Genomic DNA, 57,671 nt, shown 5'->3' with positions numbered 1-57,671 from the left:
GGCGCGCGAGCGCGGCGATGTCGTCGGGCAGCGCTCGCGCCAGCTGCTCGCCCGGCAGCCGCAGGAGCGCGCCGGTCAGCGCGTCGATCAAGGTGTCGAGCGTCTTGAACGGCACCGCCTCGCGTTCGTAGCAGCGGCCGGCGAGCACGAGCGCCGCGTCGCCGACGGTCTCGAGGAAGCGGTTGACCAGCGCGCTCTTGCCCATGCCCGAGACGCCGTGGACGAACACCGCGACCCCCTCGGCGCGCGCGTCGACGAGCGCCTGGCCGAGCGCCGCGAGCTGGTCGGTGCGCCCGACGAACGGCGCCGAGCCGCTGCTGGTGCGCTCGATCGTCCGGGTCGCCTCCGACGGCGCGCGCCCGAGCGCGGCCAGCACCGCGGCGCCGTCGGGCCGATCGCGCGGATCGGCGGCGAGCAGCTGCACGCACAGCTGGTCGAGGTACGCGGGCGTGTCGGGCGCGAGCTGCCGCGGCGGCGGGATCTCCTCGAGCTGCTTGCGCCGCATGATCTCGTCGGGGCGCCCCTCGAACGGGCGCCGCCCCGTCAGCCCCTCGTAGAGCATCACGCCGACCGCGTACCAGTCGCTGGCCGGGGTCAGCGGCGTGTCGGCGGCCTGCTCGGGCGACATGTACGCGGGCGTGCCGACCGCCGCGCGCTCGTGGGTGTGGTCGACGCCGCCGAGCTCGACGTCGGCGATCAGCCCGAAGTCGAGCAGCACGACCCGCCCGTCGGTCTCGATCAGCACGTTCGACGGCTTGAGGTCGCGGTGCAGCTTGCCGGCGACGTGGAGCGCGTGGACGCCGTCGCACAGCTGGTACAGCGCGTCCTCGAGGCGCTCGAGCTCGACCGGCGTCGCCAGGATCTCCGCGCGCGACCGCGGCGGCAGCGGCCGCGCGGTGGTCGCGTCGCTGGGCTCGGCGTCGACGGCCGGGTGGGCGCGGCCGGTGTCGGCCAGCGCGGCGGCGCGCTCGGCGTCGGGGCGCACCCAGTCGATGAACCCGACCCCGCGCACCAGCTCCATCGTGAAGAACCACTCGTCGCCGGTGGTGTGCAGCTCGTGCAGGCAGCACAGGTTCGGGTGGGACAGGTCGCACAGCGAGCGGAACTCGCGCTTGAAGCGATACAGATCGCGCGCGCCCTGGGCCTTGAGCGTCTTGAGCGCGACCTCGCGCTGGTGGAGGTGATCGAGCACGCGATAGACCACGCCCATGCCGCCGGCGCCGAGCTGTCCCCGCACGACGAAGCGCTCCTCGCGGTTCGACGATCGCTCGACCGGGTCCCCCACGTCCCGAGTGTAGCGCGGCCGGCGCCGGCGACGCACCCGATCGCGATCACCCTCCGGGAGGAGGTCCGGCGTCACGCCGCGGCTATAGTCCGCGGGTGCACCCCACCGAGCTGCTCGATCTGCTGTGGCGCGACTACACCACCCTGACGCCGCAGGCCGCGCGGATCCACGCGCTGTTCGCCGCCCGCGGCGAGACGATCGCCAACGATCACGTCGCGCTCCGGACCTACGACCGCCCCGGCCTCGGGCTCGCGGCGCTGGCGCGGCCGTTCGAGGCCGCCGGCTGGGTCCGGCGCGAGCGCTACCGCTTCGACGACAAGCACCTCTGGGCGCACTACTGGCAGCACCCGGATCCGGCGCTGCCGAAGGTGTTCATCAGCGAGCTGGTCGTCGACGAGCTCGCCCCGGCGGCGGCCGCGCTGATCGACGCGCTGGTCGCGTCGGCGCCGGCGGGCTTCGGCGATCGCGCGGTGCTCGCCACCGCCGGCCGGCCGTGGTCGGTCAGCCACGCGACCTACCGCGCGCTGCTCGAGCACAGCGAGTACGCCGCCTGGGTGGCGGCGTTCGGGTTCCGCGTCAACCACTTCACCGTCGACGTCGGCCGGCTGCGCACGTTCGCGGGGGTGGCCGAGGTCGACGAGTTCCTGCTCGCGAACGGGTTCGAGCTCAACCGCGCCGGCGGCCTGATCAAGGGCACCCCGGCCGATCTCCTCGAGCAGAGCTCGACCTGCGCCGAGCCGATCGAGGTCGAGTTCAGCGACGGCCGGTTCGCGGTGCCGTCCTGCTACTACGAGTTCGCGCGCCGCTACCCGCTGCCCTCGGGCGAGCTGTTCCAGGGCTTCGTGCCCGGCTCGGCCGACAAGCTGTTCGAGTCGACCGACGTCCGGCGCTGACCGGCGTGCGCGGCGGGGCGTCGGGCCCAGCGGACGAGCGCGCACGAAGCATCACCGCGCGCGACCTCGCGCGACCTCGCGCGGCGACGCGGGCGGACGCCGAAACGACGGACGCGCAGCCGCGGGGCTGCGCGTCGCGGGGCGCGGGGCGTGGCGAGGTCAGCGCTGCCGACGGCGCAGCGCCAGCGCCAGGCCGAGCCCGACCAGCGCGAGGCCGCCGCTGCCGTCGGCGCCGCCGGTGGCGCAGCCGCCGGTGATCTCGTCACCGTAGCCGTCGCCGTCGGTGTCGTCGGGACCGGGGCCAGGGCCGGGGCCGGGGTCGGGCGCGCCGAGCGCCACCGTCACGTTGATCGACTGCGAGGTCTGCTGGCCGCGCTGATCGATCGCGCGGATCTCGATCGCGACCGGGCCGACCACGTGATCGGTGATCGTGAACGTGAACGGCGGCGCGATCTTGGTCTCGGCGAGCCCGCCGTCGAGCCACAGCTCGACCCGGTCGAGGTCGGTGTCGACGATCTGGGTCTGGACGTCGAAGGTCGGCGGCACGGTCGCGCCGTTGGCCGGCGCGTTGAACTGCGCCATCGGCGCCGGGTTGGGCGCGGGCGCGCCGTAGAGCGCCGCGATGCCCTGGCGATCGAGCGCGGTGAACGACAGGTCGGCCGACGTGCCGTTGCACTGCGGGTAGTGCATGACCGACGCGGCGTCGTACGGGGTCAGGCCGCGGTACTGGTTGTCCTCGAAGCACTGGGTCGCGCCCGACTCGGGGCGGGTGTGCTCGTGGCGCAGGCCGAGGGTGTGGCCCATCTCGTGCGCGAGGATGTTGCGCAGCGGCCAGGTCAGCTGCGGGTCGAACGCCGACGCGTCGATCAGGATGTTGCGATCGGCGCGCGGGCTGTCGGGGAAGAACGCGCGCGCCAGGTACTCGCCGTTGGCGTTGACCGGGTTGACGTCGAACAGCACCGCGGTGTTGCTGGCGGTGCAGTTGGCGTCCTGGGCCGGGACGTAGATGAAGTCGACGTCCGCCATCATCTCCCAGCCGCCCTCGGCGGCGCCGGTGAGTGCGGTGATGACCTTCTGCTTGTTGGTGGCGCCGAAGTTGTTCGAGACGCAGTACGTGAGCTGGAGCCGCTGAGTCGCGCTCCACTTCACGTCCTGGCCGTTCGACGTGTAGACCGCGAGCTGCCCCGGCTGGGCCCCGCTCCAGATGTCGAACAGGCGCGCCTCGCTGCGGATCGGCGTGTCGCCATCGAGCACGTACAGGCCGGTGGCGTCGCGGTACTGCGTGGCCTTCCACTCCTCGAACGTCAGCCGGTTCTGGTTGGTGCCCAGGTCGGGCTGCTCGACGCACCCCGTCACGAAGGCACCCGCGAACCCGAGGCTGATGGCGAGGGAGGTCGTGCGCATGCTCACCCTTGATACAAGCCTGGTGCCAGATCTGGGTCGAGTGATCTCAAATGGTTGCGCGGCGGCGCTGATGTCTCGGTGATGCACTCCGCCCCGATCTGGAGCCCAGGACCCCGGCCGCCGGCTCTCCGGCGCCGGTTCCGGCTCCGGTTCCGGCTCCGGCTCCGGCTCCGGCGCCGGTTCCGGTTCCGGTTCCGGTTCCGACTCCGGATCCGGTTCCGGTTCCGGCTCCGGCTCCGGCGCCGGTTCGGGCTCCGGTTCCGGCTCCGGCTCCGGTTCCGGTTCCGGCTCCGGCTCCGGTTCCGGCGCCGGTTCCGGCTCCGGTTCCGGTTCCGGTTCCGGTTCCGGTTCCGGCTCCGGTTCCGGCTCCGGTTCCGGTTCCGGCGCCGGCTCCGGCTCCGACTCCGGTTCCGGCTCCGGCTCCGGTTCCGGCTCCGGCTTCGGGGTTGGGCTACTGTCGGGCGGTGCAGCACTGGCTGATGAAGACCGAGCCCGACACCTTCGGGATCGACGACCTCGAGCGCGTCAAGACCGAGCCGTGGACCGGCGTGCGCAACTACCAGGCCCGCAACTTCATGCGCGATCAGATGAAGGTCGGCGACGCGGTCCTGTTCTATCACTCGAGCTGCGCGCCGCCCGGCGTCGCGGGGCTGGCCCGCGTGGCGCGGACCGGCGTCGTCGACGTCACCCAGTTCGATCCGGCGAGCCCGTACTACGACCCCGGCTCGAAGGCCGCCGAGCCGCGGTGGATCTGCGTCGACGTCGCGTTCGAGCGCAAGCTGGCGCGGCTGCTCCCGCTCGACGAGCTGCGCGCCAACCCCGTGCTCGAGGGCATGCCGCTGTTCCAGCGCGGGATGCGGCTGTCGGTGCAGCCGGTGTCGCCGGCGCACTATCGTGCGGTCGTCGCGATGATCGACGCGCCGGCGCGTGGGGCGGGCGCGCCGCCTGCGAAGGCGAAGGCGCCGCCTGCGAAGGCGAAGGCGCCGCCTGCAAAGGCGAAGGCGCCGCCTGCAAAGGCGAAGGCGCGCTGATCGCCTGCCGGTGCTCGATCGCGGGCGTCGCGGTCGCAGCCCGGCGGCCGCGCAACGGAGGCGCCAGCCGCGCGGGTCACGTCCACGGCTGCGTCAGCTCGTCGTGGAGGAACTGCCACAGCACCGCGACCCGCGGCACCCGGCGCAGCGCGACGTGCCCGACCAGCCACAGCTCGCCGATCGGCAGCGCGGCCCAGGCCGCGGTCAGGGCGCGGCCGGGGCGCACCGGCGCCAGGCCCGAGCGCGCGAGGTACGGCTCGGGCGCGAGCGTCACGCCGAGCCCGGCCGCGGCGGCGTTGAGCTGGGCCGCGAACGAGCTGGTGCGCAGCACCGGCGGCGTCGCGACGTGGGCGGTCAGCCAGCGGGCCTCGGGGAGCTGCGCGAGGTCGTGCCCCCACGCGATCCAGCGCGCGGCGTCGAGCGTGCGCAGCCGGCCCAGCTCGGCGGCGTAGGCCGGCGCCGTCGCCGGGACGCTGCGGGTCGCGACCAGGCGCTGCGCGATCAGATCGCCGCGCTCGGGTCGCCGCACCCGCAGCGCCAGATCGGCCTCGCCGCGGGTGAGGTCGGCGTAGCCGACGCTGGCGTCGAGGTCGATGCGCACGCGCGGGTGGCGCGCGTGGAACCGCACCAGCGCGGGCGCGACGAACACGTCGGCGACGCCGGGCGGCACGGTCACTCGCACCACGCCCTCGGCCGCGGCCTCGACCGCGTCGAGCGCGACCCCGAGCTCGCCCATGGCCCGGGCCATGTCCTCGGCCGCGGGCACGAGCTTCTCGCCGGCGGCGGTCAGCACGACGCCGCTGCTGCCGCGCTCGAACAGCGTCACGCCGAGCTCGGCCTCGAGCCGGTCGAGGCGCCGGCTCACCGTCGACACGTCGAGGCCGGCCCGGGGCGCGGCGCCGGCGAGGCGCCCGGCGCGCGCGACGTCGAGGAACACCCGCACCAGGTCCCAGTCGAGGCGCTCGACCCGGGCCCGGGCGCCCTTGCCGGGTCGGGCAGCATTGCGTTCTTGCAATGACATGTTGCCATCTTGAGGATTCCGCCGTGATCTCGCAATGGGCACGCTGACGCCATGCCCCACCCCACCGCGCGTCCCCTCCACGTCGTCCTCGGCGCGGGCCAGATCGGCCCGTTGGTCGCCCGTCGCTTGCGCGCCCGCGGCCTGGCCGTGCGGATGGTCCGCCGCGGGCGCTTCGGCGCCGAGCTGCCGGCCGGCGCCGAGGGTGTGTCGGCCGACGTCACCGACCCGGCGGCGCTGGCGGCGGCGGTCGCGGGCGCGGCCGTCGTCTACCACTGCGTCAACCCGATCTACACGGCGTGGTCCGCGCAGCTGCTGCCGATGACCCGCGCGATCGTCGCCGCGGTCGCCGGCGCCGGCGCCGATCTGGTCGTGCTCGACAACCTGTACATGTACGGGCGCGCGCCCGACGGCGTGATGCGCGAGGACACGCCGGTCGCGCCGTGCTCCCGCAAGGGCGCGCTGCGGGCCGAGGCCGCCGAGCTGCTCGTGGCCGCGCGCGCCCGCGGCGTCGCGGTGACGATCGGCCGCGCCAGCGACTTCATCGGCCCGGGCGCGACCCTGGCGGCGATCTTCGGCGAGCGGTTCTGGCCGCGGGCGCTGGCCGGCAAGGCCGGCGAGGTGCTGGGCGATCCCGACCAGCCGCACTCGTACTCGTACGTCGACGACGTCGCCGACGGCCTGGTCACGCTCGGCACCGATCCGCGCGCGCGCGATCAGCTGTGGCACCTGCCGGTCAACCCGGCCACGTCGACCCGCGCGCTGATCGCGCAGGTCGGGGACGCGCTCGGCGCCGAGCTGGGCGCGACCCGGGTGCCGCTGTGGCTCGTGCGCGGGCTCGGCGTGTTCGCGCCGATGCTGCGCGAGGTCCACGAGATGACGTACCAGTGGCAGGCGCCGTTCGTCCTCGACGACGCCCGCTACCGCGCCACCTTCGGCGTCGGGGCGACGCCGTGGCCCGAGGCGCTGGCCGCGACCATCGCCTGGGCCCGCGCGCGCTACGGCGCGCCGACCTTGGCCGCGGCGTGACCGCTGGCGGGGCTCACCCGCCGCACCAGCCGACCGGCAGATCGGGCACGACGTAGGCGCCGCGGCCGTCGAGCGTCACCCGCGCGGTCGTGGCCCGGGCCCGGCCCTCCCACGCCATCGCGTCGTCGAGCGACGGCGCCACCTGCACCTCGATCACCCCGCGGCCGGTGACGGTGGTCGCGAACGTGCCGTCGGCCGCCAGGGCGACCGGGCGACCGTCGACGGTGACCTGGGCGCTCGCGACCGGACCGCAGCCGCCGGCGATCACGCGGCCGCGGATGTGCGCCGACTCGGCGGGGGTGGTCGGCGGCAGCGCCATGCCGGCCACGCCAGGGCCGACCAGCACCACCGCCGACGGCGAGGTCCACAGCCGGTAGGCCTCGAGGCCGACGCCCACGGTCCAGCCGACCGTGCCACGGGCCCGGTCGATCGCCATCACCTTGCCGGCCTCGGTCGTGACCAGCACGTCGCCGCCGTGGCGCGCGAGCTGTGGCCGACCGTCGAACGTGGCCGGGACGCGCCAGCGCTCGTGGCCGGTCGACAGCTCGAGCGCCACCACCGCGTCGCGATCGATCGCGATCACCTGGGCGTCGTCGATGAGCAGGCTGGCGTTGGTCGGCGCCAGCGCCGGCCGCGCGCGGACCTTGCCGGTCGCGCCGTCGATCAGCTCCAGGCGATCGTTGTACGCGGCGACGATCGTGTCGCGCGCGACCGCCAGGCGATCGGGCGGGGCGGTGAAGTCGTAGGTCCAGCGCGCCCCGCCGGTGGCGAGGTCGTACGCGCGCACGCGCCGCGGGATCGTCATGGTCGGGGTCGGCGCCTGCGGGTCGTACTCCTGCCAGGTGCCGTAGGCGCTGGTGCGGTCGACCTCGACGGTGACGTCCTGGGACCACGCGACCAGCGGCGCGCGCCACCGCTCGCGGCCGGTCGTCAGGTCGAGCCGCACGACCGCGGCGCCGGCGCGCCCGCGGCCGATCACCAGGCCGCCGTCGACGATCGCGTGGCTGTCGAACCAGTCGTCGCCGGCGCCGACCCACGCGACCGCGAGCGCGTCGCCGGTCTCGCGGATGAACGTCGGGCCGTCCCAGGACGCGAGGTAGCCGCCGGGCACGCGCTCCCAGAAGTCGGGCGCGCCGTTGACGCGCAGGCCCGCGATCGCGCGCGTGCGGACCAGCGCGCCGTCGCGGGTGGCGTACTCGGCGACGCCGCCGCCGCCGTCGGCCCAGGCCCGGTCCCAGGCGAACACCCGGTCGTCGATCAGCCCGGCCGCGCCGTCGGCCACGGCCAGCGCCCACGGCGCGGTGATCGCCGCGGCGTCGGCCGGGTGGTTCGACGGCGGCGGTGGCGGTGCGGCGCGGGTGCCGCAGGCCGCCACCGCGAACAGGACCGCGAGCCAGCGCGGGCAGCAGGACATGCTCGGCGTTAGCGCGCCCGCGCGCGCCGCGCAAGCGCCGGGCTCAGCGCAGCGGGAACGGCGTCATGACGTAGTCGCGTCCGGCGCCGTGGCAGCTCGTGCACAGCGTCAGGCCGACGCCGCCGTAGTCAGGCGCGGCGGTCGGCGAGGTCGAGAAGACCTCGTGCCAGTACCAGCCGGCGCCGCCGCGGCTCGCGTCCTCGAGCTTGATCGCTACCGCCCAGCCGCGCAGCGTGTCGCCGGTGTACAGCTCTTTGATCGCCGCCGCGCCGCGCGGGTGCTCGCCGGTGCCAGCCAAGGACGCCATCAGCGACGGCGTCAGGAACGTACGGACGGTGCCCGGGTGCGGCCCGGCGGAGGCGTGCCGACCCGACTCGGCCGGCAGCGTCAGGTAGCTGCCGGCGGCGAGCCAGGCCTGGAGCGCGGCGGGGTCCGACGGGACGTCGACGTCGACGACCGGCGCGTCGAGGCCGGGCGCCGCGTCGGTCGGGTCGGCGCCCGCGCCCGCGCCCGTGTCGGCGCAGGCGATGAGCGCGTGCGCGCCCAGGGTGATCGAGAGGAGGGCAGGTGCGGATCGCATACGCGCACTACGCGGCGCCGCGGCCGCGGTAACGCCGCGCCGACGACGATCGTTCGTCGGCGCAGGACCGGTGCGCTGGCTCACCAGCTTCACGCGGTCGGGCGCCGCGGATCTGGCGGGCCGCCGCGTCGCCGCCGTCGGCGCGAACCTCAGAGCTTGTAAGTTCTTCGGTCGAGCACCGGTCGACGCGCCGGGAGCTTCGCGTCCTGGGTAGGGGCCCTCATCGGGGCTTGCCCCCGATGATGACGGCGCGGTCGGGGCGAGGCCGCTGACCTCGGAGTACCCCTTCACCTGCCTGGGTTCGGCGACGAACCCTCAGGAACTCAGAAGCGGAGGTAGGGGCCGACCGCCAGGTCGAGGCCGCCGAGCGGCGGGCTGGGGCCGTCGACGCGCTCGGTCGCGACCAGCGTGTACGCGACGGCGAGGTTGACGCCGGCGGTGCGCGTGCCGAGCCGCCAGTCGGCGCCGACGCGGATGAACGTGCGGGCCCGGTGGTCGGCGGTGCCGTGCACCGACCAGCGCTCGTCGGCGACGCCGAGGTCGACGCGCGGCTCGGGCACGAACGGGCGCCCGCCGGCCCAGTGCAGGCGCGCGCTGACGGCGAGCGCGCGCCAGCCGACGCGCATGCGGTCGCTGTCGTCGATGCCGACCGCGTAGCTCATCGCCATCCAGCTGGCGCTGACGCCGACGTCGACGATCGGCGCCAGCAGGTAGTGCGCGTCGAGGCGGCCGCCGAGCAGCGGGCGGGCGCGCGCGTCGCGCCAGCCGTAGGCCCGGGCGTCGTCGACGAACCGGTCGGCGCCGCCGTCGAGCTGGGTCACGCGCAGGTCGCCGGTCAGCGTCAGCTGCAGCCGCGGGCGCGCCACCGGGGCGCGCGCCGCCGGCGGATCCGCGGCGATCGCCAGCGGCGGGGTCGCCGACGGCTGGGCCTGGGCCGGCCCGAGCGTCAGCGCCGTCGCGGCGAGCGCGAGCGCGCGCGCCGTCATCCTGGTGCTAGTAGGCATACGTGCCGCCGGAGATCCGGATCTGCAGGTTGTCGACGCGGCACGGCACGGCGCCCGCGGTGATCGTCAGCTCGGCGAAGGTCACCGGCACGTCGGGGTCGACCGGCGGCAGGTTCAGCCAGTGGCGCGCGAACGGGCCCAGGGCGACGTCGTCGAGCTCGAGGTCGAGCGCGAGGCGCTTGTCGGGTCCCGGCAAGGCCCGGAGCGTCAGCGCGCCTGGCCCGACGCAGTCGGTCGACAGCTCGACCCAGTTGCCGTCGCTGTACTCGTCCGCGCCGCGCGCGATCCCGAAGGACTGGCCGGCCCGCGCGCCGGGCGCCAGCGCCAGCGCGTGCTCGCCCGGGTGGTACGTCGTCACCCGGCGGACGTCGCCGACCGTGACCCAGTTGCACAGGTCGCAGCGCTCGAAGTCGTCGCTCCACTGGATGAGGTCGTTGTCGGGCGGCCCCAGGCACGCGGACGCACCCAGCGCCGCGATCGCGATCCACTTCATGGCCGACGACATTTGCACGGGCCGGGCCAGCGCAAGCGAGCGGAACCGCACGCGCGCGGGCCACGCAAGCACGACATCGATGTCCCGCTGCGTCGCTTGTGTCGCGGTCGCGGCGTCGGTGACCATCGCGGCGATGGCCCGGTCACTCGCCCCCGCGCTGGCCGAGCTCGAGCGCCTGCGCGCCGCCGGCGACGACGCCGAGGTCCACCGGCGCGCGACCGCGCTGGCACAGGCCCACCCCGACGACGTGCAGGTCCTCGCGCGCGCGGCCTACGCCTGCGATCGACTCGGGCGCGAGGCCGCGGCGGTCACCTACTATCAGCGCGCGTTCGAGCTGGGCGGCCCGCCCGACGACCGCGCCGGCTTCCTGCTCGGCTTCGGCTCGACCTTGCGCAACGTCGGCCGCGTCGACGACGCGATCGCCGTGCTCGGGCAGGCGGTGCTGGAGTTCCCGGGCGACCCGGCCCTGCGCGCGTTCCTGGCGCTGGCGCTCCACGGCGGCGGTCACGCCGCGCTGGCCCTGGCGACCATGCTCGAGGCCGGGCTGATGTCCGGGCCGACCGCGTTCGCGCCGTACCGGCGCGCGCTCGGCGAGTACCAGCGCGCCCTGCAGGAGGCCGCGGTGCCGCCGCCTACGCCCGACCCAGCCACGCCAGCAGTCGCTGGCCGCGCGGCTCCGGCACCTCGACCCCGAGCTCGGTCGACGCCTCGCCGTGCCAGTCGGAGCCGCCGGTCGCGGTGAGCCCGAGCTCGTCGGCCAGGCGCAGCCAGCGATCGCGCTCGCCGGCGTCGTAGCGGCCGTAGAAGGCCTCGACCCCGTCGAGCCCGTCGGCGCGGTAGCGGCGCAGGAACTTCGGGCCGCGATCGTGGTGCTGGTGCGGGTGGGCCAAGGACGCCCGGGCGCCGACCGCGCGCACCGCGGCCAGGCCGTCGGCGATCGACAGCCGCGCCAGCGGCACGTCGGCCGGGCCGCCGTCGTGGAGCCAGCGATCGAACGCCTCGTCGCGCGTGCGCACGGCGCCCTGGGCGACCAGCGCGTTGGCCACGTCGGGGCGGCCGACCACCCGGCCGTGGGCGCGCGCCAGGATCGGCTCGACGTCGAGCACGATCCCCTGGTGGAACAGCCGCGCGGCGATCGCGCGCAGGCGCTCGCGTCGGGCCGCGGCCTGCTCGGCCAGCAGCGCCTCGAACGCGGGCCAGCGGGGATCGTGGCCGGCGTCGTAGACCAGCACGTGGACCGCGCGGCGATCCTCGACGCAGGTCAGCTCGCACGCGCGGATCGCGCCCGGCACCGCCGCCGCCAGCTCGGCGAACCCCGCGCTCGAGTCGTGATCGGTCAGCGCCATCAGCGTCGGCGCGCGCGCGCGCGCCCGGGCCGCCACCTCGGCGACCGACGCGGTGCCGTCGGACCACGTCGAGTGACAGTGCAGCTCGATGCGCACGCGTCACCGTAGCACGCGGCGGCGCTGGTCCTGGCTACCCTGCCAGCGGCGGCGGCGTCCGGCGCGCCCGCACCGCGGCCACCGCGATCGCCGCCAGCACCGCGAGCGCGAACAGCTGGCCGCTCGACAGCCCGCCGACGAAGCCGCGCACGCCATCGCCGCGCAGGTTCTCGACGCCGAGGCGCCCGACGCAGTACGCGGCGGCCGCGGCCACGAACGTGCGCCCCGATCCGATCCGGGCCGCGCGCCGGTTGTACCGCCACGCGACCAGCGCGATCACCACGCCCAGCGCCGCCTCGTACAGCTGGGTCGGGTGCACCGGGAGCGACGCGTCGCGCGCGGCCGGCACCAGGCCCTGCGCGACGTGATCGCGCCAGGCCGAGCTGCCCCGCGGGAAGCGCACCGCCCACGGCACCGAGCTGATCTGGCCGTAGTCGCAGCCGGCCAGGAAGCAGCCGACCCGGATCAGCGCCAGCGACACGCCCAGCGCCGGGGTGATGCGATCGGCCATCCAGCCGAGCGGGACCTTCACCCGCCGACAGGTCTCGACCATCGCGATGGTCCCGACCAGGTAGCCCCAGTACGAGGTCATCCCGACGAACCACAGCCGGCCGGTCGAGCCAAGCTCGATCAGCACCGGGATCGCGACGCCGCCGGCGATCGCCGTGAGGTACGTCGTGATCACCGCGGTCGCGACCGCGCCGCGGTCGACGTGGTCGCGACGGGCGTGGCGCAAGAGCAGCAGCACCGTCACCAGGCCCGCGACGCCGACCATCGTGAACCAGGTCGGCGCCAGCAGCTGCGCGACCGACATCGGCAGGTACTGCGCCAGCCAGGCGACGACGTGGGATCTCACGCCGGATCCGCGTCGAGCCGCGCGCGCCCGCGCCGCGCCCGCCGCCGCGCCCGCAGCGCCACCGGCAGCGGCACCAGGACCCACGCCAGGCCGACCGCCAGCCCCGGGCTGTGGCGCGAGCGCTGCGCGATCGAGCAGCTGCCGCCGCTGCCGCCGTTGCCGCAGCCGCCGCCGTTGCCGTTGCAGCCGTTGCCGTTGCAGCCGTTGCCGTTGCAGTTGCTGTTGTCGTTGCTGTTGTTGCAGCTGCCGTTGTCGGTGCTGCTGTTGCAGCCGTCGCACCCGCTGCACGAGCCGCAGCCGTCGCTGCCGCCGGTGCCCATGCCGGCGCCGTAGAGCTGGTCGAGGCAGATCTGGAGGTCGTCCTGGCACGAGGGGGTGTCGAGGAAGCTGGCGTTGGCGTCGAGCCCGGCCGGGGTGTCGATCGCGGTCGCGGCGACCCCACAGCTCGAGCCGCGGTCGAGCAGGCACGCGCGGACGTCGGCCAGCGACACCGCCAGGTTGATGCACACCAGCGCGTAGTTGCGGCTGGGGTCGGCGTCGAGCAGCACGCACGCGTCCATGCCCGAGATCGTCGGCCACACCGACTCGCACAGGCCCCCGCCCAGGCAGGTCCCGCACTCGTTCTGGACGCTGCCGGCGCAGTCGGCGAGCGTCGGACCGTAGTTCCAGGATCCGGTCACCAAGGGTGGCGGCGGCAGCGGCGTCGCCGGGGCCGCGAGGCTCGGCCCGGCCGGCGGGCTCGGCGCGGCCTCCGCGTCGGGGCCGAGGCCGAGCGCCGTCACGATCGGGTTCACCAGCAGCACCGGGACGCCGTCGGCGCCCGCCACGAGCGCGGCGACGCTGGCCAGCTGCACGACCGGGCGGACCCGCACCAGGGCCGCGTCCGGGGCGGCGTCGGTCGCCAGCGCCGCGAGGCCGCGCAGGTCGGCCAGGTCGCACGGGCCGCGCGGGCATGGCCACGCCTGGGCGTCGACGTCGATCGCCACCGGCGCCGCCGCCGGCTCGCCGCGCAGCGCCGCCGTGGTCGCGGGGGCGGCCAGCGCCACGGCCGCGCGGGTCGGCGCGGGCTCCGACAGCGCGACCAGGCCCAGCGCGTCGTGGCCGTCGTCGTCGAGCCGCAGGTCGGTCATCGCCAGGGTCCGCACGACGTCGGCGTCGTCGGCGCGCGCGACGACCTCGGCCAGCTCGACCGCCTCGTCGTCGCGCAGCGCCGACGCCAGGACCGCGCGCGCGGCCGCGCGCTGATCGTCGTCCCAGGCGGCCGCGACCTTGGGCGCCACGCCGAGCAGATCGCGCAGCGCGAAGTCGCCCGGGTCGACCGTGGTGTCGGCGGCGCCGCACGCGCCGATCGATAGCCAGATCCCTAGCGATGCCAGTCCCCCCAGACGAGCGCTCATGCCTCACGATCTCATTGACGCCGAGTCCGCGCAACTGGGACCGTCCGCGCGCCGGCTCCCGAACCGCGCTATCGTGGCGCGTGGTCGACTGGTTCGAGGCCGAGGAGCCGCTGCACCTGGCGCTCTACGACGTGGTCGATCGACTGCGGCGGCGGGCCCTGCAGCGCTGGTGGCTGGTGGCGATCCTGACGGTGGTGCTGACCGGGGCCGTCGTGCGCAAGGTCGCGCTCAAGCCGACGATCTACCGAGCCCGCGTCATCCTGGCGATCACCGAGGGCGATCTCAACGCCGGCTTCAACCCGACGCCGCTCGACCAGCTGCGCGACTACGTCGCGAACGTGCTCCTGTCGAGCGACCGGTTGCTCAGGTTCCTCGACGAGCACGAGCTCATGCGGCGCGAGCGGGCGCGGTTCGGCGACGCGGCCGCCGTCGAGGAGTTCCGCGACGGCCTGCAGATCGGGGTCTGGCGCAACTACTTCCAGTACGCGTGGGCGTACGACGAGCGCCGCTCGGCCCGGGTGGCGATCGCCTACAGCGCGGTCGACCCGGCGTTCGCCTACGAGATGGCGCGGGCGCTGGCCCGCGCGGTCCAGGACGGCGAGGCCGATCGCCGCTACCAGGCGGCCCAGGCGCTGGCGGCCCAGGCCCGCGATGGCGTCGCGGCGGCCCGCGCCCGCCTCGACGCGGTCGCGCGCGAGCAGGCCGCGGTCTACGACGAGCTGGCCGCCGCCCAGCGCGAGGGGCAGGTCGACCGGATCGGCGCGCTGCGCGTCCGGGCCAGCACGCTGGCGACCGAGTGGCAGGCCGCGACCCAGGCCTTCGAGGCGGTCGAGGGCCGCACCGACTTCGACACGCTCCAGGCCGAGGTCAACGCCGCCGGCCTCGCGCTCGAGATCGAGATCGTCGATGAGCGGCGGCCGCCGGTCGACCACGGCGGGCGCCTGCCGACGCTGATCCTGACCGCGGTGGTCGCGCTCCTGATCATCGGGCCGCTGTCGATCCTGGTGGTGGGTGCCTTCGACACCAAGGTCCACGACGCCGACGACATCCGCCGGATGGCCCTGCCGCTGGTCGGGCACGTCCCTGGCTTCCCGGGCGACGACGTCGGATCGCTCCGCCAGCGTGGCGTCGGCGCCCGTCGTGTACCATCCTACCGACGATGGCTGTGACCCCCACGACCGCGCGCGACCGGCTCGATCAGCTGCTGCGCTTCCTGCACCGCGCCAGCCGGTACTGGTGGCTGACCGTCGGGCTGATCGTGGTCGGGGCCGTCCTGTCGGTGCTGTTCGCGCTGTCCCGCCCCAAGGTCTACCAGTCGGGCGCGGTGCTGTACTACCAGGAGCGCCTGCAGACGAGCTTGCTGCAGAACCGCGAGGTCTCGACGATGCACCGCAACATCGGCGAGCGCTACCGCGAGCTGCTCCTGGCGCGCAGCTCGCTCGTCGACGTGATCCGCGACGCCGAGGTCAACCCGTTCCCTGACCTGCTCGCCGCCGAGGGCGAGGACGTTGCGGTCGAGGAGCTGCGCCTGCGGATCGGCTTCCGGCCGCGCGGCGCCAACACCTTCGTCATCACCTACCAGGATCCCGATCCCGATCGCGCCAAGGCCGTGACCCAGCGGCTGACCACGCTCTTGCGCGACAAGGCGGCCGCGGTCCGGGTCGAGTCGGCCCAGGCCACCGCCAAGTTCGCCGCCGGGTTGCGGGGCGAGGCCATCGATCTGCTGCGCGCCCGGCAGCGGACGCTCAACCAGTTCCTCGTGGCTCACCCCGAGTTCGTCAGCGAGAACAACGCGGGCAACGGCGAGGGCGCCGCGGTGCGGGCCATGCAGGATCGCAACGCCCGGCCGACCTCGTCGGGGCCGACCACCTCGGTGCTGCAGGCGCTCGAGCGCCAGCGCGCCCGCATCAAGGCGCGGATCGACAACCCCAACGCGCCGGTCCCGACCCCGGCGCCGGTCCGGCGCGAGCGCACGCCCGAGCAGCTCGCGGCCGACGCCAAGGTGGCCGAGGTCGAGCGCGAGGTCGCGGCCGCGAGCCGCCGGGTCGAGGACGCCCAGGCCAAGTTCACCGACCGCCATCCCGAGATGCTCAAGGCCAAGGAGGCGCTGGCGTCGGCCCAGGCCCGGCTGCGCGCCGCCAAGGCCGCGGTCCCGCCCGACAAGGTCGTCGTCGTCGACGATCCGCTCCCGTCGACGCCGGTCGATCCGGCCCAGCTCCAGCGGCTCCTGGCCGACATCGAGCGCCAGATCGCCGCCGAGCGAGGGCGCACCAGGCCCGGCGCTGGGGTCGCCGTCACCCCCGACGGCGGCGCCGCCACCGCCGCCGCCGCCGCCGCCAGCTCGGTGGTCAAGCTCGAGGACGACTACCAGCAGCTCAAGCTCGACGTCGACGAGCAGAAGCAGCGCGTCGACAGCCTCGCCGACAGCGCGTTCCGCACCGAGCTCGAGGCCCAGCAGCGCATCGCCGAGCAGGGCGACAGCCTGTCGATCGTCGACGGCGCCTACCGGCCGCTGCGGCCGATCGGCAAGCCCAAGAAGAAGCTGGTCATGGTCGGCCTGGTCGTGTTCACCCTGCTGGGCATCGCGCTGGCCCTGGGCCTGGCGCTGCTCGACGACCGCATCTACCAGCGCGACGACCTGCTCGCGGTCTCGTCGACGCCGGTCCTCGCCGTCATCCCGCGGGCCCGGGCTCGGCGGCGGCGGCGGTTCGGCAAGCGTGCGGACGCGTAGGTCGGACCGGCTGTGATACCCTCGAGGTCCGCATGGTGAAGCGCGGCAAGTTCGGCGATCGGCCCGGCTCCGACGACCCGCTCGAGGTCGCGACCCGGGCGGTCGCGCCGATGCCGTTGACCACGCAGCCGATGGTGGCGGTGCGCCCCGACGGCGTCGAGCCGCGCAGCCTGGCGCACACGGTCAACCTCGCCGACGCCGCCCGCACCGCGATGATCCAGGCGGCGGGCGTGCCGTCGGTGCTCGCCGAGCGCGCGCCGGCGCCGATCGATCAGGAGCCGCCCGAGATCGGCCTGACCCAGCACCACCTGCCCGAGGACCGCAAGCCAGACCCCCGGTTGATCCTGCACCTCGCGCCGGACTCCGAGCGCGCGGCCCAGTTCCGCGTGCTGCGCCACCACATGCTCGCGGCCGGGCGGCCCCAGGTGATCGTCGTGACCAGCCCCGGCCCCGGCGACGGCAAGACCACCACCGCCGTCAACCTGGCGCTGGCGCTGGCCGAGTGCAACCGCGCCAAGGTGCTGCTGGTCGAGACCCACCTGCGGCGGCCGCAGCTCGCCAGCGTGTTCGCGTTCGTGCCGCCGTGGTGCTTCGCCGAGCAGCTGGCCGCGCACCGGCACCAGCCGCTCTTGCCCTGGGGCATGATCGACATCCCGCAGCTGTGGCTGCACGTGGCCGCGGTCAACCCCAAGGCGGATCAGGTCCAGCTCCTCGACGCGCCGGCGTTCGCGATCGCGATGGAGCGCCTGCGCCTGGGTGGCTACGATCACATCGTCATCGACGCGCCGCCGGTGGCGGGCAGCGCCGAGGTCAACCTGCTGCAGGACGCCGCCGACGGCGTGCTGCTGGTGTCGCGCGCCCGCCGCACCACCCGCCGTCAGCTCCGCGCCGCGATCGAGCAGCTGTCGTCGCGCAAGGTGCTCGGCACCGTGATGCTCGAGTAGCGACGCGCGCCGTCATGCGTCGACGGCGCGACGGCGCGCCCGCGGCGCATTGCTTGCGTCGTCATCACTTGTAACCGCGCGGCGACAATCACGAAATCGCGCGGCGCAGGCCAAGGACACGCTCCGCGCGTTTGTCTATCATCGCGCCCACGCGTCTCGACGCGGGGGACCGACGGCGCCATGCCGTGCGGCCTCCGTGCGCGCCCGGAGTCCACATGAGCAAGCGCCTCGTCCTCGCCGCGACCGCGGCCCTCGCCTTCGCGGCGCCGTCCGCCGCCCAGGCCTTCTGCGGCTTCTACGTCGGGGGCGGCGGGGCCGACCTGTTCAACAACGCCACGCAGGTGGTGCTGATGCGGTCGGGGACACGGACGGTGCTGGCGATGCAGAACAACTACCAGGGGCCGCCGACGGACTTCGCGATGGTGGTGCCGGTGCCGGTGGTGCTGCACGAGGAGGACGTCAAGACGCTGCCGCGGGAGGTGTTCGCGAAGGTGGACCAGATGGGATCGCCGCGGCTGGTCGAGTACTGGGAGCAGGACCCCTGTCAGCCCGACATGTACAGGGACTACGGGCCGATGCCGACGCCGATGGCGATGGCGGGCGCGGCCGACGAGAGCGTCAAGTCGTCCGACGACCTGGGCGTGACGATCGAGGCGCAGTTCACGGTGGGGGAGTACAAGATCTTGATCCTGTCGGCGACGGACTCGTCGGGGCTGGACACGTGGCTGCGGCGGGAGCGGTACAGCATCCCGAAAGGGGCGGAGCCGCTCTTGCGGCCGTACGTCGAGGGCGGGTCGAAGTTCTTCGTGGCGAAGGTGGACCCGAAGAAGGTGACGTTTGTGGACGGGATGGCGGCGCTGTCGCCGCTGCGGTTCCACTACGACGCGGACGAGTTCAGCCTGCCGATCCGGCTGGGGCTGGCGAACTCGAACGGGACGCAGGACCTGATCGTGAACATCCTGGCGCCGAGCCAGCGGTACGAGCTGGCGAACTACGGGAACGTGACGATCCCGACGAACCTGGACGTCAAGGCGGAGACGAAGACGCAGTTCGGGGCGTTCTACGCGGCGCTGTTCGACCGGACGGTCGAGCAGAACCCCGGGGCGGTGATCACCGAGTACGCGTGGGACGCGTCGACGTGCGATCCGTGCCCGGGCCCGCAGCTCGACGGCGAGGACTTCCTGACCTTGGGCGCGGACGTCCTGGGTGGGGACTACTGGAGCCTGGTGCTGACGCGGCTGCACGCGCGCTACGGCAAGAGCGACATGAAGGCGGACCTGGTGTTCAAGGCGGCGGGGCCGATCGTGGGCGGGCGGGAGTTCGTGGTGGACGAGGCGACGCACAAGCTCGAGGAGCGGTCGCGGCCGGACGAGACCAACAACTTCCAGGCGCGGTACGCGATCCGGCACGCGTGGACCGGGCCGGTGACGTGCGCGGACCCGCAGCGCGGGCGCTGGGGCGGGCCGCCCGGGGATCAGATCGCCGACGAGCCGCAGGCGGCGACCAACATCGCGTTCGCGCCGCGGGGCCAGGTGTCGCTGCCGGACCTGGTGACGCAGGACATCCCGGAGATCGGCGTGCAGGCGGGCGTGCCGCTGCCGGGCAAGGTCAGCAAGGCCGCGTACCCGGGCTGCACGTGCGCGACGTCGACCGGCGCGGCCGGCGGGCTGGCGTTCGCGGGCGGCGCGGGCGCGGTGCTGGCGTTGACGCTGCGCCGGCGGCGACGCTGAGCGCGCGCCGCTCTCTTCACCATGGCAACCACCAGGAGCACTCGATGAACAAGCTCGTCGCCACCACCCTCGCGCTCGGCGCGTCGCTCGTGACCGCCTCGACGGCGCGCGCGTTCTGCGGGTTCTACGTCAACGGCGCGGGCAGCGAGATGTTCAACGACGCGACGCAGGTGGTGCTGATGCGGTCGGGCACGCGCACCGTGCTGGCGATGCAGAACAACTACCAGGGGCCGCCGGAGGCGTTCGCGATGGTGATCCCGGTGCCGACGGTGCTGCAGAAGGAGGACGTCAAGACGCTGCCCAAGGACGTGTTCGGGCGGGTCGATCAGATGGGCGCGCCGCGGCTGGTCGAGTACTGGGAGCAGGACCCGTGCTACGTCGAGCCGCCGAGGACGAAGTCCGACCGCAAGGAGGGCCGCTACGAGATGGCGGCGCAGCCGCCGATGCCCAGCCTCGCCGGCAACCACGGGGTCACGGTCGAGGCCAAGTTCGAGGTCGGCGAGTACCAGATCGTGATCCTGTCGGCCAAGGACGCGGCCGGGCTCGACGCGTGGCTGCGCGAGGAGAAGTACCAGATCCCGCCCGGGGCCGAGCCGTTCTTGCGGCCGTACGTCGAGGCCGGGATGAAGTTCTTCGTGGCCAAGGTCGACCCGGCCAAGGTGATGTTCAAGGACGGGCGCGCGGCGCTGTCGCCGCTGCGGTTCCACTACGACACCGACGACTTCAACCTGCCGATCCGGCTGGGCCTGGCCAACTCGCGCGGCACGCAGGACCTGATCGTGAGCATCCTGGCGCCCAACCAGCGCTACCAGGTCGCCAACTACGGCAACGTCACGATCCCGACCAACCTCGACGTCAAGGACGCGGTGAAGGACAAGTTCGGCGAGTTCTACGCGGCCCTGTTCGACCGGACGATCGAGAAGAACCCGGGGGCGGTGGTGACCGAGTATGCGTGGGCCGCGAACACCTGCGACCCGTGCCCGGGGCCGGTGATCGACATGGGCGAGCTGGCGACCCTGGGGCTCGACGTGCTCGGCGGCGCCGAGGGCGCGGCGGCGCCGTTCGGCGGCGACGCGAGCATGGTGCTGACGCGCCTGCACGCGCGCTACGGCAAGACCGTGACCGAGGACCTGGTGTTCAAGGCGGCCGAGCCGATCGTCGGCGGGCGCGAGTTCCTGCCAGGCTGGCGGCAAGCTCGAGGAGCGGTCGCGGCCGGACTCGATCAACAACTTCCAGGCGCGGTACGCGATCCGGCACGAGTGGACCGGGCCGATCACCTGCAAGGATCCGGTGCGCGGGCGCTGGGGCGGGCCGCCGGCGGGCGTGACCGGCGGTGGCGTCAAGCCGGCGCTGGATCTGGCGTTCGCGCCGCGGGGCGCGGCCAAGCTGCCCGACCTGGTGCGCCAGGACATCCCCGAGCTCGGGGTCACGGCCGTCGCGAGCGCCGACACCGCGCTGCCGAATCCGCCGCGCGGCCGACACGCTGCCGCCACCGGGATCCGCCAGGCCAAGAAGAAGAGTGGCTGCGGCTGCGCGACCGATGCCGGCGACGGCGGCCTGGCGATGGCCGCTGGTGGGGGGCGCTCGGGGTCGCCGCGCTGGTGACGCTGCCGCGCGGGCGCCGGCGTGGCGGCGCCCGGCTCGATCCTCGACCCACCAGGAGGCCCATGCACAAGATCCTCGCGACGACCCTGCCCTCGGCGCTGGCGCTGACGGCGCCGCGAGGCGCGGGCGTTCTGCGGCTTCTACGTCAACGGCGCAGGCTCGGAGATGTTCAACGACGCGACGCAGGTGGTGCTGATGCGCTCGGGCACGCGGACCGTGCTGGCGATGCAGAACAACTACCAGGGGCCGCCCGAGGCGTTCGCGATGGTGATCCCGGTGCCGACGGTGCTGCAGGAGGCCGACGTCAAGACGCTGCCGCCGGAGGTCTTCACGCACGTCGATCAGATGGGCGCGCCGCGCCTGGTCGAGTACTGGGAGCAGGATCCGTGCGGTGCGCCCGATCGCTACGCCATGAAGTCGGTGCCGTCGGGCCTGGCGCCGGCCGCGGGGCCCGGCGCTGGCGGCGCGCGACCTCGGCGTGACGATCGAGGCGCAGTTCACGGTGGGCGAGTACCAGATCGTGGTGCTGTCGGCGAAGGACTCGACGGGGCTCGACACGTGGCTGCGGCAGGAGCACTACCAGATCCCGCCGGGGGCGGAGCCGTTCCTGAAGCCGTACGTGGCGGCGGGGATGAAGTTCTTCGTGGCGAAGGTCGACCCGGCCAAGGTCAAGTTCGTCGACGGGCGGGCGGCCTTGTCGCCGCTGCGGTTCCACTACGACACGGACGACTTCAGCCTGCCGATCCGGCTGGGGCTGGCGAACTCGAGCGGGACGCAGGATCTGATCGTGAGCATCCTGGCGCCGGGGCAGCGGTACGAGGTCGCGAACTACGGCAACGTGACGATCCCGACGAACCTCGACGTGAAGGACGCGGTCCGGGACAAGTTCGGGGAGTTCTACGCGGCGTTGTTCGACCGGACGATCGAGAAGAACCCGGGCGCGGTGGTGACCGAGTACGCGTGGCAGGCGACCAACTGCGATCCGTGCCCGGGGCCGGTGATCAACATGAGCGAGCTGTCGACGCTCGGGCTCGACGTGCTCGGCGGCGCCAAGGGCGCGGCGGCGCCGTTCAGCGGCGACGCGATGAGCATGGTGCTGACGCGGCTGCACGCGCGCTACGGCAAGACCGTGACCGAGGACCTGGTCTTCAAGGCGGCCGAGCCGATCGTCGGCGGGCGCGAGTTCCTGCAGGACGGCGGCAAGCTCGAGGAGCGGTCGCGGCCGGCGTCGCAGAACAACTTCCAGGCGCGGTACGCGATCCGGCACGAGTGGACCGGGCCGATCACGTGCAAGGCCCCGGTGCGCGGGCGCTGGGGCGGGCCGCCCGCGGGCGTGACCGGTGGTGGCGTCAAGCCGGCGCTGGACCTGGCCTTTGCGCCCCGTGGGACCGCCAAGCTGCCGGAGCTGGTGCGCCAGGACATCCCCGAGCTCGAGGTCAAGGCGACGGCCGCGGCCGCGGCCCCCGAGCCGGCGACGGCGAATCCTCCGCCGACGACCGCGCCGCCGACGACCGCGCCCGCGACGACCGCGCCGCCGAAGAAGAAGAGCGGCTGCGGCTGCGCGACCGACGACGGCGGCGGCGGGGCGCTGGCGCTGGTCGGCGGCCTCGGGGTCGCCGCGCTGGTGACGCGTCGGCGCCGACGCGCCTGAGCAGACGAACCCTCTCAAGATCCATCAGGAGCACGATCATGCACAAGACCATCGCGACGACACTGGCCCTGGGGGCGCTGGCGCTGACGGCCCCGCGGGCCGAGGCGTTCTGCGGCTTCTACGTCAACGGCGCGGGCTCGGAGATGTTCAACGACGCCACCCAGGTGGTGTTGATGCGCTCGGGCACGCGGACCGTGCTGGCGATGCAGAACAACTACCAGGGGCCGCCCGAGGCGTTCGCGATGGTGATCCCGGTGCCGACGGTGCTGCAGGAGGCCGACGTCAAGACGCTGCCGCAGGAGGTCTTCACGCACGTCGACCAGATGGGCGCGCCGCGCCTGGTCGAGTACTGGGAGGAGGACCCGTGCGCGCCTCAGGTCCGCTACGAGCGGGCGCGCAACCAGGCGATGCCCGCGCCGCCGGCCGCGGGCATCGCGCTCGGCGACTCGGCCGGGTTCGGCGTGACGATCGAGGCGCAGTTCACGGTGGGCGAGTACCAGATCGTGATCCTGTCGGCGAAGGACGCGACCGGGCTCGACGCCTGGCTGCGCTCGGAGCACTACCAGATCCCGCCGGGGGCGGAGCCGTTCCTGAAGCCGTACGTGGCGGCGGGGATGAAGTTCTTCGTGGCCAAGGTCGACCCGGCCAAGGTGAAGTTCGTCGACGGGCGGGCGGCCTTGTCGCCGCTGCGGTTCCACTACGACACGGACGACTTCAGCCTGCCGATCCGGCTGGGGCTCGCGAACTCGAGCGGGACGCAGGACCTGATCGTCTCGATCCTGGCGCCGGGGCAGCGGTACGAGGTCGCGAACTACGGCAACGTGACGATCCCGACGAACCTCGACGTGAAGGACGCGGTCCGGGACAAGTTCGGCGAGTTCTACGCGGCGTTGTTCGACCGGACGATCGAGAAGAACCCGGGCGCGGTGGTGACCGAGTACGCGTGGCAGGCGACCAACTGCGACCCGTGCCCGGGGCCGGTGATCGACATGGGCGAGCTGGCGACGCTGGGGCTCGACGTGCTCGGCGGCGACAAGGGCAAGGCGGCGCCGTTCAGCGGCGACGCGATGAGCATGGTGCTGACGCGCCTGCACGCGCGCTACGGCAAGACCGTGACCGAGGACCTGGTCTTCAAGGCGGCCGAGCCGATCGTCGGCGGGCGCGAGTTCCTGCAGGACGGCGGCAAGCTCGAGGAGCGGGCGCGGCCGGCGGGGATGAACAACTTCCAGGCGCGGTACGCGATCCGGCATGAGTGGACCGGGCCGATCACCTGCAAGGATCCGGTGCGCGGCCGCTGGGGCGGACCGCCCGCCGGCGTGACCGGCGGCGGCGTCAAGCCGGCGCTGGATCTGGCGTTTGCGCCTCGTGGGACCGCCAAGCTGCCGGAGCTGGTGCGCCAGGACATCCCCGAGCTCGAGGTCAAGGCGGCGGCGGCGGGCACGACCGCGGACCCGGCGACGCCGTCGACCACGCTGCCCAAGACGCTGCCGCCCGGGGATCCGCCGGCCAAGAAGAAGAGCGGCTGCGGCTGCGCGACCGACGACGGCGACGCGGCGGGGCGCTGGCGCTGGTGGGCGGCCTCGGGGTCGCCGCGCTGGTGACGCGCCGGCGCCGGCGCGCGTGACCCCCTCGATCGATCGACGACGTACAAGGAGCACACCCATGCACAAGATCCTCGCCACCACCCTCGCGCTCGGCGCGTCGCTGCTCACCGCCTCGACGGCGCGGGCGTTCTGCGGCTTCTACGTCAACGGCGCGGGCTCGGAGATGTTCAACGACGCCACCCAGGTGGTGCTGATGCGCTCGGGCACGCGGACGGTGCTGGCGATGCAGAACAACTACCAGGGGCCGCCCGAGGCGTTCGCGATGGTGATCCCGGTGCCCACGGTCTTGCAGGAGGCCGACGTCAAGACGCTGCCGCAGGAGGTCTTCGCGCACGTCGACCAGATGGGCGCGCCGCGGCTGGTCGAGTACTGGGAAGAGGACCCGTGCATGGTCCAGTACCCGGCCAGCGCGACCACCGGCATCGGCCAGGGCTACGGCCGTGGCGGCGGCGGCGGCGTCCAGAAGAACAAGGACCTCGGCGTGACGATCGAGGCGCAGTTCACGGTGGGCGAGTACCAGATCGTGGTGCTGTCGGCGAAGGACTCGACGGGGCTCGACACGTGGCTGCGGCAGGAGAAGTACCAGATCCCGCCGGGCGCGGAGCCGTTCCTGAAGCCGTACGTGGCGGCGGGGATGAAGTTCTTCGTGGCGAAGGTCGACCCGGCCAAGGTCAAGTTCGTCGATGGGCGGGCGGCCTTGTCGCCGCTGCGGTTCCACTACGACACGGACGACTTCAGCCTGCCGATCCGGCTGGGGCTGGCGAACTCGAGCGGGACGCAGGATCTGATCGTGAGCATCCTGGCGCCGGGGCAGCGGTACGAGGTCGCGAACTACGGCAACGTGACGATCCCGACGAACCTCGACGTGAAGGACGCGGTCCGGGACAAGTTCGGCGAGTTCTACGCGGCCCTGTTCGACCGGACGATCGAGAAGAACCCGGGGGCGGTGGTGACCGAGTACGCGTGGCAGGCGACGAACTGCGATCCGTGCCCGGGCCCGGTGATCAACATGAGCGAGCTGTCGACGCTGGGGCTCGACGTGCTCGGCGGCGCCAAGGGTGCGGCGGCGCCGTTCCAGGGCAACGCGATGACCATGGTGCTGACGCGGCTGCACGCGCGCTACGGCAAGACCGTCACCGAGGACCTGGTGTTCAAGGCGGCCGAGCCGATCGTCGGCGGGCGTGAGTTCCTGCAGGACGGCGGCAAGCTCGAGGAGCGGGCGCGGCCGGCGTCGCAGAACAACTTCCAGGCGCGGTACGCGATCCGGCACGAGTGGACCGGGCCGATCGCGTGCAAGGCGCCGGTGCGCGGGCGCTGGGGCGGGCCGCCCGCCGGCGTGACCGGCGGCGGGGTCAAGCCGGCGCTGGACCTGGCGTTCGCGCCACGGGGCGCGGCCAAGCTGCCCGAGCTGGTGCGCCAGGACATCCCGGAGCTCGAGATCAAGGCCGTGGCGGCCGGGGCGGCCGCACCGAATCCACAGACCGGACCCGGCCCTGGATCGTCAGATCCCGACAAGGCCGTGCCGCCGCCCGCTCCGCCGACCCCGCCCGCGACCAAGCACGGGTGCGGCTGCGGGGCGTCGTCGCCGACCGAATCCGCGCTGGGGGTCGGCCTCGGCGGTCTCGCCCTGGCTACCATCCTCCGTCGTCGTCGCCGCCTCACCTCGTAGGAGCCCGCATGCGTCGTCTCGTCCTCGCCGTCACGACCCTCGCCCTCGCGGTGTCCGCGCCCCGCGCGGCCCACGCCTTCTGCGGGTTCTACATCAACGGCGCCGGGTCGGAGATGTTCAACGACGCGACGCAGGTGGTGCTGATGCGCAAGGGCACGCGCACCGTCCTGTCGATGCAGAACAACTACCAGGGGCCGCCGTCGGACTTCGCGATGGTGATCCCGGTGCCGACGGTGCTGCAGGAGGCCGACGTCAAGACCCTGCCCAAGGACGTGTTCACCCGCGTCGACACGATGGGCTCCCCGCGGCTGGTCGAGTACTGGGAGCAGGACCCGTGCGGCCGCGACGAGTGGGATGACCGCCGCTTCCGCGGCGGCATGAAGGGGCGCGCCAGCGCGGCGCCGGCGATGGATCTGGCCAGCAAGGACGACGATCTGGGCGTGACGATCGAGGCCAAGTTCACGGTCGGCGAGTACCAGATCTTGATCCTGTCGGCGAAGGACTCGACCGGGCTCGACACCTGGCTGCGGCAGGAGCACTACCAGATCCCGCCGAGCGCGGAGGCGTTCCTGAAGCCGTACGTGGCGGCGGGGATGAAGTTCTTCGTCGCGAAGGTCGACCCGGCCAAGGTCAAGTTCGTCAACGGGCGCGCGGCGCTGTCGCCGCTGCGGTTCCACTACGACAGCGACGACTTCAGCTTGCCGATCCGGCTGGGGCTGGCGAACTCGAGCGGGACGCAGGATCTGATCGTCTCGATCCTGGCGCCGCGCCAGCGCTACGAGGTCGCGAACTACGGCAACGTGACGATCCCGACCAACCTCGACGTGCGCGACGCGGTCCGGACCTCGTTCGGGTCGTTCTACGCGGCGCTGTTCGACCGGACCGTCGCGAAGAACCCGGGCGCGGTCGTGACCGAGTACGCGTGGACCGCCTCGAGCTGTGACCCGTGCCCGGGGCCGACGCTGGGCGCCAACGACTTCTTCCTGCTCGGCGCCGACGTGCTCGAGGGTCCGGCGGCGACGCCGACCCGGTACGGCGGCTACGACTTCGTGCTGACGCGCCTGCACGCGCGCTACGGCAAGACGATCAGCGAGGACCTCGTGTTCACGCAGGCGGCGCCGATCGTCGGCGGCGCGAGCAGCGGGTCAACGGCAAGCTCGAGGAGCGGTCGCAGCCGGCGTCGCAGAACAACTTCCAGGCGCGCTACGCGATCCGGCACTGGTGGACCGGGCCGATCACCTGCAAGAGCCCGGTGCGCGCGCGCTGGGGCGGGCCGCCCAGCGGCGGCCGCAACCAGGCGATCGCCGGCACCGGCACCGCGTTCGTGTCGCGCAAGGCCAACCTGCCGCGGCTGCTCGTGACCTCGGCGCCCGAGATCGGCGTGCGCGCGTACAAGCGCCGCAAGCCCAAGCCCCGGGTCGAGGCGCCGCTGCCCAAGCCCCAGGCGCCCGCGGGCGCGCTCACCCTCGACCACGGCGCCGGCTGCTCGACCGGCGGCGCCAGCGATCTCGGGACGCTCGGCGCGCTCGGGATCGGGCTCGGCGGCCTCGCCGTCGCGTGCATCCTCCGTCGTCGTCGCCGCCACCACGCCTAGGAGCTCCGCATGCGTCGTCTCGTCCTCGCTGTCACCACCCTCGCCCTCGCGGTCTCGGCGCCGCGCGCGGCCCACGCCTTCTGCGGGTTCTACATCAACGGCGCGGGCTCGGAGATGTTCAACGACGCCACGCAGGTGGTGCTGATGCGCAAGGGCACGCGCACCGTCCTGTCGATGCAGAACAACTACCAGGGGCCGCCGTCGGACTTCGCGATGGTGATCCCGGTGCCGACGGTGCTGCAGGAGGCCGACGTCAAGACCCTCCCGAAAGAGGTGTTCTCGCGCGTCGACACGATGGGCTCGCCGCGGCTGGTCGAGTACTGGGAGCAGGACCCGTGCGGCCGCGACTTCGACGACTACGATCGCAAGCGGCCGATGAAGATGGCCTCGCGCGGCGCCGGGTCGGCACCGCCCGCTGCCAGGCCCATCGATCTGGGCGTGACGATCGAGGCCAAGTTCACGGTCGGCGAGTACCAGATCTTGATCCTGTCGGCGAAGGACTCGACCGGGCTCGACACCTGGCTGCGGCAGGAGCACTACCAGATCCCGCCGAGCGCGGAGGCGTTCCTGAAGCCGTACGTGGCGGCGGGGATGAAGTTCTTCGTCGCGAAGGTCGACCCGGCCAAGGTCAAGTTCGTCAACGGGCGCGCGGCGCTGTCGCCGCTGCGGTTCCACTACGACAGCGACGACTTCAGCTTGCCGATCCGGCTGGGGCTGGCGAACTCGAGCGGGACGCAGGATCTGATCGTGAGCATCCTGGCGCCGCGCCAGCGCTACGAGGTGGCGAACTACGGCAACGTGACGATCCCGACCAACCTCGACGTGCGCGACGCGGTCCGGACCTCGTTCGGGTCGTTCTACGCGGCCTTGTTCGACCGGACGGTCGAGAAGAACCCGGGCGCGGTCGTGACCGAGTACGCGTGGGATGCCTCGAGCTGTGATCCGTGCCCGGGGCCGACGCTGGGCGCCAACGACTTCTTCCTGCTCGGCGCCGACGTGCTCGAGGGCCCGGCGGCGACGCCGACCCGGTACGGCGGCTACGACTTCGTGCTGACGCGCCTGCACGCGCGCTACGGCAAGACGATCAGCGAGGACCTCGTGTTCAAGCAGGCGGCGCCGATCGTCGGCGGGCGCGAGCAGCGGGTCAACGGCAAGCTCGAGGAGCGGTCGCAGCCGGCGTCGCAGAACAACTTCCAGGCGCGCTACGCGATCCGGCACTGGTGGACCGGGCCGATCACCTGCAAGAGCCCGGTGCGCGCGCGCTGGGGCGGGCCGCCCAGCGGCGGCCGCAACCAGGCGATCGCCGGCACCGGCACCGCGTTCGTGTCGCGCAAGGCCAACCTGCCGCGGCTGCTCGTGACCTCGGCGCCCGAGATCGGCGTGCGCGCGTACAAGCGCCGCAAGCCCAAGCCCCGGGTCGAGGCGCCGCTGCCCAAGCCCCAGGCGCCCGCGGGCGCGCTCACCCTCGACCACGGCGCCGGCTGCTCGACCGGCGGCGCCAGCGATCTGGGCGCGCTCGGCGCGGTCGGCCTGGCGTTCTTGATCGGCCGCCGCCGGCGGCGGAGCTGAGGTCGTGATGCGTCGAGACGTGCTCGTCGTCGTGATCGCGCTGGCCGGCTGCCACGGCGACGGGGTCCAGATCCCGGTCGACACCACACCCCAGCAGCCGCCGCCCTCGTACGAGACCCGGCTGCCCCAGGCGCCGGGGCCGTACGCGCCGTCGCTCCTGACGATGTCGACGGGCCCCGAGGTGCAGGACGGCAACACCCTGGCCGATGTCGACACCTGTGGCAGCTGCCACGCCGAGGTGACCGCGCAGTGGCAGTCGAGCATCCACTCGTTCGCGTCGTTCGCGAACCCGGTCTACCGCACCAACGTCGAGCTGGTCCGCGCCAACCTGGGCAACGAGGCCAGCCAGCACTGCGGCGGCTGCCACGACATGCCGCTCGAGATCGACGGCGCGATGAAGCAGGCGGTCGCCGCCGACGACCTGCGCGCTCACACCGGCGTGTCGTGTCGGGTCTGCCACGGCGCCAGCGCGCCGACCAAGGACGGCAACGCCAGCTTCGTGCTGAGCGGGGTGCCGCTGCCGACGCCCAACGTCGACGACCCGGCCTCGGTCGCGATCCACCGGCGCGCGGTCGACGTGAAGCCGCTGGGTGACGAGCTGTGCGTGACCTGCCACCGCGGGTTCCTGTCGCCGGATCTGGGCGTGCCCGTCCACCTGACCGGCATCGACGAGCCGACCGGGTGGCGCAGCTCGGCGTGGTCCGGCAACGGCGCCGGGCGCATCGACAAGGTCGACAAGCAGGGCTGCATCTCGTGCCACATGCCCGAGGTCAGCGCCGGCCCGGACGAGTACGCCGGCGACGATCACAAGGTGCGGGCCCACACCTTCGCGGGTGGCCACACCTGGATGGCGTCGATGCGCCACGACGACGCGCAGCTCGCGCGGATCCGGACGATGCTCGAGGGCACCGCCTCGATCGACATCGCTGGCGCGATCGTGCCGGCCACGGCGCCGGCCACCGGCCCGGCCACGATCGGCGGTCGCTGGCACCTGCCCGCTGACGGGGCGCCGGTGGTGCCGGGCCAGCGCCTGACCTTCGACGTCGTCGTGCGCAACCTGCTCACCGGCCACCGGTTCCCGGGCGGCGTGGTCGACATGCAGGACACGTGGATCGAGGTCGAGGTGCTCGACGCGCGCGGTCGTCGCCTGGCCGCCAGCGGCCTGGCCCACGCGCGCTCGGGCGACGACGACGACGCCCACGTGCTGCGCGCGTACCCGGTCGACGAGCACGGCGCGCCCCTCGAGCAGCACGAGCTGTTCGGCTTCCGCGCGATCGTCTCGAACCAGACCATCGCGCCGCGCGACGCGATCGCGGTGCGGTACGCGCTCGAGGTCCCGGCCGCGGTCGCGCAGCCGCTGGCGGTGCGCGCGCGCCTGCGCCACCGGACCCGCAGCCTCCACAACCAGCGCGCGGTGTGCGCCGCGTCGAAGGCCGGCGACGGCGCCGCGTTCCTGCGCCAGGCGCTGGCGCTGCGCGACATGGTGGTCGATCCGTGCAAGCCGCAGCCGATCACCGAGATCGCGCAGACCGAGATCTCGGTCGGCGACGGCGCAGCGGTGCGCGCCGTCGACGCGCGCCCGGCGTGGGAGCGCAGCTACGAGCTCGGCATGGCGCTGACGCACGTCGTGACCGAGCGCCTCGACGAGGCCCGCGGCGTGCTCACCCACGCGCTCACCCAGGTCCCGGCCGGCGACGCCGGGGCCCGGCCGCGCGCGATGATCCTGACCCAGCTCGCCAGCGTCGCCGGCAAGCAGGGGCGCGCCGACGAGGCGCTGGCGCTGGTCGCCCAGGCCCGGGCGCTGATGCCGGCGCCGGGCCCGGCGGCGCTCGACGCCTACGCCGCGGACGCGCTGGTGCGGGTGTGGCGCTGGGCCGAGGCCGAGCCCTACGCCAAGGCGCTGACCGACAAGGCCCCGGCCAACGCCGGCGCGTGGGTGGTGCTGGCGCGGATCCGGGCCAGCCTCGGCGACGATCGCGGCGCGCTGGCGGCGGCGGTGCGCGGGCTCGACCTGGCGCCACGCGACACCGATCTGCTGCGGACCCAGGCCACGGCCCTCGCCGCGCTGATGCCCGGCAGCCCGCTGGCGGCCCGGGCCCTGGCGGCGTTCGATCGGTTCCGCGCGCCCGACGACGCCGCCCAGCTGCGGATGGCGTGCGCGGCCGCGTCGAAGGTGTGCGCGCGGGAGCGTGAACTCGTGCACACGCACGTGCTCACGCCGGTGCGGTAGCCCGCCGCGCCGCGGTACAACCGAGCGGTGAACGCGACCCGCTGGTTCGGCCTGGTGGTCACGGTCGTGGCCGCGGTGGCCGTGGCCTGGCCGCTCGCGCGCCATCCCGTCGCCGGCGACAGCTTCCCGCTGTCGACCTACCCGATGTTCGCGACCCGGCGCAAGGACGCGAGGCTGTACCTCGAGTACGTCGTGGCGACCGGGCCCGACCTGGCGCGGCGGCACGTGCCGCCCGCGCTGGTCGCGAGCCCCGAGGTGATGCAGGCGATCGTCAGCGTGCACGCGGCGGTGGCCCGCGGCGACGCGGCCGGGCTGTGTCGGCGGGTGGCGGCGCGGCTAGCCGTCCGCGGCGACTACCGCGCGTTCGCGCAGGTCGAGGTGATCGCGGGCACCCACCGCGCGATCGACTACTTCGTCCGCGGCGATCGCGGCGTCGAGCGGACGCTCGCGACCTGTCCGATCGCGCGAGGCGCCCGGTGAGGCGCGTCCTCGACGCGTGGTTCGCGCCGGCGCCGGCCGAGCGGCTGGCGGCGATGCGGATCCTGGTCGGCGCGTTCACGCTGGTCTACGTCGCGATCATGTTGCCGGTGTGGCTGGCGGACAGTCAGTTCGTCGCGCACGACTTCCGGCCGCTGGGGGTGGTGCGCGTGCTCGACGGCCCGCTGTCGCACCGCGGCCGGCTGGTGCTGGTGGCGGTGACCGCGGCGCTGGCGGTGCCGTTCACCCTCGGGCTGGCCTACCGCTGGGTGGCGCCGGTGTTCGCGCTCGCGCTCCTGGCCACGCTCACGTACCGCAACTCGTGGGGCATGCCGTTCCACACCGAGAACCTGCTGGCCCTGCACGTGCTGGTGCTGGCGATCGTGCCCGCCGCCGACGCCTGGAGCGTCGATCGCCGCGGCCGGGGCGGGGCCGCGCCCGACGAGCGCTACGGCTGGCCGCTGCGCGCGCTGGCGCTGATCACGGTGATCACGTACCTGCTCGCCGGCGTCGCCAAGCTGCGCCTGGGCGGGTGGGCGTGGACCGACGGCGACGCGCTGCGGGAGCAGATCGCGATCGACAACCTGCGCAAGCACCTGATGGGCGCGCCGATGAGCCCGGTGGCGGCGGCGTTCCTCGAGCACACGGCGCTGATGCGCGGGCTGGCGCTCACGACGATGGTGGTCGAGCTGGGCGCGCCGCTGGCGCTGCTGCACCGCCGGATCGCCGCGGTCTGGGCCGTGGCGGCGTGGGGCTTCCACGTCGGCGTGCTGGTGCTGATGGCGATCGTGTTCCCGTACCCGCTGGTCGGCCTGGCCTACGCGCCGCTGTTCCGGTGCGAGCGGCCGATCGCGTGGCTGATCCGCCGGTGGCGGCGCTGGCGCGGCGGGGCGCCGCCCGCGCCCGCCGGCGTGTCGACGAGCTGATCGCTCGACGCGGGTCAGCCCCAGGCGCGGCGGATGGCCTCGGCGATGCCGCCGCCGGCGCCGGCCGGCCGGGCCAGCACGTCGGTGGCCTTGGCGCGGACCGCGTCGGGCGCGCCGCCCATCGCGAACGAGCGCCCCGCGACCTCGAACATCGGCACGTCGTTGACCCAGTCGCCGATCGCGACCGCCTCGGCCAGCGTGCAGCCCGCGGCGTCGCACAGCGCGGCCAGCGCGGTGCCCTTGGTCGGCCCGGCGGCGCGCGCCAGGAGCGCGTGCTTGCCGGGGTACGCGCTGACGGCGAAGGTCACCGCGTACAGCCAGGCGTGGTGCGGCCGCAGCGCCGCGTGGGCGGCGGTGACCGCGTCGAGGTCGCCGATGGCGACGGTCGCCAGCGGCGCGTCGGGCCAGGCGGCGTCGTCGACGATGCGGACGTTGGGCGACCAGGTGCGGACGTAGCCGACGTACGCGCCGCCGGCGGCGTCGTGGTGGATGCCGTCGGCGTCGAACACGAACCCGGCCAGCTGGTGGGCGGCGACCGCGTCGCGCCAGCGCGCGGCGACGTCGTCGGGGATCGGGTGGTGGGCGTGGGTGGTGCCGGTGCTCAGCTCGATCAGGTGGCTGCCCTCGACGCAGGCGATCAGGCCGTCGATCGCGCAGGCCCGGGCGGCGTCGACCGCGCCCGAGTGCAGCCGGCCGGTGGCGATCGTGACCGTGACGCCGGCGGCCTGGAGCTCGGCGATGGCGGCGACGTCGCGGGCGTCGACGGTGTGGTCGCTGCGCAAGAGCGTGCCGTCGAGATCGAGCGCGAGCAGGCGGTACATCGTCGCCCACTGTAGCAGGGCCGCGCCGGGGCGCGGGCGTCAGGCCGGCGGCGGCGTCGACGCGGCGGTCAGCACGTACAGCTCGTTCTCGGGGAACCACCACCGGGTCGCGCCCAGCGGCTGGTGATCGCGCACGGCCAGCCCGACCTCGGCGAAGCGCGCCGTCCAGCCGGCGCGCGAGCGGAACGACCCGCGCCAGCCCATGAACGTGAAGATCAGCAGCCACAGGTGGAACGCCTTGGTCCGCAGCCGCGCCCGCCAGGTGTCGGCGCGGTCCTCGCCGACCACGATCGTGCCGCCGGGCGCGAGCACGCGCCGGGCCTCGGTCAGCACCGCGCGGTCGTCGGCGGCGTGGTGCAGCACGTACAGGAGCAGGACGACGTCGAACCGCTCGTCGGGCGCGGTCGGCACCCGGCCGTCGACGAGGACCCGGAGCTCGACGTCGGTGGCGTTCTTGTCGACGACGTCGGCGCCGACCACGCGGGCGCCGCGGCGATCGCGCAGCGCCTGCGCCAGGCGGCAGTCCCAGGCGCCGAGGTCGAGCACGCGCGCGCCCGGCGCGACGTGGGGCGCGACCGCGTCGAAGTTCCAGGCCAGGTGCTCGGCCTCGAAGCGGGCCTTGGTCGCGGCCAGGCGCGTCCGCCACGCCCCCGGGCTGTACAGCAGCCGCCACCACGGCGGCGGCGGCGTCGGCGCCAGCGCGGTGGTCACGCGCCGCCTCCGCGCGACGCCGGCAGCGCGACGGTCCGGCCGCGCCAGCGCACCGGCGCGCCGCGGGCGTGGTCGACCGCGGCGACGGTCGAGATCGCGATGAACGCCAGGGTCGGGATCGGGAACGCCAGCGCGGACCACCACGGCAGGTCGGCGACCGCGCGTTGATCGCGCGCGAGCATCGCCGCGGTCGCGAGGTAGGCCACGCCCGCGGCGATGGCCCAGGGCCAGGCCGCCAGCGCGAGCGCCACGACCAGGCCCAGCGGGACGCCCGCCAGCCACGCGATCACCGCGATCATCTCGGCGGCGCCGCCGGCGCCGGCCGCGGCCAGGCCCGCGCGGAAGCTGCGCCGCCACCCGCGCGCGAACGCGCCGGCGCCCTCGGGGTACATGCGCACGCCCAGCGCGCCGGGCGCGTGCACCAGCCCGAACCGGCCGCCGCTGTCGACGACGCGGGCCGCCAGGTGCAGGTCCTCGGCGATCTCGCCGGCGATCGCGGCGTGGCCGCCGGCGCGCTCGTAGGCGCCGCGCTCGAACAGCAGGTACTGGCCGATGCTGTACCGGCGGGCGCCGGCGTCGGCGTCGGCGCCGGCGCGCCCGGCGACCAGCAACATGAGCTGGAACGGCCCCTGGAGCCGCTCCCAGCCGGCCTCGACGCGATGGGTCGGGATGATCGACACCAGCTCGGCGGTGGCGGCCCGGTCGAGCGCGAGCGCGAGCGCGTCGGGCCCGTGCTCGGTGTCGGCGTCGGTGAACAGCAGGTGGTCGCCGGTCGCGACCTGCGCGCCGGCGTGGCAGGCCCACGACTTGCCGAGCCAGCCGGGCGGCAACGGCGGCGGCGTGATCACCCAGGCGCCGGCGGCGCGGGCGAGCTCGCCGGTGCCGTCGGTCGAGTGATCGTCGACGACGATGATCTCGTGGGCCGCCGGCGCCAGGCGCGCCAGCGACGCCAGCAGCCGGGGCAGGTTGTGGGCCTCGTCGCGCGCCGGCACGATGATCGACACCCGCGGCGGTGGCCGCGACGCCGGGCCGCGCTGCGAGCGCAGGCGCGCCACCTGGTGCAAGCGCCAGCGCCACACGCCGACGCCGACCGGCGCCAGCGCGACGATCGCGATCGCCAGGACCAGCGCGATCACATCGCCGCCAGCGTCGCGTGCACGCCGGGGTAGCCCAGCGCCCAGAACCACCACCAGCCGACCATCATGATGCCGTGGCCGAGGAAGATGCCGACGTGCGACCACATCTCGACCGGGTCGGCCTGGGACGACGTGTAGCGCTTCCAGTGGAAGCCCTCGTCGAACACGCTGAACATGAACGACAGCCCGGTCATGACCATCGCCGGGATCACGGCGGCGCGGTGGGCGTAGGCCAGGATCAGGAGGATGCAGCTGCCGACGCCGTTGACGATCGTGATGTGGTGGATGAGCTGCTCGCCGCCCTTGAGCGCCTCCTTGTAGATCGTGCGGTGGCCGATCGTGTCGATCGCGATCGCGACCGAGAAGATCAGCGCGCCGACCGGCACCAGCCAGGCCTCGACCGGGAACCGCACGCCGTGGGCGTGGCCGAACGCGAGGAAGCCCGCGGTCGACGCCACCAGCCCGAGCATCATGCCGATCCACACCAGGTAGACCTGCCAGTCGGTCCGATCGAACTCGCGGATGCGACCGACGTAGATCGCGAGCGGGTTGCGGCGGCGGGCCGAGGGCCGGGCTGCGGTGGCGGCGGGGGATGAGGCGGTGTCAGAGGCGAGGGACATCGGCGAGCTCCAGGACCGATGATGGCACGCGCGGGCGGCGACCGCGCACGCGGTCGACCAGGCGCGTCGGGGTGGCGCCGAGCGCGCCGGTCAGCGCGGCGGCCACGTGGCCGGCCTTGCGGCCGCCGCCGACCACGGCGCGGGTGGTGATCGCGGCCGGGCCCAGGCGTCGCACCTGCGCGCCGATCGCGCGGTAGACCCGCGCCGCGGTCCGGATCGCCGCCGACGCGCGCCCGGGCAGGGCGCGGTAGCCGCTGGCGGCCGAGCGGTAGTAGCGGTCGGCCACGACCAGGAGCGCGCGCTGCGCGGCGTGCAGGTCGGCGTGGACGTCGGCCGGCAGCGGCTGGCCCAGGCGATCGGCCAGGCCGCCGAGCCGGTGTTGCGCGAGCAGCTCGTCGGGCAGGTACAGCCGGCCGCGGCCCCAGTCCTCGCCGACGTCGCGCGCGATGTTGGTCAGCTGCATCGCGACGCCCAGGTGCGCGGCCGGCACCAGCGCGCGGTCGTCGCTGACGCCGAGCACGTGGCACATCATCAGGCCGACGACGCTGGCCACCCGGTAGCAGTAGGTGAACAGCTGCGCGTGGGTCTGGTAGCGGACGTCGTCGACGTCCATGGCCATGCCGTCGAGCAGCGCGGTCGGGTACACGATCGGGATCGCGCGGGCCCGCGCCATCGCCGCCAGCGCACGCCCGGCCAGGGTCAGCGGCGCGCCGTCGTAGATCCGCGCCAGCTCGGCGCGCTCGCCGGCGAGCGCGGCGCCCTGCTGGCCCGGCGCCGCCAGATCGACGGCGTCGTCGGCGGCCCGGCACCACGCGTACAGCGCGGCGGCGTGGTCGCGCGCGGTCGGGCCCAGGAGCGTCGACGCGAGCGCGAACGACCGCGAGTGCTGGGCGATGACCTCGCGGCACGCCACCAGATCGGCGCGCCCGGTCGCGATCAGCGCGGCCTCGGTCACGTCGCCTCCGCCAGCGTGCCCGGCACCGTCATCGGCGTCGTCTCGGGCACGGTCAGGCCCAGGTCGCGCGCGATCAGCGACATCGTCGCCTTGGCGCTGTTGACCACGCCCGGCACGCCCGCGCCCGGGTGGGTGCCGGCGCCGACGATGTACAGGTTCGGGATGTGGTCGCACTTGTTGTGCGGCCGGAAGTACGCGCTCTGGGTCAGCTTCGGCGCGACGCTGAACGCGGCCCCGTGCTTGGCGGCCAGCTCGTCGCGGAACGTGAACGGCGTGATCCACCGCTTCGTGACCACGTGCTTGCGCACGTCGGGCAGGAGCGGCTCGAGCGTGGCGAGCACGCGGTCGGCGTAGTCGGCGCCGAGCGCGTCCCAGTCGAGCGCGGCGTTGCCCAGGTGCGGCACCGGCGACAGCACGTAGAACGCGCCGTGCCCGGCCGGCGCCACCGACGGATCGGTCAGGTGCGGCGCGTGCAGGTACAGGCTCATGTCGTCGGGCAGCTCGGCGCCGTGGAAGATCTCGGCCAGGAGCTCCTTGTAGCGCTTGCCGAACACGACGGTGTGGTGGGCGACGCGGTCGGCGTAGGTCCGATCGGTCCCGAAGTACAGGACGAACAGCGACATCGACCAGTCGCTCCGCGCCAGCTTCTGCTGCATCGGCTTGGCCCGGGGCTCCTCGCCGTAGAGCTTGGTGTAGGTCGCGTCGAGGTCGGCGTTGGAGACGACCAGGTCGAAGCGCTCGGCGGCGCCGGCGCCGGCGACGTGGTGCTTGCCCTCGGCGTCGACGGTGACCCGCTCGACCGGCGCGTTCAGGCGCAGCTCGCCGCCGAGCGACGTGAACAGCTTGACCATCGCCTGCACCAGCGCGCCGGTGCCGCCGCGCGCGAACCACACGCCCCAGGTGCGCTCGAGGTGATGGATCAGCGTGTAGATCGACGAGGTCTCGAACGGGTTGCCGCCGACCAGCAGCGAGTGGAACGACAGCGCCTGGCGGATGTGCTCGTCCTTGATGTACTTCGCGACGGTGGCGTAGACCGAGCGATCGGCCCGCAGCCGGCCGAGCTGGGGCGCGACCTTGACCATGTCCCAGAAGCGCAGGAACGGGGTCGCGGCGAGCTTGGTGTAGCCCTGATCGAAGACCTTGCGCGAGTACGCGGCGAACCGCTCGTAGCCGTCGACGTCGTCGGGCGAGCGCGCGGCGATCTGGCGCTTCATGCTGTCGAGCTCGCCGTCGTAGTCGAGCTCGTGGCCGTCGTCGAGCCAGTGCAGGCGGTAGAACGGGGTCACCGGCAACAGCTCGACGTCGTCGGCCATCGTCCGCCCGGCCTCGGTCCACAGCTCCTCGAGGCAGTGCGGCGCGGTGATCACCGTCGGGCCGGCGTCGAACGTGAAGCCGTCGTCCTTGTAGACGTAGGCGCGGCCGCCGGGCAGGTCGCGGGCCTCGTAGATCGTCGTGGCGACGCCGGCGGTCTGGAGCCGGATGGCGGCGGCGAGGCCGCCGAAGCCGGAGCCGATCACGGCGGCGCGATGGGTGCGTGCGTCAGACATAGCTCTCCTCCATGCGGGCGATCAGCGCGGCGGCGGCGCGGAGCGCCGGGTGGTCGCCGTGGATCTCGTGGGCGCGGGCCAGGCCGGCCTCGACCTCGGCGCGGATCCGCCGCCGGCCGTGCGCGATCACCAGCGCGTGCAGCTCGTCGGCGAGGTCGTCGAGCTCGGTGGTGGCGGGGCCGACCGCGCGGACCCGGTGCTGCAGCCGCGCCAGCGTCAGCGGGTCGACGACCTCGGGCAGCCACGCCCACGGCCAGGTCACGCGGCGGCCGCGCAGATCCTCGTGGCCCTTGGCCCGCCGGGCCCGGCTGAGGCTGCCGAGATCGTCGAGCTGCTGCAGCGCGGTGCCGAGGGACTGGCCCAGCTCGGCGACGGTCGCGGCGTGGGCGACCTCGGCGCCGGCCGCCAGCGCGGCGAGCTCCATCGCCAGCCCGACCAGCGCCGCGGTCTTGCCGCGGGTGATCGCCGCGCACACCGACGCCAGCTTGCTCGCGTCGACCCGATCGACCCGCGCGCGCAGATCGAGGGCCTGGCCCTGGTGGCAGGTCATCAGCACGGCGATCGCGCGGCGGTGCACGTGCAGCTGGGCGGCGGCGTCGAGCGGCAGCTCGCCGAGCCGCTCGAGCGCCCAGAAGTAGAGCCAGTTGGCGGCGTTGATCGCGGTGCCGTCGCCGTGCAGCACGTGGAACGCCGGCGCGCCGCGGCGCTGGAGCGCGCCGTCCTCGATGTCGTCGATGATGAGCGACCCGGTGTGCAGGCCGTCGATGACCAGCGCCACCGCCGGCGGCATCGGCGCGGTCCCGCCGCCGAGCACCCAGCCGAGCTCGCACACCAGCGCCCGCAGCTCCTTGGACGGACGGCGCGCGAACTCGGCCAGCGGCTCGCACAAGGCCGCGTCCCACAGCGCCCTCGGCACGTCGGGGTCGAGCTGGTCGGCGTCCCAGGTGCGGTCGAGCGCGTCGGCCAGCGACGGCGTCAGCGCGGGCCGTGGGGCGATCAGGGTCATCGGGCCTCCGGAGCGACGCCGCCCGCGACCAGCGCCCGCCACGACAGCCCGGGCGGGGGCCGACGCAGGAACACGCGGGTGCGATCGCGCCGCGACAGCGTGAGCGCGTAGAACCGCGCGATCGTGTCCTCGGGCAAGCGGTAGAAGTGCTCGAGCACCCCGCGGCGCTGCGCCGGCGGGAACCAGCGGAACATCATCCACACCAGCCGGCACGCGAAGGCCAGCTGGGCGCCGTGCTGGTCGGCCAGCGCGTCGACCCGCGCGAGCACGTCGCCGGCCGCGAGGCCGTCGGCGATGGCCTCGGCCAGCCGCGCGGCGATCGGCAGCGAGTAGCCGGTGACCGGGTGGAACCAGCCGCCCTGGTAGCCAGCGGTGATCAGGCCTGGGCGGGGCGCGACGACCGCGCACTGCCACGGCAGCGGCAGCACGCCGGTCTCGGTGCGCACGACCGCGCCGCGCCAACCGCGGGCGTCGGCGTAGGCCCGGACCTCGGCGGCGATCGCCTCGACGTCGAGGTACGCGCGCTCGCTGAAGTAGGTGTCCTCGACCAGCAGCCGGTCGGGCGCCAGCGGCAGCACGTACATGAACCGGTAGCCGTCGACCTGGGGCACGCACGCGTCCATCAGGATCGGCCGCGTCAGCCCGTGCGGCGCGGCGAGCGCGAGCTCGAGCCCGACGAACTTCTGGAACCCGCCGACGCCGTCGGCCCGATCGGGCCCGCGGGCGTCGATCACCCACGGCGCCGTCAGCGTGCGGCCGTCCGCCAGGGTCACCTGCCGCGGCCCGACCTCGGTCGCGTGCGCACCTATATATACGGTGGCGCCGGTGGCCCGCACGACGGCGTCGACGCGGTCGCTGGGGATCGCGGCGTAGCCGCCGGCGAGCGTCCGCGCGTGGCTGGGGAACGCGACGTCGTGGCCGTCCCAGCGGTGGGCCACCAGCGGCGCGAGCCACCGCGCCATGCGCGCCGAGACGTCGGTCGTGTGGAAGCACCAGGTGTGGTTGCCACCCAGCGCCGCGCCACGCTCGACGATCGCCAGGCGGGTCGACGGCGCCTGTGCACGCACGGCCAGGGCCAGCAGGGCGGCCTGCAGGCCCCCGCCGACGATGACGATGTCGTGGCGCTCGGTCACGAGGCTTGGAGCCGCACCGGACGAGTTGGTTACGCCAGAACGTTCACTCACGGACCGGGATCCCTCCTGGGCTGGCTATAGGTTTCAGATGGTTAGGGTTGCCGGGAATCCGAATACGGTCGCCGGCCGATCGATCGTGCGGTCCGGGCGAGCGGGACCTCGCGGTCCCACGAGCCGGCGGCGCGGGGCCGACGGCGGATCGGCGGCGTCCCACCATGGGCTGTGTCGCGCGTCCTTGGCGAGGGCACACGAGTTGCTCAACCCGGCCCATGCGGAGCCTGCAGCGTCACGAGGTCGAGTCCGGATCGTCATCGCCTCCGTCGCGCGCCGCCGGACGGCGATCGCTGACCGAAGGCCTGCGCCCGCGCACCGCGGTCGCCGCGCCGGAGCCCGCGGCGGCGCCGGTCCAGCGGCGCACCGTCGTGCGTGACCTCGACGCCGCGTTCGACTTCACGGGGGACATCCAGCGGCGGGCCGCGCCGACCACCGACGCGATCACCGCCATCGCCGCCGACGGGGTCGCCGCCGCGGCCAGCCCGCTGCCGCACGGCGCGGCCATCCAGCGCGCGTTCGGCCGGCACGACATCAGCGGCGTCAGGGCCGAGGTCGGCGGGCCCGCGGCCGACGCGGCCGGCGCGATCGGCGCCAGCGCGTACGCCACCGGCGATCGGGTCGCGTTCGCGGCCGCCCCCGATCTGCACCTCGCCGCCCACGAGGCCGCCCACGTCGTGCAGCAACGCGGCGGCGTGCAGCTGGCCGGCGGCGTCGGCGCGGCCGGCGATCGCTACGAGCAGCACGCCGATCAGGTCGCCGATCTGGTCGTGGCCGGGCGGTCGGCCGAGGCCGCGCTCGATCAGCTCGCCGGCGGCGCCGGCGGCGACCGGGCGGTGCAGCGCCACGACTCGCCGAGCCACGTCCGCGCCGGCGACTCGGTGCCGGGCGCCGACCTGATCGTGCAGGTCGGCAAGGACGAGGTCCGGTTCTCGCCGGGCGAGTGCTCCGCGCTGGTCGACTACATCGGTGACCTCAACAACCTGAACCGGTTCACGCTCGTCCAGCTCCAGACCATGAAGCAGCTGCTCCGCGATCGGTCCGAGGACGTCGAGGACTGGGACGCCGCGACCGGGGGCCTCTACAGCGTCGAGGCCCAGGACAACGAGAAGCACTTCGCGCCGGCGCCCGGCGACGACGGCATGAACTTCCGCGACCAGTTCATCCACTACTACGGTCAGGCGATCGATCGCGCCAAGACCACGCGCCGCAGCCCGACCGAGCTCGGCCGGGCCCAGGCCGACGCGTACACGTCCGAGCACTACTTGCAGGACGCGTTCTCGGCCGGGCACCAGCTGGCCGCCAAGGACATCGAGACCGCGGTCGCGCAGCACATGGGCTGGCTCAACTCCCGGACCTCGGCTGCGTCGATCGGGCACCAGGTGTGGGCCCGGAGCGCCGACGCCATCCAGCACTGGGGCAAGCTCACGATCACCGGCTGGACGCCGCTGACCGAGGACGACTTCGTGCTGCTGGCCGTGGTCGGCGCGCTGCTCAAGGGCGCCGGTGGCGTCACCGACGCGGTGCGCCGGTTCGTCCACGAGGACCTCGACGCCGGCGTCGAGGTGATGTCGAAGGCGCACCCTCAGCCGTGGATCCTGCGCGGCGACCACGGCCTCGGCGAGGACAAGACCGGGCAGCAGGCGATGCAGGCCGCGCTCATCGCCGTCCGCGACCGGCTCAAGGACGTGCAACCGGGCGATGACGGCAAGGCGGTCGCCACCGAGCTGTTCGACTTCCACTGCCCGACCCCGACCTCGACCGGCCGCGCCACGGTCGCGACCGCCATCGACGAGGCCACCGCGAGCCAGGAGGCCATCCTGGCCGCGGTCGTCGATACGATGTGCGCCACGATCGGCGAGGTCATGGCCGTGGTCGACGCGTCGCTGCCGACGGTGAAGAAGCTGACGGACCTGCCGAGCGAGCCGCACCCGTACCCCGACATGCCCGACGTCGGCGCGCGGCCGATCACCGGGCAGCCGGTCGGCGAGCCGGGCGGTGCGCTGCCGCCGACCGCGGCCCCGATCACCGGGCAGCCGGTCGGCGAGCCGGGCGGTGCGCTGCCCTGACCGCGCGGCCCAGCGCGTCGCGCGGCGCCCGGTGCGGAGCAGCGCGCGGCGGATCGCGCGGCTGATGCGGGTCATCCCGAAACCGACGATCGCCGATGCGGTAGAATTTGCCGGTGCTGCGCACTGTCGTGGTCCCGGTCCTGGTCCTGCTCGCGACCTCGAGCTGCGGCAACGGCGGCGCGCCGAGCCCGGCGTCATCGGCCAAGCGCGCGATCGCGCTCACGCAGGCCCAGACGCTCGCGCGCGAGGCCTATCCGCAGTGGGCGGTGCGGAACGTCAGCGCCGACTGCCCGGACCTCGCCGAGCTCGCCGAGTACGTCAACCGCGGGACCGTGGACCCCTGGGGCCGACCCTACGTGATCCGCTGCGGCGCGGCGCGACCCGCCGGCGTCGAGGGCATCGGCGTCTCGTCGGCTGGGCCCGACGGCAAGGACGACACCGACGACGACGTCCGGTCGTGGTGATCGCGCCGTGATCCGTCGGGGCCGGGGAATGACCTTGCGGCGCGCGGCGTTCCAGGCACGATGCGCCCCATGCTGCCGCGCACCGTCCGCGTCGAGCTCGCCCGGCTGCGGCGCCTGCCCGGGTTCGTGATCGAGCATCGGGCCATGGCTCGGCCTGGGCCCGCCGCCGGCGCGATCGTGCTGGCGCGGCACGCGTCGCCGCTCCGGCGCGGCACGACGGTCGTCGACGAGCGGCTGCAGCGCGGCAAGGAGGCCAACGTCGCGCTGGCCGCGGCGCGCATCGACGGCTGCCGGCTCGAGCCCGGCGCGGTGTTCTCGTACCACCACGCCGTCGGCTGGCCGACCCGGCTGCGCGGCTTCCGTTTCGGCCTCGAGCTGCACGCCGGCGAGATGGCCGCCGGCGTCGGCGGCGGCGCGTGCCAGGTCGCGAACCTGCTCTACTACCTGGCGCTGTGCGGGGCGCAGAACGTGGTCGAGCGCCACCGCCACAGCCTCGATCTGTTCCCCGACGACGGGCGCACCGTGCCGTTCGGGTGCGGCGCGACCGTGTTCTACAACTGGGCCGATCTGCGCGTCGCCAATCCGCTCGACCAGGCCGTGTCGATCCACCTGACGATCGCGGACGGCGAGCTGCGCGGCGAGCTGCGCGTGGCCCGCGATCCCGGCCTCGCCGTCCGGATCTACGAGGTCGATCACCGGTTCGTGCGCGACGCCGCCGGCGTGGTCTGGCGCGAGAACCAGCTCCGGCGCTGCATCCGCGACGCCGCCGGTGAGCTGCTGATCGATCAGGAGATCGCGCGCAACCGGGCGCGGGTGGCGTACGCCGTCGACGAGGCGCGCCTGGCGCCGGCGGCCGTGTCGTCCGCGCGCGTGGGAGCCACGCCGTGATCCGCGCCGCGGCCAAGGGCGCGGTGCAGTGGGGCTTCGGCTGGGCGCCGGGCGGGCCCCACGCCTATCGCTGGCTGACCCGCAGCTACCTGGGCACGTACGCCAGCCACGTCGACAAGCTCGCGCGGGTGTGGCCCGGCTACGCGACCTTGTGGCGCGACCGCTGCGGGCTCGCGCTCGACGGCGCGCGCCTGCTGGTGCTCGACGGCGGCGAGACCCCGTTCGTCGCGCTGGCGGCGTACCTGCTCACCGGCCGCGGCGGCGTGATCGCCAACCACGCCCCGATGCTCGACCGCTACCTCGACCGCGCGCGCGCGGGCGCGCTGGCCGCGGCCTGGCCCGACGCGCTGATCCCGGCGGCGCGGCGCCGCCTCGTCGACGGCCTGCGCTGGGAGACCTCGGTCGACGCGGCGCTGGCCGCGGTCGGCGCGACCGTCCACACCGGCGTCACCACCGCGCTGCCAGCGGCGACCGCCTCGGTCGATCTGTGCCACTCCGGCGGCGCGCTCGAGCACTACGCCGCCGACGACCTCGACCCGGTCATCGCCGAGCTGGCGCGGGTGGTGCGGCCGGGCGGCGTGATCTCGCACGTCGTCGATCACCGCGATCACCTGCACCACGCCGATCGGCGGCTGCCGTTCCTGGCCCACCTCGCGCTGCCCGACCCGCTCTACCGCGGCGTCGCCGGCCACGCCCTCGGCTTCCACAACCGGCTGTCGCCGACCGAGGTCCACGCCCGCTTCGTCGCCGCCGGCCTGCGGCCGATCGCGCTGCGCCGGCTCATCTACGACGGCGCCGACCGCCGCTGGGTCGACGATGAGGCCGACGCCCTCGTCGGCGCGCCGGGGCTGGCGCCGCGCTGGCTGGCGCCCCGCTTCCGCGCGCTGTCCGCGGCCGACCTGCGCACCGCTGCGGCGCACTACCTGTTCCGGCGCTGAGGCTGTGGCGCCCTGGCGCGGCCGGATCGGGCGCTCGCCGCAGCGCGCGCCGGAGCCGGAGCCGGAGCCGGAGCCGGAGCCGGACATCCGAAACGGGAACCCCGGTCCGCTGGCGCTCAGAAGCTGCCGCGCACGCCCAGCGCCGGCAGGAACGGCAGCTCGGTGATCGGCTCGCGCTTGCTGAAGTCGAAGTTGTAGCTGTAGCCGAGGACCCGGGCGTGGGCGTAGACGTTGGTCACGTCGAGGTAGGCCGACAGCTCGAAGCTGTCCCACTTCCACTTGCGATCGATGCGCACGTCGGCCGCGTGGTAGTCCTCGATCCGGGCCGAGTTGACCGGGCCGTAGCGGGCGATGTAGGCGTTGGCGTCGGCGAGGTAGACCGAGCCGATGACCGGGGTCTCGGGCTGGCCGGTGGCGTACTGCCAGCGCGCGCCGATCTCCCACTTGCCGAGCTTCCAGCTGCCGACCGCGATCAGGTTGTGGGTCTGGTCGAAGTCGAACAGCCGGCGGTCGGCGCCGGCCATGTCGACGCGGTCAGAGCGCGAGTAGGTGTAGGCGATCCAGCCGAAGAACTTCTTCATCTGGGCCTTGAGCAGGTACTCGATCCCGTACGAGCGGCCGGTGCCGGTGTTGACGTACGACTGCGCCGGCATCGTGCGCGCCAGCAGCGGGTCGACCGTCAGCAGGTCGAAGCGGTCGGTGTAGAACAGCGAGGTCGAGGCGGTCAGCTCCGGCGACAGCTTGACGTCGACGCCGCCGACGACCTGCCAGGCCCGCTCGGGCTCGACGTAGTCGGGCACGCTCTCGGCGAACTCGAAGTTGCGGGTGTAGAGGCCGCCGGCGGCGCGCACGGTGATCTGCTTGTCGAGCTCGCGGTTGAGCTGCAGGCGCGGGCTGACCGTGGTCGCGCTCAGGTGGTCGTAGTAGTCGAGGCGCAGGCCGCCGCTGATCGTCGTCTTGCGATCGGGCCGCAGGTCGACCGCGGCGTAGGCGCCGGCGACGCTGTTGCTGAACTCGAGGTGCTGCTCGACCAGCGGCAAGGTCGAGAAGTTCGACGGCGGCGGCTGACCCTCCGGCGGCTGCTGCGGGAACTTGACGTCGATCTCGCGCGGGTCGACCCGGATCTCACCGCCGGCGCGCACCTTGAGCGAGCGCTTCGGCGCCCAGCTCAGGTCGTCGCGGACCTCGGCGTTGTAGCGCTTGGCCTTGATGTAGCGGTCGTCGCCGATCTCGATGCGGAAGCCGCTGGTGCCGACCGCGCCGACCAGACGGTTGGTCCACGGGCCGGACGACTTGCTCCACTGGCCGATCACCTTGCTGAAGCTGGTCTCGTTGTCGAAGCCGCCCGCGAACTCGGGCTCGTTGGGGTCGAAGTCCTTGGAGATCAGCGACAGCAGGTCGAAGCTGGTCATCGCCAGCACGCTGACGCGGTCGCCCTCGCCCCGGCGCCAGTCGACCCGGAGCTGGCCGTCGTAGTACTGGGGCGCGGTCGTGAAGTTGATGCTGTCGCCGACCACCGCCGGCAGGATGAAGTCGATCAGCGACCGCCGGGCCGCGACCGTCAGGGTCACGCCGCGCTTCTTCGACAGCGGGGTCTGGACGAACCCGGCCAGGTTGATGAACGACAGCTCGGCGAAGCCGGTGGTGTTCGGCGCCGCCTCGGCCCGGGTCACGACGTTGATGATGCCGCCGGTCGAGCGGCCCTCCTCGGGGCCGAACCCGCCGGGCAGGAACTCGATGTTGGCGATGAACTCCGAGGGCAGCACGCTCTGCAGCCCGAAGAAGTGATAGAGGACCGGGATCTCGATGCCGTCGATCGTGATGCGCGAGTCCTCGGGGGCGGCGCCGCGGATCACGACCAGGCCCGGGCCCGAGCCGCCGCCGACGGCGTTGCCGACGCCGGGCAGGCTGCGGACCGCGGTCAGGGCGTCGCCGCGGGCGCCGGGGATGCGGGTGATCTGCGCGCGCGGGATGTCCTGCTTGCCCGGGGGCGGCGGCACCGGCGCGGTGTCCTCGAGCTCGACGGTCTCGAGCGCGGCGCCGGGCCGGTACAGGAGCACGATGTAGTCGCTGATGCCGCCGTCGGGGACGATCGTGTCCTCGGTGGTCGGGTCGAAGCCCGGCGCGGCCGCCGCGATCGTGACCGGCCCCGGCGGCACGTCGAGCGTGAAGCCGCCGACCCGGTCGACCTTGACCTCGGCGCCGTTGATCGTCAGCGTCACGTTGGCGACCGGCTTGAGCGTGGAGCCGTCGAGCACGTTGCCGGTGACGACGTCGGCGAGCGCGAGGCCGGGGGCGAGGAGGGCGGCGGCCAGGATCAGCGCAGAGGTACGGCGGTGCATCGGCCGGGGTAGTGTGGCGGACCGAGCCGCGTCGTCAAGGATCCCGGGGGCCTCGACCCACCAGCCGCGACCGCCGGCACCCGCCGCTCGATCCCAGGGCCCGATCCGCGCTGCTGGCGCCGTCACCGGGCTGCCCCGCGGCAAGACGTGCCTGCCGCGGGCGAGGTCCTACGGGATCGCCCTGGTTGCCAGATCGAGGGCGACGACGCTGACGATGCCGCCGACCACCAATGGCTTCGAAGAGTTTCGCCGGCGTCCACGAAATCGGGGGAGGCTCACTCCTGGCACCGGCCCGGTCACGGTGGCACGTGCTGGTCGATGACCGCACCGCCGGTGTCGGCCAGGCACGCGACCGCGGCGGTGACGGTCGCGGTGTCGATGCCGACGTCGGCGCCGACCAGGGACGCGCACAGGTTGATGGCGCCGATCGCCTGGCCGTGCGCCCGCGCGTAGGCCGCGCACGCCGGGCCGCCACCGGCCGCCAGCTCGCGCGCCAGGACCGCGACGAGGCCCCATGCGCCGCGGGAACGTGGATCCTCCGACTCGGAGGGGGGTTGTGGCCCGCGCGGTGGCCTGGTTCAATGTCGACGGGAGGTGCTCATGGCTCGGCGCACCGTGCTTCACGCTGTCTGGGTCTATGCCTTCGCGATCGTGGTGTCCGCATGCGGGCCGTCGAGCCCGGCCGACGACGACGACGACACGCCGTGCGCCGCGGGCGAGCGTCGCTGCGACGGCACCAACCTCCAGACCTGCAGCGATGGCAACTTCACCACGGTGGAGACGTGCCCAGCCGCCTGCGACCCCACCCTCGGCTGCACGGTGTGCGTGCCCAACACCGGGACCTGCACCGGCGACGTGTCCCACGCCTGCCGCGCGGATGGCACCGGCTTCATCGACGTGTACTGCGACCCGCTGCAGGGGATGGCGTGCGGCGCCAGCGGCGTGTGCGAGGGCGCGTGCTCGCCGCAGGCGCTGGGTGCCAGCTACGTCGGCTGCGACTACTGGCCGACGGTCACTGGCAACATGGTGTCGTCGTTCTACGAGTTCGCGGTGGCGGTCTCGAACACGACCCCCGCCGCCGCCCAGGTCACCATCGACGGCGGCGCGCTGGGGGCGCCGATCACGTTCGCGGTGCCGCCGATGGGGACGGTCGTGCGGAAGCTGCCGTGGGTGCCAGCGCTCAAGCTGTGCAACAACATCGACGTCGACCTGTGTCGGGCGCCGACCCTGGGCGCGCGGCAGACCGACGGCGCGTACCACCTGCGCTCGAACGCGCCTGTCACCGTGTACCAGTTCAACCCGCTCGACTACTCGCTGCCGGGCGCGCCGACCAACTCGTACTCCAACGACGCCTCGCTCCTGCTCCCCAGCAACGCCTGGCGCGATCGCTACCTGGTCGCGAGCTACCCGGTGCTCACCGACGGCCAGGTGTGGTGGCCGAGCCTGCTCGCCGTGGTCGCCTACCAGGACGGGACCGAGGTCACGATCACCACCAAGTCCGCGACGCCGGCCCAGGGTGGCGCGCCGGCGTTCGTCGCCGACGTCCCGCAGTCGATCATCCTCGATTCCGGCGACGTGCTGGAGCTGGCCGCGATCGACGGTGCCGGCGACCTCACCGGCTCGAGCGTGACCTCGACCAAGCCGGTCGAGGTGTTCGGCGGTCACTACTGCGCGTACGTGCCGGGGTTGCCGTTCGGCTACTGCGATCATCTCGAGGAGTCGATGTTCCCGATCGACGCCCTGTCGACCCGCTACGTCGTGGTCGCGCCCGCGGTCGTGACCATCCCCCAGGGCAAGGAGCAGATGGTCCGCATCGTCGCCACCGAGCCCAACACCACGCTCACCTACGATCCGCCGGTGGCCGGCGCCCCGACGACGATCGCGCGCGGCGGCGACTTCGTCGAGATCGCGCGCAACCCGGCGAGCTTCGCGATCACCGCTTCGGCGAAGGTGCTCGTGGCGCAGTACATGGAGGGATCGACCGTGGCGGGCGGCACCGGCGATCCGTCGATGTCGCTGGCCGTGCCGGTCGAGCAGTACCGCTCCGAGTACCTGTTCCACGCACCGACCAACTACGAGACCAACTATATCGACATCATCAGCGAGAGCGGCAGCAGCGTTACGCTCGACGGTGCGCCGGTCACGAGCTTCGTGCCGATCGGGACCAGCGGCTTCTCGGTCGCGCGCGTCACCCCTCTCGGCAACGGGCCGCTCGCCGACGGCAACCACGCCATCAGCGGGAGCGCCCCGTTCGGGATCTCGGTCTACGGCTACGGCCAGGACACCAGCTACTGGTATCCGGGCGGGCTCGATCTCGACGTGATCCCCATCGGCCGCGCCGCGCCTCCAAGCGCCGTGACGCCGCCGTTCGCGCGGTGACGGCGCGCCTCGGCGGCGGTCGGATCGCGGCGGTCGGATCCTCGCCGCCGAGGCTGCCGCCGCCGCCCGCGCCGCCCGCGCCGCCCGCGCCGCCCGCGCCGGCGACCACCCCTGCGCCGCAGCGCCCGCCGCGGCACAGGCGGTCCATGGGGCCGACGCCGCGGTGCCGGGCTCGGTCGAGCTCGGGCTCGGCGCGCCCCGCGCGCGTCGACCGCCGTCGAGCGTCCGGCCCCCGGCGCGGTCCGGCGCTCGGACGCCCGTCCGGTCCCCGGCCACGCAGCTACCGAGCCGCCATGAAGCGGCCAGCTGGAGGTGCTCCGCTCAAGTCGCGAGCGCCTGGGCCCGTTGCCACTCGCCGTCGAGGCCGAGCTCGCCGATCCAGCGCGCGAGGTACGGGCGGTCGAGCTGCGGGCCGCGCGTGGTCAGGATGCCGGCGACATCTGCGAGCTGTCGGTCGGACGCGCCCGCGCGCGCCCACATCAGCTTGCCGATGATGACGTCCTCCGCGGTCGCCAGGGGCGCCGGGACGCCGGCGACCGTGCCGACGACCCGACGCTCCAGCTCTTCGATCGCGTGGGCGGTCGCCTTGCGGATCACCAAGTCGAGCTTCCAGCCGTTGGCCATGTCGATGATGTTGAACATGCCGCGGCGACGCAGGGCATCGCGGGCCGTGTCCGCGTCGACGTAGAAGCGGTCGAGGTCGATGGCCGCCAGCAACGCGGTGAGCTGCGCCGGCGTCGGATCGATCACAACGTCGATGTCCTGCGTCGTCCTGGGGAGCCCGTGGGCCGAGCTGGCAAACGAGCCGACCACCATGTGCGGGATGCCGAGCTGATCCAGCAGCCCTGTCGCCCACGCCAGGGTCGTCGCCGGCGTGGTCATGGCGCCGGGGCCGGCAGGTTCGGCCAGACCTTGGCGTAGAGCTCCGGGCCATGCAGGAGCCGGAACAGGGCGCGGATCGCGGTCGCCTCGTCGTAGTCGGGGTGCCGGGCGCTGATCCCGTCGAGGGTCGTGCGCCGGGCGGCCGCGGACATCTCGAGGGCGAGGGCGAGCCGCTGATCCACGGTCATGCGCCGGTAGATCGCGAGCTGGACCGTATGTGCCTCGGCCGTGGTGTCGGGGGAGCGCACGTGCGGTGAGGATACCATCTGCTCGATCCACGGCGCGACGTCGCGCGTGCGATACGACTGCAGCACCAGCGCGGTCACCGCCGGAATCTACCGCACCGCGGCGACCGGCCGCCCGTGAGGTGCCGAGCGCCCCGCCCGGGCGCCTTGACGGCCTCGGCCGGCCGCACCGCCTTGACGCGCGCCGGCCCGGACGCCGTCGGAATGAGGCGCCCGTCTCGGTTGTTCGAACGAGGCTGGCGACATGTGGGAGACTGATCGAATGACTCGCCTGGGACTGTGCCTGGCGCTGGCGCTCCTGGCATGCGGTCGAGGCGGCCGCGACGCCGGACCCGCCGCGCCCGACCTCGCCCTCGACGCGCAACCGCACGTCGCGCCGGCGCCGCCCCCCACCGAAGCGGCGCCGACCGCGCCACCCCCGGCCGCCCCCGCTGGCCCCCCGGTCGCCGCCGTCGATCCGGGGCCGCCGCCACCGAACGCGGCGACGCTGACGAAGCTCGCCTGGCCGGCGACGACGACATCGTTCGTCCTGCGCCGCGACGTGGCCGCGTACGCGCGACCGGATGTGCAGTCGGAGCCGCTGGGCAAGATCACCGAGGGCACGCGGCTGCCGGTGGGCGAGGCGGTCGACGGCGACAAGCGCTGCAAGGTCTGGCTCGCCGCCGCGCCGCGCGGGTGGCTGTGCGCGCGCGCCGCCAAGCCGAGCCCCAAGCCGCCGCTGGCCGTCGCCCTGCCGATCGTCCCCGACGGGCGGCTCGTCCCGCAGGACTACTACAACGTCAAGAAGGGGGCCGCGCGCTACGCGACCGAAGACGCCGTGCGCGCCGGGACCGCGCTGCCCGAGCCCAAGTCCAAGTCGACGTACATGGTCACGAAGGACGACACGAGCATCGTCGACATCGACGGGGTCGACTACGTCAAGACCAGCGTCGGGCTGGTGGCATCGACCGACCTGACGAAGTTCCGTCCGTCGACGTTCGCGGGCCTCGACGTCGTCGCGACGCCGCCGCCGGCGTGGCCGTTCGCCTGGGTGTACGCGGACGACCGCAAGCCGGTGCCCGCGCGCGCGGCGGCGGACAAGAAGGCCCCGGCGACCGGGACGTTCGAACACCGCGCGATCGTGCCGGTGCTCGAGGAGGTCGGCGGGTTCGTCCGCGTCGCGGACGGGCAGTGGATCGATCGCAAGAGCCTCCGCGTCGCCCGCGTCCGGCCGCGGCCCGCGATCGCCGGCGCCCACGCGAAGTGGATCGACCTCGATCGCGACGAGCAGGTGATGATCGCGTACGAGGGGGACACGCCGGTGTTCGTGACGCTGGTCTCGTCGGGCCGAAACAAGAAGGACACGCCGCCCGCGATCTACCGGATCCGGTCCAAATCGTCGCTCACCAGGATGTCCGCCGAGGAGCGCGAGAGCTCCCACTACGAGGTGTCCGAGGTCCCGTGGGCGACGCGCTTCCGCTCGGGCCTCTACTTCCACGCGGCGTACTGGCACGACCGCTTCGGCCACGTGAACAGCCACGGCTGCGTGAACCTGTCGGCGCAGGACGCGAGGTGGGTCTACGACTGGACCGAGCCCGTCATGCCGGCCGGGTGGAGCGAGGTCGAGATGCCGGTGGACGGATCGATGGTCGTGCGCGTGTACGACGCCAAGACGCCCGATCCGGCGGTCTTCGACTACGAGCAGGAGGCCAAGGAGCGCGTGAAGATCCGGAAGCGCGAGCAGCGCCTCAAGGAGGCGCGGCTGGCCGCCGAGGCTGCCGCCGCCGCCGCGCCGCCCGATGGTACGCCCGCTGGTACGCCCGCGCCGGCGGTCACCCCTGCGCCGTAGCGCCGCGATGAGCTCCTCCCCGCCACGCAGGCGGCGTCGCCCTTCGTCGCTGGAGATGAGTTTCACGACATCGCGCTCGACGGCTTCGACCTGCTCGAACTGCCCGCTCGCGCGATGGCCGCCGGTTGGAGCCTGACGGCGATGGGCGTGGTCCGCCGCGCGACGGCCGCCGTCGAGGCGGGCAAGGGCCGGTCGCGGCGCGCGTGAGCTCAGTCGGCGAGGTACAGGATCTCGAACGAGACCGAGTCCTTGTCGAACACCGCGGTGTCGGTCGAGGCGTTGCCGTTGGTCGCCTGCGCGAACCGCAGGCGGTATTGCGAGCGGCCCCCGCGCACCTGCCAGTTGGCCAGGTCCTCGCGGGCCTGGGAGGTGACGTCGAGGCGCTTGACCTCGCGCGTGGCGTTGGTCGAGAACGGGCCGATCGACGCCAGCGGGAGCGTCGTCGGCGCGACCGCGGCCGAGGCGTAGCTGATGTGGTCGGCGAGCAGCGCGCCCATGCTGTAGGGCAGGCCGGTCGGCGCCAGCTGGCTGGCCGCGATCTCCGCTCGCTCCACCTCGATGCCGGACGGCAGCCGCGCGAGATCGAAGGTGACGAACGACTGGTAGGTCTCGCCGGTGTTGTTGTCACCCATCCACAGCGGGTTGGCGACGGCCAGGAGCACGCCGTTGCGCGCGACCCGGGTGAGGTCGGCGACCACGGCGAAGGCGGTCCGGATCCGCTTCTTGGTCGTGAAGCCGAGCTCGAACGGCGCGGCCAGCGGGTTGCCCGCGCGATCGGTGGCCGCGCTGCCGACGGTCACGGCGTAGCGCATGGCGGTGACGGTGGCCGGGTTGACGCCGACGCCGGTGGCATAGGCGAGCGGCATGGCGGGGACGATCGTCAACACGTCGCCAGTGGCGTTCCAGCTCAGCGAGACCTGGTCCGCGGGCAGCTCGGGGGACGCATACGCCGCGGCCACCGAGGGCGCGTCCATCGGCTCGCTGAAGGTGATCACGATCGACGCGTCGGCGAGGACGCCGACGGCGTCGGCGCCGGGCGTGGCGCTGACCACGGTCGGGGCCTCGGTGTCGGTCGGCGTCGTGGCGGCGTCGGGATCGCCCTCCACGGGCGCCTCGGTCGCGCCGCAGGCGGCGAACAGGCCAAGGGCGGCGAGCGCGGAGCAGATCACCGACAGACTACGAGACGGGGGCACGGGCAGCATCGACATCCTCCAGGTTGGTTCCTCCCTGAAGTGACGATCGCTGGCGGACGGTTCACGACTTTCTGCGGCCTGGGGGAGGACGGCGGCCGATCCGGCCGAGCGGCAGGCCGGCGACGGTGTGGTTGGCATCCTCGAGATAGGTCATCGCGAGGTCGACGCCGGCGAGGTCGCGGCACCGGCAGCTCGCGGGCGCGGCCGGCGCCGATCGCGATGACGGCGTCGTGCTCGGCCCGCGGCCGATCCCAGGTCGGGTCCGCGCCGGCGCGGACGCCGCAGCGCAGCTCGGCGCCCTCGGCGGTCTGAGGGCGCAGGTCCGGGGCTGTGCGCTGCCGGGGCGTCGACCCGCCCGGAAACGTGAGCGCGCGTACGTACCTCCGGCCGCTGGCGAGGCAGCTCGCGGTGTCGGTGGCTTGCCACGGGCGCGCACGTCGGAACATGGCCGGACACGAGCGGTCTCCTACGCGGGATCGTAGACGTCGAGGTCGGCGGACGGCGCCGCGGAAAGACGATGTCGGCGGTGGCGACGCCGCCCGGCGCGACGGTCACCGTCAGGGGTGGCGGTGCGTCGACCTGACCGTTCACGCTAGCCTCGAGTTCATAGGTCCCGCCTCGCAGGCCGGTCAGGCGATAGACGCCGTCGTCACCCGAGCGCGCGAACGCGCCCGGGAAGAACCCGCCCTCGTCCGTGGCCCGCGCCGACACCCACGCGTCGCCGAACGGCGCGCCGGTGGCGGTCCTGGCCGTGCCGGTGATGACGGCGCCCGGCGTCACGGTGAGGATCAGGTCCGCGACGTCGGTGCCGGCCGCGACCTCGACGGGCGGGTACTGCTGCTGCGCGGCGTGCCCGTTGCACCTGACGCGCACCTCGTAGCGCCCCGGCACGAGGGACAGGATCGCGAAGGTCCCGTCGAGCTCGATCGAATCGGTCGCGCGTGCCCGCGATGCCGCATCGGCCAGCATCACGGCGCCGCGCGGACACGGCTCGACCTTGCCCCCGCCGCGATCGATCACCACGGTGCCGCGCACGCGGCTCGCCGGGTGCACGACGATCGCGACGCCGTCCACGCTCTGGCCCAGGCCGAGCAGCACGCTCTCGCCGGCTTCGCCGCGGTAGCCGTCGCCCGACGCGTCCGGCTGGTAGCGGCCGGGGACGAGCCGCGTCATCCGGAAGCGGCCCTGCGCGTCGCTGCGCACGCTCGCTCCCAGCTCGTTGTCGTCGAGCGCGACGGCGACGATCGCCCCGTCGACCGGCCGCGCGTCCCCCGCGGTGACGACCGTGCCCGACAGGCTCGACTCCGGCGTCAGATGGATCTGTGCGCGCGCGGTCGGGGCCGGCACGTCGCTGTCGCCCGGGGCGTATCCGTCCGCGTGCGCGCTCAGGTGGGCCAGACCCGGCGCGCTCCACACGGTAAAGCGTCCCTGCTCGTGCGTGGCGCACCGGCAGGAGGTCCTCGAGCGCGTACGCGCCGGCCGGTGAACTCGTCCTGGATCAGGACGTCGACCACCGACCATGGCGGCGCCAGCTCGAGCCCGGCGAGGATCGCTGCGGCCAGCGAGCCACAGGCCGCGAAGCGGGCCCGCAGGTCCTCAGGGTTCGTCGGCGTCGTCGCCGAGCAGGACGGCGACCTGGAGCTCGATGGCGTCGAACGGCTCGGCCCGGACCCGCTCGTGGGCCTCGGCGACCAGCGCGATGACGTAGCCGTCCGGGTGATGCCGGTGGACCGTGAGCGAACGCTCGACCTGGTCGAGGATCCAGTAGTGCGCGACCCCGGCCTGGTGGTACCGGCGCACCTTCTTGACCGTGTCGGTCGTGCGGTTCGACTCGCTCACGATCTCGCAGATCCAGTCGGGCCGGAGGGTCACGGGCCGCTCGCGAGGCATCGCGGGCACGCGGTCTCGGCGCCAGCCGGCGACGTCAGGGCGATAGCCGCGGCCATCGAGGAGGATGTCGACCTCGGTGGCCAGCCACCAGCCGCCCGGGCCGCCGGGCCCGCCCAGCCTGCGTGCGAACGGTCCACCGAGCGCGATGGTCGTGTACGCTTGAGCCTGACCGTGCTCGAACGTGGGCGCGGCCTTCGGGATCAGCTCGCCGTCGATGAGCTCCATGCGAGCATCTTCCGGCTGCGCCAGCCAGTCGGCCACGGTGGCCGAGCCGGTGGAGGGTACGGTCGACATCGCTCGGGCGATCGTAGCACGGGCCTCGGGCGCCCCCGCGGCGCGATCGACCCGCGCCGCGCCGTCGGGCCGGGGGCAGGCGCGAGCGATCAGCGCCGCCTGACAGGCGGCCAGCACGTCGGCGTGGGCCTCGAGATCTCGGGGCATGAGGCGCATCAACGCGGTTTGGTTGCCCGTTGGGGCGGCGGGGAGTTCGGGGGCATGCCCGCCGGCCTTCTCGGTCCGGTCGAAAGGGTGAGGGCGCGGACGTAGTTCCGCGGTCAGACGCGCGGCGCGGGGCAGCTCGCTGGCCGGCGCGCCGATGTAGAGCCCGTCGAGGCCGAGGGGCCGGCCGGCTCGTCGGCGAGGAACCGGGGCACGGTCCGGCCGTCGGTGCGGCGCCCGTCGGTGCGGCGCAGCACCTCGCCGACCAGGAAGCCGTAGGTCAGCGCCTGGTAGGCGGTCGCGCCGGGCGGCACGGCCGTGGCCGGCGCCGCGGCCAGCGCCTCGACCATGTGGTCCCGGTCGAGCAGGCGGCGGGCGTCGTCGATGAGGTCGCGGACGTTGAACATGCCGGCCTGGTGGCTGAGCACCTGGCGGATGGTGATGGCGCCTTGCCGGCCCCGCGCCCAGCCCGCCCGCAGCTACGGCGCCAGGACGATCTCGCCGGCGGCGCTGACTGCGATCGCGGCCGGGGCGGTCGGCGCGGGGGCGGCCACCCAGGTGACCTCCGTGCCCCGGGCGCCGGGTGGAGACGGGGCCCCGATTGCCCGGGCAAGGTCGAGTTGCAGAAGTCGGCGTCGAGAACCATCAGCGTGACCAGCCGAGTCTCGAACGCGACGCGATCGACGTCGGTCGAGGCCTGCGCGAGAGAAGCGCACCCGGCGATGAACATGGACGCGCGGATGAGCTGCTTGGGCTTGTGCATGAGCCCGGCTTCAGCGGCCACCGTGCGGGGCGAGATCGCGTCAACGCGGCCCGAGTCACGGTCGCGGCCGCTGGCACGGCGCTGGCCGGCCAGGCTCCGGCCAGTGCTGGTACCGTCTCGGCGTGGAGTCCGCCGCGGTGTCTCGGCGCGGGCGCGGGCTACGGGTGCTGCGTCGCCTGGGCCTGCGCTTCGCGCTCCTCTATCCGATCCTCTACGCGCTGCCGTTCCCGTTCGATCTCGTGCCGCCCGCCGAGTTCGCGGTCGAATGGTACGGCGAGCGCCAGGCCCAGGTCGCGAGCTGGTTCGGCCAACTGCTGCTCGGCGTGCACGTGGATCCGGCGTCGCCGGTGACCGGCAGCGGTGATCGCCCGCTCGACTACGTGATCGTGTTCACCGTCGCGGTGCTGGCGCTGCTCGGCGCGGCGGTGTGGACCGCGGTCGAGCGCCGCGACCGCCACGACGCGCGGCTCGCGAGCATCGTGCGCGTGTTCCTGCGCTACGCGATGGCGTTCACGATGCTGAGCTACGGCCTGGCCAAGGTGTACGAGAGCCAGTTCCCGACGCCCAACGACGCGTGGTTGTCGACGCGGTACGGCGACAGCTCGCCGATGCGGCTGCTGTGGACGTTCATGGGGGCGTCGCGGCCGTACAGCATGTTCGCCGGCGGGCTCGAGTGCCTCGCGGGCGTGCTGCTCCTGTGGCGGCGCACCACCACGCTCGGCGCGCTGGTGATGGGCGGCGTGATGCTCAACGTGCTGATGTTGAACCTCTGCTACGACGTGCCGGTCAAGCTGTA

The 57,671-nt window shown here is 73.8% G+C and carries 45 protein-coding genes and 5 pseudogenes (2 of these 50 cut by a window edge); 25 read left to right on the top strand and 25 right to left on the bottom strand.

The genetic code is table 11. From position 1 onward, the window contains the following. On the bottom strand, nt 1-1,285 hold the 5' end (the start) of the coding sequence (locus IPL61_33215) for a protein kinase (protein MBK9036053.1). The gene continues 2,444 nt to the left of window position 1, outside the view; 1,285 of the gene's 3,729 nt are visible here — the first part of the coding sequence; it begins with the start codon at nt 1,283-1,285; its stop codon lies beyond the left edge, outside the window. Nucleotides 1,286-1,380: 95 nt separating this feature from the next. Here IPL61_33215 and IPL61_33210 point away from each other — a divergent pair, with 95 nt between their 5' ends. Continuing rightward, nucleotides 1,381-2,178, top strand: a complete 798-nt coding sequence (locus IPL61_33210; GenBank protein MBK9036052.1) for a DUF1338 domain-containing protein — start codon at nt 1,381-1,383, stop codon at nt 2,176-2,178. A gap of 159 nt (nt 2,179-2,337) precedes the next feature. Here IPL61_33210 and IPL61_33205 read toward each other — a convergent pair whose 3' ends face one another. Then, nucleotides 2,338-3,582, bottom strand: coding sequence for a matrixin family metalloprotease (locus IPL61_33205; protein MBK9036051.1), 1,245 nt, complete (start codon nt 3,580-3,582; stop codon nt 2,338-2,340). An 81-nt stretch (nt 3,583-3,663) separates the two neighbouring features. Between IPL61_33205 and IPL61_33200 the strand changes: the two genes are divergently transcribed. Both IPL61_33200 and IPL61_33195 read left to right on the top strand, forming a co-directional pair. Next, entirely contained in the window at nt 3,664-4,062 is a 399-nt protein-coding gene (locus IPL61_33200) for a hypothetical protein (GenBank protein ID MBK9036050.1), read from the top strand. Beyond that, on the top strand, nt 4,062-4,613 hold the full coding sequence (locus IPL61_33195; protein MBK9036049.1) for an EVE domain-containing protein: 552 nt from the start codon (nt 4,062-4,064) through the stop codon (nt 4,611-4,613). Before IPL61_33200 ends, IPL61_33195 begins: the two co-directional genes overlap by 1 nt. Nucleotides 4,614-4,689: 76 nt before the next feature. Here the strand turns inward: IPL61_33195 and IPL61_33190 are convergent, their stop codons facing one another. Beyond that, complete coding sequence (locus IPL61_33190; protein MBK9036048.1) at nt 4,690-5,634, bottom strand: LysR family transcriptional regulator; 945 nt, start codon at nt 5,632-5,634, stop codon at nt 4,690-4,692. A 51-nt stretch (nt 5,635-5,685) separates the two neighbouring features. On the opposite strand from IPL61_33190, the gene IPL61_33185 reads away from it, so the two are divergent. After that, the gene (locus tag IPL61_33185) at nt 5,686-6,660 is read left to right on the top strand and encodes an NAD-dependent epimerase/dehydratase family protein (GenBank protein ID MBK9036047.1); all 975 of its coding nucleotides are present in this window, start codon (nt 5,686-5,688) and stop codon (nt 6,658-6,660) included. 13 nt (nt 6,661-6,673) lie between these two features. Here IPL61_33185 and IPL61_33180 read toward each other — a convergent pair whose 3' ends face one another. From IPL61_33180 to IPL61_33165, 4 genes are all read right to left on the bottom strand, one after another. Further along, nucleotides 6,674-8,074: a PQQ-binding-like beta-propeller repeat protein gene (locus tag IPL61_33180; protein MBK9036046.1), complete on the bottom strand. Its 1,401-nt coding sequence runs from the start codon at nt 8,072-8,074 to the stop codon at nt 6,674-6,676. 43 nt (nt 8,075-8,117) lie between these two features. Beyond that, nucleotides 8,118-8,654: a hypothetical protein gene (locus tag IPL61_33175; GenBank protein MBK9036045.1), complete on the bottom strand. Its 537-nt coding sequence runs from the start codon at nt 8,652-8,654 to the stop codon at nt 8,118-8,120. Nucleotides 8,655-8,977: 323 nt separating this feature from the next. Continuing rightward, the gene (locus IPL61_33170; GenBank protein ID MBK9036044.1) at nt 8,978-9,640 is read right to left on the bottom strand and encodes a hypothetical protein; all 663 of its coding nucleotides are present in this window, start codon (nt 9,638-9,640) and stop codon (nt 8,978-8,980) included. A gap of 7 nt (nt 9,641-9,647) precedes the next feature. Beyond that, nucleotides 9,648-10,151, bottom strand: a complete 504-nt coding sequence (locus IPL61_33165; protein ID MBK9036043.1) for a hypothetical protein — start codon at nt 10,149-10,151, stop codon at nt 9,648-9,650. Nucleotides 10,152-10,284: 133 nt separating this feature from the next. Here IPL61_33165 and IPL61_33160 point away from each other — a divergent pair, with 133 nt between their 5' ends. Continuing rightward, complete coding sequence (locus tag IPL61_33160; protein MBK9036042.1) at nt 10,285-10,893, top strand: tetratricopeptide repeat protein; 609 nt, start codon at nt 10,285-10,287, stop codon at nt 10,891-10,893. Here IPL61_33160 and IPL61_33155 read toward each other — a convergent pair. Genes IPL61_33155 through IPL61_33145 form a run of 3 tightly spaced genes read right to left on the bottom strand, consistent with a single transcriptional unit; the run spans nt 10,784 to nt 13,846 of the window. Next, on the bottom strand, nt 10,784-11,593 hold the full coding sequence (locus IPL61_33155) for a hypothetical protein (GenBank protein ID MBK9036041.1): 810 nt from the start codon (nt 11,591-11,593) through the stop codon (nt 10,784-10,786). The two genes, IPL61_33160 and IPL61_33155, sit on opposite strands and share 110 nt — an antisense overlap. A gap of 34 nt (nt 11,594-11,627) precedes the next feature. Beyond that, nucleotides 11,628-12,449 (bottom strand): prolipoprotein diacylglyceryl transferase, encoded by an 822-nt coding sequence (locus tag IPL61_33150; protein ID MBK9036040.1) that lies wholly within the window; start codon nt 12,447-12,449, stop codon nt 11,628-11,630. Then, nucleotides 12,446-13,846: a hypothetical protein gene (locus IPL61_33145; GenBank protein ID MBK9036039.1), complete on the bottom strand. Its 1,401-nt coding sequence runs from the start codon at nt 13,844-13,846 to the stop codon at nt 12,446-12,448. The genes IPL61_33150 and IPL61_33145 overlap by 4 nt, the downstream gene beginning before the upstream one ends. A gap of 80 nt (nt 13,847-13,926) precedes the next feature. On the opposite strand from IPL61_33145, the gene IPL61_33140 reads away from it, so the two are divergent. The 13 genes and pseudogenes from IPL61_33140 to IPL61_33080 all read left to right on the top strand — a co-directional run bounded on the left by IPL61_33140 (nt 13,927) and on the right by IPL61_33080 (nt 32,576). After that, nucleotides 13,927-15,015: a hypothetical protein gene (locus IPL61_33140; GenBank protein MBK9036038.1), complete on the top strand. Its 1,089-nt coding sequence runs from the start codon at nt 13,927-13,929 to the stop codon at nt 15,013-15,015. Further along, on the top strand, nt 15,006-16,577 hold the full coding sequence (locus IPL61_33135) for a hypothetical protein (GenBank protein ID MBK9036037.1): 1,572 nt from the start codon (nt 15,006-15,008) through the stop codon (nt 16,575-16,577). The genes IPL61_33140 and IPL61_33135 overlap by 10 nt, the downstream gene beginning before the upstream one ends. 32 nt (nt 16,578-16,609) lie before the next feature. After that, nucleotides 16,610-17,521, top strand: a complete 912-nt coding sequence (locus IPL61_33130; protein MBK9036036.1) for a CpsD/CapB family tyrosine-protein kinase — start codon at nt 16,610-16,612, stop codon at nt 17,519-17,521. Nucleotides 17,522-17,736: 215 nt separating this feature from the next. Then, entirely contained in the window at nt 17,737-19,251 is a 1,515-nt protein-coding gene (locus tag IPL61_33125) for a DUF2330 domain-containing protein (GenBank protein MBK9036035.1), read from the top strand. Nucleotides 19,252-19,295: 44 nt separating this feature from the next. After that, a pseudogene (locus tag IPL61_33120) lies at nt 19,296-20,856 on the top strand (DUF2330 domain-containing protein). Nucleotides 20,857-21,021: 165 nt separating this feature from the next. After that, a pseudogene (locus IPL61_33115) lies at nt 21,022-22,507 on the top strand (DUF2330 domain-containing protein). Nucleotides 22,508-22,545: 38 nt separating this feature from the next. Next, nucleotides 22,546-24,108 carry a DUF2330 domain-containing protein gene (locus IPL61_33110; GenBank protein ID MBK9036034.1) on the top strand — a complete coding sequence of 521 codons (1,563 nt, stop codon included), beginning with the start codon at nt 22,546-22,548 and terminating at the stop codon, nt 24,106-24,108. 61 nt (nt 24,109-24,169) lie between these two features. Beyond that, on the top strand, nt 24,170-25,780 hold the full coding sequence (locus tag IPL61_33105) for a DUF2330 domain-containing protein (protein MBK9036033.1): 1,611 nt from the start codon (nt 24,170-24,172) through the stop codon (nt 25,778-25,780). A gap of 8 nt (nt 25,781-25,788) precedes the next feature. Further along, a pseudogene (locus IPL61_33100) lies at nt 25,789-27,374 on the top strand (DUF2330 domain-containing protein). Between the two features lie 9 nt (nt 27,375-27,383). Then, nucleotides 27,384-28,649: pseudogene (locus IPL61_33095) on the top strand (DUF2330 domain-containing protein). Between the two features lie 301 nt (nt 28,650-28,950). After that, nucleotides 28,951-31,173, top strand: a complete 2,223-nt coding sequence (locus IPL61_33090) for a hypothetical protein (protein ID MBK9036032.1) — start codon at nt 28,951-28,953, stop codon at nt 31,171-31,173. Nucleotides 31,174-31,200: 27 nt separating this feature from the next. Next, on the top strand, nt 31,201-31,653 hold the full coding sequence (locus IPL61_33085) for a hypothetical protein (protein MBK9036031.1): 453 nt from the start codon (nt 31,201-31,203) through the stop codon (nt 31,651-31,653). Further along, entirely contained in the window at nt 31,650-32,576 is a 927-nt protein-coding gene (locus IPL61_33080; protein ID MBK9036030.1) for an HTTM domain-containing protein, read from the top strand. The genes IPL61_33085 and IPL61_33080 overlap by 4 nt, the downstream gene beginning before the upstream one ends. A gap of 14 nt (nt 32,577-32,590) precedes the next feature. Here IPL61_33080 and IPL61_33075 read toward each other — a convergent pair whose 3' ends face one another. Genes IPL61_33075 through crtY form a run of 8 tightly spaced genes read right to left on the bottom strand, consistent with a single transcriptional unit; the run spans nt 32,591 to nt 40,505 of the window. Beyond that, complete coding sequence (locus IPL61_33075) at nt 32,591-33,397, bottom strand: HAD hydrolase family protein (GenBank protein ID MBK9036029.1); 807 nt, start codon at nt 33,395-33,397, stop codon at nt 32,591-32,593. A 39-nt stretch (nt 33,398-33,436) separates the two neighbouring features. Next, on the bottom strand, nt 33,437-34,108 hold the full coding sequence (locus IPL61_33070; GenBank protein MBK9036028.1) for a class I SAM-dependent methyltransferase: 672 nt from the start codon (nt 34,106-34,108) through the stop codon (nt 33,437-33,439). After that, nucleotides 34,105-35,244, bottom strand: a complete 1,140-nt coding sequence (locus IPL61_33065) for a glycosyltransferase (GenBank protein MBK9036027.1) — start codon at nt 35,242-35,244, stop codon at nt 34,105-34,107. The genes IPL61_33070 and IPL61_33065 overlap by 4 nt, the downstream gene beginning before the upstream one ends. Next, nucleotides 35,241-35,864, bottom strand: a complete 624-nt coding sequence (locus tag IPL61_33060; protein MBK9036026.1) for a hypothetical protein — start codon at nt 35,862-35,864, stop codon at nt 35,241-35,243. Before IPL61_33060 ends, IPL61_33065 begins: the two co-directional genes overlap by 4 nt. Beyond that, entirely contained in the window at nt 35,848-36,819 is a 972-nt protein-coding gene (locus IPL61_33055) for a phytoene/squalene synthase family protein (GenBank protein MBK9036025.1), read from the bottom strand. Before IPL61_33055 ends, IPL61_33060 begins: the two co-directional genes overlap by 17 nt. Continuing rightward, complete coding sequence (locus tag IPL61_33050) at nt 36,816-38,366, bottom strand: phytoene desaturase (GenBank protein MBK9036024.1); 1,551 nt, start codon at nt 38,364-38,366, stop codon at nt 36,816-36,818. Before IPL61_33050 ends, IPL61_33055 begins: the two co-directional genes overlap by 4 nt. Beyond that, the gene (locus IPL61_33045; GenBank protein ID MBK9036023.1) at nt 38,359-39,372 is read right to left on the bottom strand and encodes a polyprenyl synthetase family protein; all 1,014 of its coding nucleotides are present in this window, start codon (nt 39,370-39,372) and stop codon (nt 38,359-38,361) included. Before IPL61_33045 ends, IPL61_33050 begins: the two co-directional genes overlap by 8 nt. Further along, on the bottom strand, nt 39,369-40,505 hold the full coding sequence (gene crtY, locus IPL61_33040) for a lycopene beta-cyclase CrtY (GenBank protein ID MBK9036022.1): 1,137 nt from the start codon (nt 40,503-40,505) through the stop codon (nt 39,369-39,371). Before crtY ends, IPL61_33045 begins: the two co-directional genes overlap by 4 nt. A 215-nt stretch (nt 40,506-40,720) precedes the next feature. Between crtY and IPL61_33035 the strand changes: the two are divergent. The 4 genes and pseudogenes from IPL61_33035 (at nt 40,721) to IPL61_33020 (ending at nt 44,915) form a co-directional block, all read left to right on the top strand. After that, nucleotides 40,721-41,347 (top strand): annotated as a pseudogene (locus IPL61_33035) (DUF4157 domain-containing protein). Nucleotides 41,348-42,738: 1,391 nt separating this feature from the next. Next, entirely contained in the window at nt 42,739-43,089 is a 351-nt protein-coding gene (locus IPL61_33030) for a type II secretion system protein GspG (GenBank protein MBK9036021.1), read from the top strand. A 69-nt stretch (nt 43,090-43,158) separates the two neighbouring features. Beyond that, nucleotides 43,159-43,977, top strand: coding sequence for a VanW family protein (locus IPL61_33025; GenBank protein ID MBK9036020.1), 819 nt, complete (start codon nt 43,159-43,161; stop codon nt 43,975-43,977). Continuing rightward, nucleotides 43,974-44,915: a class I SAM-dependent methyltransferase gene (locus IPL61_33020; GenBank protein ID MBK9036019.1), complete on the top strand. Its 942-nt coding sequence runs from the start codon at nt 43,974-43,976 to the stop codon at nt 44,913-44,915. Before IPL61_33025 ends, IPL61_33020 begins: the two co-directional genes overlap by 4 nt. A gap of 116 nt (nt 44,916-45,031) precedes the next feature. On the opposite strand, the gene IPL61_33015 is transcribed toward IPL61_33020, so the two are convergent. Further along, nucleotides 45,032-47,257 (bottom strand): TonB-dependent receptor, encoded by a 2,226-nt coding sequence (locus IPL61_33015; protein MBK9036018.1) that lies wholly within the window; start codon nt 47,255-47,257, stop codon nt 45,032-45,034. Between the two features lie 651 nt (nt 47,258-47,908). On the opposite strand from IPL61_33015, the gene IPL61_33010 reads away from it, so the two are divergent. Beyond that, on the top strand, nt 47,909-49,636 hold the full coding sequence (locus IPL61_33010) for an IgGFc-binding protein (protein MBK9036017.1): 1,728 nt from the start codon (nt 47,909-47,911) through the stop codon (nt 49,634-49,636). A 321-nt stretch (nt 49,637-49,957) separates the two neighbouring features. Here the strand turns inward: IPL61_33010 and IPL61_33005 are convergent, their stop codons facing one another. Further along, the gene (locus IPL61_33005; GenBank protein ID MBK9036016.1) at nt 49,958-50,518 is read right to left on the bottom strand and encodes a hypothetical protein; all 561 of its coding nucleotides are present in this window, start codon (nt 50,516-50,518) and stop codon (nt 49,958-49,960) included. After that, nucleotides 50,515-50,844, bottom strand: a complete 330-nt coding sequence (locus tag IPL61_33000) for a hypothetical protein (protein ID MBK9036015.1) — start codon at nt 50,842-50,844, stop codon at nt 50,515-50,517. Before IPL61_33000 ends, IPL61_33005 begins: the two co-directional genes overlap by 4 nt. Before the next feature lie 181 nt (nt 50,845-51,025). Between IPL61_33000 and IPL61_32995 the strand changes: the two genes are divergently transcribed. Then, the gene (locus IPL61_32995; protein ID MBK9036014.1) at nt 51,026-52,591 is read left to right on the top strand and encodes a L,D-transpeptidase; all 1,566 of its coding nucleotides are present in this window, start codon (nt 51,026-51,028) and stop codon (nt 52,589-52,591) included. A gap of 209 nt (nt 52,592-52,800) precedes the next feature. Here IPL61_32995 and IPL61_32990 read toward each other — a convergent pair whose 3' ends face one another. The 4 genes from IPL61_32990 to IPL61_32975 all read right to left on the bottom strand — a co-directional run bounded on the left by IPL61_32990 (nt 52,801) and on the right by IPL61_32975 (nt 56,540). After that, nucleotides 52,801-53,793: an Ig-like domain-containing protein gene (locus IPL61_32990; protein ID MBK9036013.1), complete on the bottom strand. Its 993-nt coding sequence runs from the start codon at nt 53,791-53,793 to the stop codon at nt 52,801-52,803. Nucleotides 53,794-53,934: 141 nt separating this feature from the next. Further along, nucleotides 53,935-55,200: a carboxypeptidase regulatory-like domain-containing protein gene (locus IPL61_32985; GenBank protein ID MBK9036012.1), complete on the bottom strand. Its 1,266-nt coding sequence runs from the start codon at nt 55,198-55,200 to the stop codon at nt 53,935-53,937. A gap of 180 nt (nt 55,201-55,380) precedes the next feature. Further along, nucleotides 55,381-55,968: a Uma2 family endonuclease gene (locus IPL61_32980; protein MBK9036011.1), complete on the bottom strand. Its 588-nt coding sequence runs from the start codon at nt 55,966-55,968 to the stop codon at nt 55,381-55,383. Nucleotides 55,969-56,228: 260 nt separating this feature from the next. Further along, nucleotides 56,229-56,540, bottom strand: coding sequence for a serine hydrolase (locus IPL61_32975; GenBank protein ID MBK9036010.1), 312 nt, complete (start codon nt 56,538-56,540; stop codon nt 56,229-56,231). A gap of 457 nt (nt 56,541-56,997) precedes the next feature. On the opposite strand from IPL61_32975, the gene IPL61_32970 reads away from it, so the two are divergent. Further along, a protein-coding gene (locus IPL61_32970; GenBank protein MBK9036009.1) for a hypothetical protein crosses the window boundary here: on the top strand, nt 56,998-57,671 show its 5' portion. It continues 619 nt past the right edge of the window; the window shows 674 of its 1,293 coding nt (coding positions 1-674); it begins with the start codon at nt 56,998-57,000; its stop codon lies beyond the right edge, outside the window.

This window comes from Myxococcales bacterium (genome assembly GCA_016717005.1).
GTDB lineage: Bacteria > Myxococcota_A > Polyangia > Haliangiales > Haliangiaceae > UBA2376.
The sequence above is the reverse complement of the archived record's forward strand: the minus strand, read 5'-3'. Positions and strand labels throughout refer to the sequence as shown.

Excerpts from the sequence above, each read along its gene's own strand:
- IPL61_33205 (MBK9036051.1), bottom strand. The coding sequence starts at position 3,582 with ATGCGCACGACCTCCCTCGCCATCAGCCTCGGGTTCGCGGGTGCCTTC.
- IPL61_33200 (MBK9036050.1), top strand. The coding sequence starts at position 3,664 with ATGCACTCCGCCCCGATCTGGAGCCCAGGACCCCGGCCGCCGGCTCTC.
- IPL61_33195 (MBK9036049.1), top strand. The coding sequence starts at position 4,062 with ATGAAGACCGAGCCCGACACCTTCGGGATCGACGACCTCGAGCGCGTC.
- IPL61_33190 (MBK9036048.1), bottom strand. The coding sequence starts at position 5,634 with ATGTCATTGCAAGAACGCAATGCTGCCCGACCCGGCAAGGGCGCCCGG.
- IPL61_33185 (MBK9036047.1), top strand. The coding sequence starts at position 5,686 with ATGCCCCACCCCACCGCGCGTCCCCTCCACGTCGTCCTCGGCGCGGGC.
- IPL61_33180 (MBK9036046.1), bottom strand. The coding sequence starts at position 8,074 with ATGTCCTGCTGCCCGCGCTGGCTCGCGGTCCTGTTCGCGGTGGCGGCC.
- IPL61_33175 (MBK9036045.1), bottom strand. The coding sequence starts at position 8,654 with ATGCGATCCGCACCTGCCCTCCTCTCGATCACCCTGGGCGCGCACGCG.
- IPL61_33170 (MBK9036044.1), bottom strand. The coding sequence starts at position 9,640 with ATGACGGCGCGCGCGCTCGCGCTCGCCGCGACGGCGCTGACGCTCGGG.
- IPL61_33165 (MBK9036043.1), bottom strand. The coding sequence starts at position 10,151 with ATGAAGTGGATCGCGATCGCGGCGCTGGGTGCGTCCGCGTGCCTGGGG.
- IPL61_33160 (MBK9036042.1), top strand. The coding sequence starts at position 10,285 with ATGGCCCGGTCACTCGCCCCCGCGCTGGCCGAGCTCGAGCGCCTGCGC.
- IPL61_33145 (MBK9036039.1), bottom strand. The coding sequence starts at position 13,846 with ATGAGCGCTCGTCTGGGGGGACTGGCATCGCTAGGGATCTGGCTATCG.
- IPL61_33135 (MBK9036037.1), top strand. The coding sequence starts at position 15,006 with ATGGCTGTGACCCCCACGACCGCGCGCGACCGGCTCGATCAGCTGCTG.
- IPL61_33130 (MBK9036036.1), top strand. The coding sequence starts at position 16,610 with ATGGTGAAGCGCGGCAAGTTCGGCGATCGGCCCGGCTCCGACGACCCG.
- IPL61_33125 (MBK9036035.1), top strand. The coding sequence starts at position 17,737 with ATGAGCAAGCGCCTCGTCCTCGCCGCGACCGCGGCCCTCGCCTTCGCG.
- IPL61_33110 (MBK9036034.1), top strand. The coding sequence starts at position 22,546 with ATGCACAAGACCATCGCGACGACACTGGCCCTGGGGGCGCTGGCGCTG.
- IPL61_33105 (MBK9036033.1), top strand. The coding sequence starts at position 24,170 with ATGCACAAGATCCTCGCCACCACCCTCGCGCTCGGCGCGTCGCTGCTC.
- IPL61_33090 (MBK9036032.1), top strand. The coding sequence starts at position 28,951 with ATGCGTCGAGACGTGCTCGTCGTCGTGATCGCGCTGGCCGGCTGCCAC.
- IPL61_33075 (MBK9036029.1), bottom strand. The coding sequence starts at position 33,397 with ATGTACCGCCTGCTCGCGCTCGATCTCGACGGCACGCTCTTGCGCAGC.
- IPL61_33060 (MBK9036026.1), bottom strand. The coding sequence starts at position 35,864 with ATGTCCCTCGCCTCTGACACCGCCTCATCCCCCGCCGCCACCGCAGCC.
- IPL61_33050 (MBK9036024.1), bottom strand. The coding sequence starts at position 38,366 with ATGTCTGACGCACGCACCCATCGCGCCGCCGTGATCGGCTCCGGCTTC.
- IPL61_33045 (MBK9036023.1), bottom strand. The coding sequence starts at position 39,372 with ATGACCCTGATCGCCCCACGGCCCGCGCTGACGCCGTCGCTGGCCGAC.
- IPL61_33025 (MBK9036020.1), top strand. The coding sequence starts at position 43,159 with ATGCTGCCGCGCACCGTCCGCGTCGAGCTCGCCCGGCTGCGGCGCCTG.
- IPL61_33015 (MBK9036018.1), bottom strand. The coding sequence starts at position 47,257 with ATGCACCGCCGTACCTCTGCGCTGATCCTGGCCGCCGCCCTCCTCGCC.
- IPL61_33005 (MBK9036016.1), bottom strand. The coding sequence starts at position 50,518 with ATGACCACGCCGGCGACGACCCTGGCGTGGGCGACAGGGCTGCTGGAT.
- IPL61_32995 (MBK9036014.1), top strand. The coding sequence starts at position 51,026 with ATGACTCGCCTGGGACTGTGCCTGGCGCTGGCGCTCCTGGCATGCGGT.
- IPL61_32990 (MBK9036013.1), bottom strand. The coding sequence starts at position 53,793 with ATGCTGCCCGTGCCCCCGTCTCGTAGTCTGTCGGTGATCTGCTCCGCG.
- IPL61_32980 (MBK9036011.1), bottom strand. The coding sequence starts at position 55,968 with ATGTCGACCGTACCCTCCACCGGCTCGGCCACCGTGGCCGACTGGCTG.